This is a genomic window from Holdemanella hominis, from assembly GCF_014306155.1.
In the GTDB taxonomy this organism is placed as follows: Bacteria; Bacillota_I; Bacilli_A; order Erysipelotrichales; family Erysipelotrichaceae; genus Holdemanella; species Holdemanella hominis.
The window spans coordinates 1-44,362 of the sequence record NZ_JACRWH010000013.1 but is presented as its reverse complement, the minus strand read 5'-3'; the positions used below and the strand labels follow the sequence as shown (position 1 = coordinate 44,362).

Annotated in this window: 45 protein-coding genes; 37 read left to right on the top strand and 8 right to left on the bottom strand. The window is 35.6% G+C overall.

Annotated features, from left to right (window positions below; genetic code table 11):
* Positions 1–361: 361 nt before the first annotated feature.
* Complete coding sequence (uxaC, locus tag H8911_RS05040; RefSeq protein ID WP_186998886.1) at positions 362–1,765, top strand: glucuronate isomerase; 1,404 nt, start codon at positions 362–364, stop codon at positions 1,763–1,765.
* 49 nt (positions 1,766–1,814) lie between these two features.
* Here the strand turns inward: uxaC and H8911_RS05035 are convergent, their stop codons facing one another.
* Positions 1,815–3,035, bottom strand: coding sequence for an AraC family transcriptional regulator (locus tag H8911_RS05035; protein ID WP_186998885.1), 1,221 nt, complete (start codon positions 3,033–3,035; stop codon positions 1,815–1,817).
* A gap of 278 nt (positions 3,036–3,313) precedes the next feature.
* On the opposite strand from H8911_RS05035, the gene H8911_RS05030 reads away from it, so the two are divergent.
* The 9 genes from H8911_RS05030 (at position 3,314) to H8911_RS04990 (ending at position 14,003) form a co-directional block, all read left to right on the top strand.
* Positions 3,314–5,575, top strand: a complete 2,262-nt coding sequence (locus H8911_RS05030) for a glycoside hydrolase family 2 protein (RefSeq protein WP_117926020.1) — start codon at positions 3,314–3,316, stop codon at positions 5,573–5,575.
* A 12-nt stretch (positions 5,576–5,587) separates the two neighbouring features.
* The gene (locus H8911_RS05025; RefSeq protein WP_117926018.1) at positions 5,588–6,976 is read left to right on the top strand and encodes an MFS transporter; all 1,389 of its coding nucleotides are present in this window, start codon (positions 5,588–5,590) and stop codon (positions 6,974–6,976) included.
* Between the two features lie 389 nt (positions 6,977–7,365).
* Positions 7,366–7,506: a hypothetical protein gene (locus tag H8911_RS05020; protein WP_186998884.1), complete on the top strand. Its 141-nt coding sequence runs from the start codon at positions 7,366–7,368 to the stop codon at positions 7,504–7,506.
* A 203-nt stretch (positions 7,507–7,709) separates the two neighbouring features.
* Complete coding sequence (locus H8911_RS05015; protein ID WP_186998883.1) at positions 7,710–9,800, top strand: PTS sugar transporter subunit IIABC; 2,091 nt, start codon at positions 7,710–7,712, stop codon at positions 9,798–9,800.
* Positions 9,801–9,805: 5 nt separating this feature from the next.
* Positions 9,806–10,639, top strand: coding sequence for a PRD domain-containing protein (locus H8911_RS05010; RefSeq protein WP_186998888.1), 834 nt, complete (start codon positions 9,806–9,808; stop codon positions 10,637–10,639).
* Between the two features lie 199 nt (positions 10,640–10,838).
* Positions 10,839–11,819: a PTS sugar transporter subunit IIB gene (locus tag H8911_RS05005; protein WP_003866163.1), complete on the top strand. Its 981-nt coding sequence runs from the start codon at positions 10,839–10,841 to the stop codon at positions 11,817–11,819.
* 19 nt (positions 11,820–11,838) lie between these two features.
* Positions 11,839–12,657, top strand: a complete 819-nt coding sequence (locus H8911_RS05000; RefSeq protein WP_117926014.1) for a PTS mannose/fructose/sorbose transporter subunit IIC — start codon at positions 11,839–11,841, stop codon at positions 12,655–12,657.
* A 23-nt stretch (positions 12,658–12,680) separates the two neighbouring features.
* Complete coding sequence (locus tag H8911_RS04995) at positions 12,681–13,598, top strand: PTS system mannose/fructose/sorbose family transporter subunit IID (RefSeq protein ID WP_117926012.1); 918 nt, start codon at positions 12,681–12,683, stop codon at positions 13,596–13,598.
* 18 nt (positions 13,599–13,616) lie between these two features.
* Positions 13,617–14,003, top strand: coding sequence for a DUF956 family protein (locus H8911_RS04990; protein WP_117926010.1), 387 nt, complete (start codon positions 13,617–13,619; stop codon positions 14,001–14,003).
* A gap of 149 nt (positions 14,004–14,152) precedes the next feature.
* Here the strand turns inward: H8911_RS04990 and H8911_RS04985 are convergent, their stop codons facing one another.
* The gene (locus H8911_RS04985; protein ID WP_158567623.1) at positions 14,153–15,004 is read right to left on the bottom strand and encodes an HAD-IIB family hydrolase; all 852 of its coding nucleotides are present in this window, start codon (positions 15,002–15,004) and stop codon (positions 14,153–14,155) included.
* Between the two features lie 135 nt (positions 15,005–15,139).
* Here H8911_RS04985 and H8911_RS04980 point away from each other — a divergent pair, with 135 nt between their 5' ends.
* The gene (locus H8911_RS04980) at positions 15,140–16,300 is read left to right on the top strand and encodes a cation diffusion facilitator family transporter (protein WP_186998882.1); all 1,161 of its coding nucleotides are present in this window, start codon (positions 15,140–15,142) and stop codon (positions 16,298–16,300) included.
* 11 nt (positions 16,301–16,311) lie between these two features.
* Here H8911_RS04980 and H8911_RS04975 read toward each other — a convergent pair whose 3' ends face one another.
* Entirely contained in the window at positions 16,312–17,070 is a 759-nt protein-coding gene (locus tag H8911_RS04975; protein WP_117926004.1) for a DeoR/GlpR family DNA-binding transcription regulator, read from the bottom strand.
* Between the two features lie 3 nt (positions 17,071–17,073).
* Positions 17,074–17,841: a DeoR/GlpR family DNA-binding transcription regulator gene (locus tag H8911_RS04970; RefSeq protein WP_186998881.1), complete on the bottom strand. Its 768-nt coding sequence runs from the start codon at positions 17,839–17,841 to the stop codon at positions 17,074–17,076.
* Positions 17,842–17,997: 156 nt separating this feature from the next.
* On the opposite strand from H8911_RS04970, the gene H8911_RS04965 reads away from it, so the two are divergent.
* Both H8911_RS04965 and H8911_RS04960 read left to right on the top strand, forming a co-directional pair.
* Positions 17,998–18,270, top strand: a complete 273-nt coding sequence (locus tag H8911_RS04965; RefSeq protein ID WP_186998880.1) for a hypothetical protein — start codon at positions 17,998–18,000, stop codon at positions 18,268–18,270.
* 97 nt (positions 18,271–18,367) lie between these two features.
* Positions 18,368–18,652: a hypothetical protein gene (locus H8911_RS04960; RefSeq protein WP_117925998.1), complete on the top strand. Its 285-nt coding sequence runs from the start codon at positions 18,368–18,370 to the stop codon at positions 18,650–18,652.
* Between the two features lie 7 nt (positions 18,653–18,659).
* Here the strand turns inward: H8911_RS04960 and H8911_RS04955 are convergent, their stop codons facing one another.
* The 3 genes from H8911_RS04955 to H8911_RS12665 all read right to left on the bottom strand — a co-directional run bounded on the left by H8911_RS04955 (position 18,660) and on the right by H8911_RS12665 (position 20,611).
* Positions 18,660–19,433: a purine nucleoside phosphorylase YfiH/LACC1 family protein gene (locus tag H8911_RS04955; RefSeq protein ID WP_244975848.1), complete on the bottom strand. Its 774-nt coding sequence runs from the start codon at positions 19,431–19,433 to the stop codon at positions 18,660–18,662.
* Positions 19,414–19,914, bottom strand: coding sequence for a flavin reductase (locus H8911_RS04950; RefSeq protein ID WP_186998878.1), 501 nt, complete (start codon positions 19,912–19,914; stop codon positions 19,414–19,416). The genes H8911_RS04955 and H8911_RS04950 overlap by 20 nt, the downstream gene beginning before the upstream one ends.
* Before the next feature lie 574 nt (positions 19,915–20,488).
* Positions 20,489–20,611, bottom strand: a complete 123-nt coding sequence (locus tag H8911_RS12665) for a hypothetical protein (protein ID WP_255466290.1) — start codon at positions 20,609–20,611, stop codon at positions 20,489–20,491.
* Between the two features lie 392 nt (positions 20,612–21,003).
* Between H8911_RS12665 and H8911_RS04940 the strand changes: the two genes are divergently transcribed.
* The 5 genes from H8911_RS04940 (at position 21,004) to dnaJ (ending at position 26,816) form a co-directional block, all read left to right on the top strand.
* Positions 21,004–21,897 carry an Rpn family recombination-promoting nuclease/putative transposase gene (locus tag H8911_RS04940; RefSeq protein ID WP_255466291.1) on the top strand — a complete coding sequence of 298 codons (894 nt, stop codon included), beginning with the start codon at positions 21,004–21,006 and terminating at the stop codon, positions 21,895–21,897.
* A 347-nt stretch (positions 21,898–22,244) separates the two neighbouring features.
* Positions 22,245–23,297: a heat-inducible transcriptional repressor HrcA gene (gene hrcA / locus H8911_RS04935; protein ID WP_117925579.1), complete on the top strand. Its 1,053-nt coding sequence runs from the start codon at positions 22,245–22,247 to the stop codon at positions 23,295–23,297.
* Positions 23,278–23,817 carry a nucleotide exchange factor GrpE gene (gene grpE / locus H8911_RS04930; RefSeq protein ID WP_117925580.1) on the top strand — a complete coding sequence of 180 codons (540 nt, stop codon included), beginning with the start codon at positions 23,278–23,280 and terminating at the stop codon, positions 23,815–23,817. The genes hrcA and grpE overlap by 20 nt, the downstream gene beginning before the upstream one ends.
* Positions 23,818–23,830: 13 nt before the next feature.
* Positions 23,831–25,636, top strand: a complete 1,806-nt coding sequence (gene dnaK / locus H8911_RS04925) for a molecular chaperone DnaK (protein ID WP_154555778.1) — start codon at positions 23,831–23,833, stop codon at positions 25,634–25,636.
* A 67-nt stretch (positions 25,637–25,703) separates the two neighbouring features.
* Positions 25,704–26,816: a molecular chaperone DnaJ gene (gene dnaJ, locus H8911_RS04920; RefSeq protein WP_186998876.1), complete on the top strand. Its 1,113-nt coding sequence runs from the start codon at positions 25,704–25,706 to the stop codon at positions 26,814–26,816.
* Between the two features lie 15 nt (positions 26,817–26,831).
* Here dnaJ and H8911_RS04915 read toward each other — a convergent pair whose 3' ends face one another.
* The gene (locus H8911_RS04915) at positions 26,832–27,263 is read right to left on the bottom strand and encodes a PaaI family thioesterase (protein ID WP_118115289.1); all 432 of its coding nucleotides are present in this window, start codon (positions 27,261–27,263) and stop codon (positions 26,832–26,834) included.
* 78 nt (positions 27,264–27,341) lie between these two features.
* On the opposite strand from H8911_RS04915, the gene H8911_RS04910 reads away from it, so the two are divergent.
* The 19 genes from H8911_RS04910 to H8911_RS04820 all read left to right on the top strand — a co-directional run bounded on the left by H8911_RS04910 (position 27,342) and on the right by H8911_RS04820 (position 44,135).
* On the top strand, positions 27,342–27,884 hold the full coding sequence (locus tag H8911_RS04910; protein WP_186998875.1) for a hypothetical protein: 543 nt from the start codon (positions 27,342–27,344) through the stop codon (positions 27,882–27,884).
* On the top strand, positions 27,884–28,657 hold the full coding sequence (locus H8911_RS04905; RefSeq protein WP_186998874.1) for an HAD hydrolase family protein: 774 nt from the start codon (positions 27,884–27,886) through the stop codon (positions 28,655–28,657). Before H8911_RS04910 ends, H8911_RS04905 begins: the two co-directional genes overlap by 1 nt.
* Positions 28,650–28,976, top strand: a complete 327-nt coding sequence (locus H8911_RS04900) for a hypothetical protein (protein ID WP_117925586.1) — start codon at positions 28,650–28,652, stop codon at positions 28,974–28,976. The genes H8911_RS04905 and H8911_RS04900 overlap by 8 nt, the downstream gene beginning before the upstream one ends.
* 48 nt (positions 28,977–29,024) lie before the next feature.
* Entirely contained in the window at positions 29,025–30,005 is a 981-nt protein-coding gene (locus H8911_RS04895) for a sugar ABC transporter substrate-binding protein (RefSeq protein WP_186998873.1), read from the top strand.
* The gene (locus H8911_RS04890; RefSeq protein WP_186998872.1) at positions 30,002–31,312 is read left to right on the top strand and encodes a sensor histidine kinase; all 1,311 of its coding nucleotides are present in this window, start codon (positions 30,002–30,004) and stop codon (positions 31,310–31,312) included. Before H8911_RS04895 ends, H8911_RS04890 begins: the two co-directional genes overlap by 4 nt.
* The gene (locus tag H8911_RS04885; RefSeq protein WP_117925589.1) at positions 31,305–31,964 is read left to right on the top strand and encodes a response regulator transcription factor; all 660 of its coding nucleotides are present in this window, start codon (positions 31,305–31,307) and stop codon (positions 31,962–31,964) included. Before H8911_RS04890 ends, H8911_RS04885 begins: the two co-directional genes overlap by 8 nt.
* The gene (locus H8911_RS04880) at positions 31,964–33,268 is read left to right on the top strand and encodes an ABC transporter substrate-binding protein (RefSeq protein WP_222620957.1); all 1,305 of its coding nucleotides are present in this window, start codon (positions 31,964–31,966) and stop codon (positions 33,266–33,268) included. Before H8911_RS04885 ends, H8911_RS04880 begins: the two co-directional genes overlap by 1 nt.
* Before the next feature lie 236 nt (positions 33,269–33,504).
* Complete coding sequence (locus H8911_RS04875) at positions 33,505–33,933, top strand: PTS sugar transporter subunit IIA (RefSeq protein ID WP_186998871.1); 429 nt, start codon at positions 33,505–33,507, stop codon at positions 33,931–33,933.
* A gap of 55 nt (positions 33,934–33,988) precedes the next feature.
* On the top strand, positions 33,989–34,480 hold the full coding sequence (locus H8911_RS04870; protein WP_003866136.1) for a PTS sugar transporter subunit IIB: 492 nt from the start codon (positions 33,989–33,991) through the stop codon (positions 34,478–34,480).
* A gap of 54 nt (positions 34,481–34,534) precedes the next feature.
* Positions 34,535–35,374, top strand: coding sequence for a PTS sugar transporter subunit IIC (locus H8911_RS04865; protein ID WP_186998870.1), 840 nt, complete (start codon positions 34,535–34,537; stop codon positions 35,372–35,374).
* A 2-nt stretch (positions 35,375–35,376) separates the two neighbouring features.
* Positions 35,377–36,207, top strand: a complete 831-nt coding sequence (locus H8911_RS04860; RefSeq protein ID WP_186998869.1) for a PTS system mannose/fructose/sorbose family transporter subunit IID — start codon at positions 35,377–35,379, stop codon at positions 36,205–36,207.
* 97 nt (positions 36,208–36,304) lie between these two features.
* Positions 36,305–36,622 carry a hypothetical protein gene (locus H8911_RS04855; protein WP_186998868.1) on the top strand — a complete coding sequence of 106 codons (318 nt, stop codon included), beginning with the start codon at positions 36,305–36,307 and terminating at the stop codon, positions 36,620–36,622.
* A 259-nt stretch (positions 36,623–36,881) separates the two neighbouring features.
* Complete coding sequence (locus H8911_RS04850) at positions 36,882–37,964, top strand: glycosyltransferase family 4 protein (protein ID WP_255466289.1); 1,083 nt, start codon at positions 36,882–36,884, stop codon at positions 37,962–37,964.
* A gap of 8 nt (positions 37,965–37,972) precedes the next feature.
* Positions 37,973–39,013: a lysylphosphatidylglycerol synthase transmembrane domain-containing protein gene (locus H8911_RS04845; protein WP_186998866.1), complete on the top strand. Its 1,041-nt coding sequence runs from the start codon at positions 37,973–37,975 to the stop codon at positions 39,011–39,013.
* Between the two features lie 3 nt (positions 39,014–39,016).
* Positions 39,017–40,984, top strand: coding sequence for a glycosyltransferase (locus tag H8911_RS04840; RefSeq protein ID WP_186998865.1), 1,968 nt, complete (start codon positions 39,017–39,019; stop codon positions 40,982–40,984).
* Positions 40,981–41,919, top strand: coding sequence for a 3'-5' exoribonuclease YhaM family protein (locus tag H8911_RS04835; RefSeq protein WP_117925597.1), 939 nt, complete (start codon positions 40,981–40,983; stop codon positions 41,917–41,919). Before H8911_RS04840 ends, H8911_RS04835 begins: the two co-directional genes overlap by 4 nt.
* Positions 41,916–43,214, top strand: coding sequence for a 30S ribosomal protein S12 methylthiotransferase RimO (rimO, locus tag H8911_RS04830; RefSeq protein ID WP_186998864.1), 1,299 nt, complete (start codon positions 41,916–41,918; stop codon positions 43,212–43,214). The genes H8911_RS04835 and rimO overlap by 4 nt, the downstream gene beginning before the upstream one ends.
* On the top strand, positions 43,199–43,660 hold the full coding sequence (locus tag H8911_RS04825; RefSeq protein ID WP_117925599.1) for a DNA-deoxyinosine glycosylase: 462 nt from the start codon (positions 43,199–43,201) through the stop codon (positions 43,658–43,660). Before rimO ends, H8911_RS04825 begins: the two co-directional genes overlap by 16 nt.
* A complete protein-coding gene (locus H8911_RS04820) occupies positions 43,653–44,135 on the top strand; it encodes a dUTP diphosphatase (protein WP_117572489.1) in 483 nt (160 codons plus the stop codon). The genes H8911_RS04825 and H8911_RS04820 overlap by 8 nt, the downstream gene beginning before the upstream one ends.
* Positions 44,136–44,362: the final 227 nt, after the last annotated feature.

Here is a 44,362-nt window from a genome sequence, read left to right as displayed (position 1 = left end):
AGCTGGATTGATTGCCGCAAGCCTAGAAGGATATGATCCTCAGGCAACCATTGAATTTGCGGTAGCCGCAAGTTGCTTAAAACACTCTATCGAAGGTGATTTCAACATGGTAAGCATGGACGAAGTGTTGAAATTAGCTGGTGGAGATGGTTCAGGCCGCGTTCAAAGATAATAATTTATTTCGGTAGCAACAGATTACTATCATGTATTTATTTCTCCTAATTTACAACAACAATATACTTACATTAAAATGTCTAACTTTTAGTCGTCTGTTACTATATATAAAAAAGGATCGGTATTCTATTTTCCCTATGAATATCGGTCCATATTACTTTAAAACAACTAGAAAGCAGGAATATATATGAAACAATTTATGGATAAAAATTTCTTATTATCTACGCCAACCGCACAAAAGTTGTATCATGAATACGCTGAAAATATGCCAATTATTGACTATCATTGTCACTTGGATCCAAAAGAAATTTATGAGGATCGTCAGTTTGAAAATATAACACAAGTATGGCTTGGTGGGGATCACTATAAATGGCGTCAAATGCGCTCGAATGGTGTGGAGGAAAAATATATTACAGGAAATACATCGGATCGCGAAAAATTCCAAAAGTGGGCCGAAACATTGGAAATGGCGATTGGCAACCCTTTATATCATTGGTCTCATTTAGAGCTTAAAAAATATTTTGGTTATGAAGGTTACTTAAATGGCGATACAGCGGAAGAAGTATGGAATTTATGTAATGAAAAATTGAAGGGTATGAGCGCTCGTAGTTTAATTCAAAACTCGAATGTTAAATTATTATGTACTACAGATGATCCGGCAGACTCTTTAGAATGGCATAAAAAGATAGCTGAAGATGATTCTTTTGATGTTAAAGTTCTTCCAGCATGGCGTCCAGATAAAGCTATGAGTTTAGAAAAGCCAGACTACTTGGAGTACTTAACTCGTTTAAGTTCAGTAAGTGGAATTGAAATCCATAGTTTTGAAACATTGATTAAAGCCCTAAAGAATCGAATGGATTTCTTTGAAGCCAATGGGTGTTGTGTAAGTGATCATGGATTAGAGTATGTAATGTATAAACCAGCATCGTTTGAAACGGTTGAGGAAATCTTTACGAAGCGTTTCAAGGGTGAGGTTATTACGCATGAGGAAGAGTTAGTGTTTAAAACTGCATTTATGGTGGCTTTAGGTAAAGAATACAATAAGAAGAATTGGGTGATGCAACTACACTATGGGGTTAAGCGTGACAACAACAAGGCTGTATTTAATAAGTTAGGTCCAGATGCAGGTATTGATTGTATCAATAACTTTGCACCTTCAAGTGAAATGGCAGATTATCTAAATGCACTTGCGATCACGGATGAGTTGCCTAAAACAATTCTATATTCTTTAAATCCAATGGATAATGCAGCCATTGGTACAATTATTGGTTGTTTTCAAGATTCAAGTAACATTGGAAAGATTCAACAAGGTTCAGCGTGGTGGTTTAATGATCATAAAACAGGTATGACAGATCAAATGACGTCTCTGGCAAATCTTGGCTTATTATCAAACTTTGTCGGTATGTTGACAGATTCTCGTAGTTTCTTGTCGTATACACGTCATGAGTATTTCCGTCGTATTCTTTGTGAATTATTGGGAAATTGGGTAGAAAATGGTGAATATCCAGCCGATTATAAAGCTTTAGAAAAGATTGTTAAGGGGATTTCATATAATAATGCAGTCCGCTACTTTGGCTTTAATGTAAAATAATAATATGTAAGAGAAAACGTACTTCTTGGTAGTGTGAAGTACGCTTTTTTTATCGAATATCTTCTTTGAATTCACTCGGTGTTTTGTTCATTACTTTCTTAAAAATCTTAGTAAAGTAATTTACGTCAGGAATACCACAATATTGAGCAATGTTTTGAATCTGCATATCTGTTGAACTCAGTAGATAGACTGCATGTTCAATTCTTTTTGTGTTTACATAGTTTGTAAGTGTAGTTCCTGCCTCTTTTTTAAAGAGGGCTGATAAATAGTTTGGACTTAAATTTAATAAGTTTGAAAGAGCACTTAAACTTAAATCCGCAGTTAAATCCGTATCAATATATGTGATGACTTTTTGGATAGGTAAAGAATAATGATTGATGGAGTGTTTTTTAACCAATAGACAATATTTTTCAACCATATTTTTTTGAAGTTCAATACCTTTTTTTACCGAGGTGATATTCTCAATTTCTTTCGCAAATTGACTCGATAGTGCATCAAGATGTATTGGATGTACTTTTCCTTTTTCGGCACTTTTCCTTAATATCGTATTTAAAATAATCGTATAGTTTTTAATATCGCGAATGGGATCGCTCAATCTTTTTTCCATTTCAAAAAAAATCGATGAGGAAGAAAATTGTTCAGCTTCGTGAATTAATCCTTTTGAGACAGCCTGTATAAGTCCATTTTCTCTGGCGTATCGTTCTTCCATAGCTTTCATTGTTAGAAATGCATCATCATTTGTTTCTTTTTTTTCTCTAGAAACAGGCTGTGCCCATTCAATAGAATGAGGATCGACTTTTTCAAGTGAAAAGTTGTTCATATTACCCCATAAATATTCGCCTAGGGTGATGATGAGTAATAATAAATGATCGATATCTTTAATAATAGGAACTTTTTCATAGAAGTATTTTAGTTGAGAAAATATTTGCGGTGAAAAATTATAATGATCGGCTAGGTTTAATAAAGATTCTTGGGTGATCTCTTGATCCAAATAAGGACCAATCATCAAATAAGTACCAGGTTTATTCGGAAGACGTAGCGCATAGTACTTACAAAAATACTTATCATTGATTTGATAGATTGTATTAGATTTACTTGCAGATGTTAAAAATTCAAAAAATTTAGGGTAGTCATCAGTACCATATATAATTTTTCTAAGACCTAGATCAAATGTAGGGGTATCGTTTTCATATATATGGATAAGCGCTGTTTTGATAGATAATTTATTCAAATATTTAATGACAAATGCATATTCTCTCTCATAATCCATAATATTTCTCCTTTAATAGTAATATTTAACTGTATTATCGTATAATATTATGATTAAGTCAATAATGTGCTATATATAAAGGTATTAATCTGTTGCCTTTTTTTCTTAAATCGAGTTAAATAAGCTGATGGTGAGAAATAATTTTCGATAATGTAAGGGGATACAGTAATAAATTACTATAAAACAATAATATATTACTATCATCATGCAATGTTAGCGATTACAATATAGATAAAGATTTGTGTTTGGTAAATAAAATATTAAAAAGGAGAAAAAAGATGCGAAAAATTATTAATTTAAATGAAAATTGGCTGTTTATTCAAAAAGACGTTGGGCTACCTAATGTTATGCCGACAGACTGGCAAACAGTGAATTTGCCTCATACTTGGAATGCGGTAGATGGACACGATGGAAATGGTTCATATGATCGTGGAAACTACTGGTATGCGAAAACTTTTAAAACTCCAACGCAAGCGTTTGGTGGTTCTAAAGTATTCGTAGAAGTATTGGCTGCTGGCCAACAAGCTACAGTGTATGTGAATGGTACTAAGGTTACGTATCATGAAGGTGGATATTCAATCTTCCGTGCCGATGTTACTGATTTGTGCAAAGAAGATGAAGAAAACTTATTAGTGATTGCTTGCAGCAATGAGTATAAAGACAGTGTATATCCCCAAAGTGCAGATTTTACATTCTATGGAGGTTTGTATCGTGGAGTCAACATCATTTGTACAACAGAAGCTCACTTTGATTTAGAGTACTATGGCGGTCCTGGAATTAAAGTGATGCCTTATCCATGTGATGGCGGTGCAAACTTTGAAATCGAATCATTCGTAAAGGATGCCGATGAAAACTTTACCGTATTATATTCAATCTTAGATGCCGATGGAAAAGAAGTGGCTTCAGCTTGTCGTCCTGCAGATTCTACAAAAGTATCTGTCTTTGTTTCAGATACGACAAACTGGGATATAGACAATCCATACTTATATACAGTAACAGCGAAACTGCAAAGACGTAATGAAACATTTGATGAAGTGACAGTGAAGACAGGTGTTCGTAGCTTCTCATGTGATCCAAGTAAAGGATTTATTATCAACGGTGTAGAAACACCATTACGTGGTGTAAGTCGTCACCAAGATCAATTGTATAAAGGAAATGCGTTGACTCGTGAAGATCACTATGAAGATGCAAGAATCATTAAAGATCTAGGAGCAAATACAATTCGTTTGGCTCACTATCAACACAGTCAAGATTTCTATGAGGCATGTGATGAATTAGGCTTCATCGTCTGGGCTGAAATTCCATTTATCAGTGTATTCAATAAGAATCCAGACGCACATCAAAATTGTATCAGTCAGTTGAAAGAATTGATTATCCAAAACTACAATCACCCGTCTATTTGTTTCTGGGGAATCTCAAATGAAATCTTGATTGGTGGAATCAGTGAAAAGTTGGTGGAAAACCATAAAGAATTGAATGCGTTGGCTAAAAAATTGGATCCATCTCGTTTAACTACAATTGCACATGTAAGTATGACTCCAGTGGATAGTCCAATGCATGAAATTACAGATGTGATCAGCTACAACCACTATTTCGGATGGTATGGCGGAAAAATGGAGGACAATGGTCCTTGGATGGATATGTTCCATGAAAAACATCCAGATTTATGTCTAGGTCTATCTGAATATGGTTGTGAAGGTATTATCACTTATCATGGACCTAATCCAGCCTGTAAAGACTACAGTGAAGAATATCAGGCATTGTACCATGAGCACATGGCCAAAGTATTGAATGATCGTCCTTGGATCTGGTCAAGCCATGTATGGAATATGTTTGATTTTGGATGTGCAGCTCGTGATGAGGGCGGCGTTAAAGGTCGTAACAACAAGGGGCTAGTCACAATGGATCGTAAGACAAAGAAAGACAGCTACTTCATTTATAAAGCATATTGGAATGCAGAACCAATGGTACATGTATGTGGTAGCCGCTATGCACAAAGAGCTGGAGAAACAACTCAAATTCGTGTGTATTCAAACCAGCCAAGTGTAGCATTATATCTAAATGATGAATTGGTACAAGAATTAAGTGCAGATAAAGTATTTGTGTTCAATGTAGCATTAAAAGATGGCTTCAATACAGTATTAGCTGTTGCGGGTGATGTAAAAGACAGCATTACATTAGAAAAGGTAGAAAAAGAACCTTCAATTTATGTCTTGCCTGAAGTAAATGAGCGTGCAGAAGGTGTTAAAAACTGGTTTGAAGCCGTTGGAGATATGGATCTTAAAGCTCCAATGGAATTCCCTGAAGGAATGTACAGTATTAAAGATACGATGGAAGAAATTTCTCATAATAAAGATGCCTTTGCGATTGTTCAAAAGGCAGTTAAACTTGCGACAAACTTCAATATCGCACCTGGTGAAGGTATGTGGGATATGATGAAGGGTATGAATATGGAAAATATGCAAAAAATGGCTGGTAGTCTAGTTCCAGAAGGATTTATTGAAAGCTTAAATGCGCAATTGATCAAGATTAAGAAGTAGAGGATAAGCAGTATGAGTGAAAAAAATAATGTTCGTCCTTTTGGGTTCAAAGATAAAATCGGTTACATGTTTGGAGACTTTGGAAATGATTTTACATTCATCTTGTCTTCAAGCTTTATGTTGAAATTCTATACAGACGTTATGGGTATTCATGCAGCCGTTGTTGGTGTGTTAATGATGGCTGCAAGATTTGTGGATGCCTTCACGGATGTTGCAATGGGCCAGATTGTAGACCGTTCTAAGCCTACAAAAGACGGAAAGTTTAAACCATGGCTTCGACGTATGTGCGGTCCTGTTGCGATCTCTAGTTTCTTGGTATTCCAATCTGGATTTGCGAATATGCCGTATTTATTCAAAGTTGTTTGGATGATTGTAACTTATATTTTATGGGGAAGTATTTTCTATACTTCAATCAATATTCCTTATGGTTCAATGGCTTCTGCGATTTCAGCAGATGCAAAAGATCGTGCAAGTTTATCAACTTGGAGGTCAATCGGTTCCACATTAGCTGGTTTAGTAATTGGTGTAGGTACTCCATTGTTCGCATATGAAACAGTCAATGGAAATACTATATTATCTGGAAATCGTATGACAATTATTGCTGGTGTATTCAGTGTTATGGCTGTGATTTGTTATATGTTGTGCTTCAAGTTAGCAACTGAACGTGTAGAAGTTCCTCAAAACAATACAAAATTTAACTTTGGTGATTTGATGAAGAGTTTAGTTACAAACCGTTCATTGATTGGTATTATTGCAGCTGCAATCTTGTTACTACTTGTAATGCTTACTATGCAAGGTATGAATGCGTATTTGTTCCCGAATTTCTATGGTAATGTAGCTGCTCAATCGGTAGCTGCATTAGCTGGTAGTCTTGTTATGTTAGTTGTTTGTGCACCATTAGCTACAAAGTTATCTGCAAAATATGGTAAAAAAGAATTAGCTATTGGTTCATGTTTATTTGGTGCTGTTGTTTATTTGATTTGTTGGGTATTAAAACCAGAGAATCCATATACATATGTTGTATTCTATGTGGTAGCCAATATTGGTGTTGGATTCTTCAATATGGTTATCTGGGCAATGATTACTGACGTAATTGATGATGCAGAAGTTAAAAACGGTGTTCGTGAAGATGGAACAATCTATTCAGTATACTCATTTGCACGTAAAATTGGACAAGCTTTATCAAGTGGTATGATTGGTGCATTGTTATCAGTGATTGGATATTCTGCAGCCACTGCATTTAATCCAGAAGTAGTTAATGGCATCTTTAATATGACTTGTATCATTCCTGCGATTGGATTTGTTGGAATCGCATTGGTATTGATGTTCTTATATCCATTAAGTAAAAATCGTGTCGAAGCGAATGTATTAGAACTTAAGAAGCGTCGTGGCGAAATCTAACATATCGACTACCCAATTTGTTCTCCTTTAAACCTATAAATAGTCTATATGTGAATAAAGTGGTCAATTAAATGACCGCTTTTTTATCGTAATTTTTTTCTTTGAATTCACTAGATATTCTAATGGTTTGAATCAGCATATTATGAACTTCTAGCTTCATTTTTAATGGTTTTGAAATATTCACTAGGTGTTTTGTTCATTACTTTCTTAAAAATCTTGGTAAAGTAATTTCATGTGCGCCTAAAATTCAGTCTCATGGTTTGATATTATTATGTCCAGGTGTTTGCCTGAGGTTTAGTCGTGATCAAATGGCAGAGGCTATGAAATAAATGGGCCAAGATTACATTGATATAGAGAGTGTATGATTTAAGGCATCTTTTAATAATGAAATGACAAAACATCCAGATCCTTTTACGGAAGCTAAAGGATATAATGGTCCAGTTATGTTGATACGTGCAGATGATGATCAAGTGGATGAAGAAACTTGTTTACGTTATGCTCAGGGGGTATCAAAATACCAAGTTCCATAAAGTTTCAAATGGAGGGCATGACTTTGCATCTATAGAAGCACGTGATAAAGTAGAAGAAACAATTTCTTCTTTTATCAAAGAACATATTTAATCAAGTAGAAATCAGATTTTTACTTTTTTTCTTATGAAAGCTTCATTGCCTTTTTTATGGACTTTTTGACAGATGTCATTTATCATCATAAATACAGTAGAGGTATTAATCAATGAAACAACATCATGTGTTTAGTTTTTTACAAAGGATGGGAAAATCCTTTATGTTACCTATCGCAGTGCTTCCTGTTGCGGGTATTTTTTTGGGTGTAGGAAGTTCTTTGACCAATGAAACAACCATAATGGCATTGCATTTAGAATCAGTATTAGGGCAAGGAACCTTTTTATATTGTGTTTTAATTTTATTGAAAAAAGTGGGCAAAATTTTATTTGATAATCTACCATTAATTTTTGCGGTTTCTATAGCTTTAGGAATGTCTAAGCGAAGAAAAGAAGTCGCTGCTCTTGCAGCTATTATTGCCTTTTTTGTGATGCATGCCACAATTAATGCGTTACTTTGTTTAGATGGAAGTATAGTGAATGGTGTGGCTTCAAATTATATTCTAGATGGATCTATTACTTCGGTATGTGGAATTTTGTCGCTTGAAATGGGTGTGTTTGGCGGAATTATAGTTGGACTTGGTGTTAGTTATTTGCATAATCGTTTTTACCAGATTCAACTGCCAAATGTGATTTCTTTTTATGAAGGAGAACGCTTTATTCCAATTATTTGTGCTATTACATATGTATTAGTTGGAGTGCTTTTGTATTTTGTTTGGCCACCATTACAGCAGGGCGTTTATAATTTAGGACGATTTATATCTGACTCCGGCTATTTTGGGACATTTATTTATGGAGTTATTAAGCGTAGTTTAGTTCCTTTTGGCTTGCATCATGTTTGGTACATGCCATTTTATCAGAGTGCTCTAGGCGGTGTACAGATGGTAAATGGTTCAATTATATCGGGCGCACAGAATATTTTCTTTGCGCAATTATCCGATCCAAGTGTGACTCATTTTAGTGTGAATGCAACTAAATTTTTCTCTGGGGAATTTATTTTTATGATTTTTGGCTTGCCTGGCGTAGCTTTAGCCATGTATAAGTGTGCAAATCCAGAAGCTAAAAAAAAGACGGCGAGTTTATTGCTTTCGGCCGCTTTAACAAGTGCATTAACAGGAATTACAGAGCCGATTGAATTCTCTTTCTTGTTTGTGGCGCCATTATTATATGTTGTTCATGTGTTATTAGCCGCCACATGTTTTGTGGTTGCACAAGCTTTACAGGTTGCGATTGGATTTACTTTTTCAGCTGGGTTGCTTGATTTTACATTGTTTGGGATTTTGCAGGGAAATGCGAAGACAAATTGGATGATTGTAGTTTTGATTGGCTTGGTATATTTCTTTGTGTATTATGGGGTGTTTAAGTTTTTGATTGTAAAGTACGATTTAAAAACGCCTGGAAGAGACGAAAGCATTAAGGTGTTTGATAAGAAAAAGTATGATTTTAGTTTTGATAAATCGTTGATCGATCCTAGAAGTCAGATGATTGTTCAAGGCTTAGGTGGACGAAGTAACTTTACGGATTTAGATTGTTGCATCACAAGATTAAGAGCGACAATCAAAGATGATACTTTAATCAATGAAGGGTTGTTAAAAAAATCGGGGGCTGCAGCTATTATGTGTCAGCCAAATGCAATTCAAATTATTTATGGTCCTCAGGCTTCGAATATAAAGACAAAACTGGATGAGTATATGTTGAATGTGCCGGAAAGTTATGATTTTGAGGATAAAGAAGTTGTTTTAGAAACAAAAACACAGTTGGAACTTGAATGTTTAGTAAATGGGGAAGTAATGCCGATAGAAGATGCAACGGATTCTATGTTTGCACATAAATTGATGGGTGATGGCATTATGATTCGTCCGTATGATGGGGTTGTTGTGGCGCCGTGTGATGGAGTTATTTCAATGATTTATCCAACAAAGCATGCGATTGGTATTACAATTGATGATAATACACAGATCTTAATTCATTTTGGCACGGATTCGGCGAAATTAAATGGCAAGGGGTTTGAATTGTTGGTTAGACCAAACCAAGAAGTAAAAGCCGGAGATGTTTTGTGGAATGCAGATTTAAAGTATATCAAAGATAATGCGTTAGATGAGAATATTATAATTGTATTTACGAAAATAATAGATGGTGCAGAAATAGAAAAAAAATATGGAAAAATGCAATGTCATGATATGATGTTAAGGGTAAAGGGATAATGGATATGTATGAAATTTTAAAGGTTTTGAATCATAATACAATCTTGGTTTTAAAAGAAAATGAAGAAATAATTGTGATGTCTAAAGGAATTGGTTTTGGTAAAAAACAAGGTGAACAAGTGGATGTTCCGCGTAATGCAAAGCAGTATAAGATGCAAAAGTCATATCAGGCGAAACAGAAATCGAATAATATTTTTGATTACATTGATCCAATGTATATTGAAATTTCATCTGAAATTATTACTTTAACAAAAGAGAAATTTGGTAAAGTAGAACATGATATTTTATTGTCTTTAGCGGATCATATTTATTTTGCGATAAAAAGAATTAAAGAGAAGGATTTCCCATCCAATCCATTTAATATGGATATTCAACTTATGTTTCCGGATGAATATTCAGTGGCGTTAAAGGCAAAGGATGTCATTGAAAAATATACGCATGAAGAAATTAATACAGATGAAATTGCTTTTATCACTTTGCATATTCACTCGGCTATATCGGTAAATAAAGTAGGAGAGTCGATGGAAGTTATGCGTATGATTCGTGAATTCTTCAAGAAATTACAAGCTGATTTAAATATTCGTATTGATGCGAATTCATTGTCATATATTCGTTTAATGAATCATATTAAGTTTTTGTTGTTGAGACTGAATAATGATGAGGAATTGCAGATGGATATTACAGAGTTCACAAAAGAAAAGTTTCCATTTGCTTATGAGCAGGCTCGTGTTTTATGTGAACAATTGAGCCGTGTTTTACATAAAGATTTGCCAGATTCGGAGTTGGGGTATTTGGCTTTACACTTGGAAAGAATTTTATCGAGTACGATTATTTCGTGAAAAATGTTGACAACGCTTTCAGAAAGTGGTACATTTTCAGATGTAAAAAGTGAATATTCAATAGCGTGTAACTGGTTAGGCAGGCATTTACTATTTTGATTGAAGATATAATTTTTATTGGTTTATTGTATATCTTCAGTTTAAATGTATATGTCTGTCTTTTTTTGCGTATTGAATTTCTAAGAAAGGATGAAAATATATGGTAGGAATTATTCTTGCAAGTCATGGTGAATTTGCGAATGGTATCTTCCAGTCAGGAGCTATGATTTTTGGTGAACAAGCCAATGTAAAGCCTTGTACTTTGATGCCTAGTGAAGGACCTGAAGACATTCGAAAGAAGATGGAAGATGCGATCGCTTCTTTTGAAAATCAAGAAGAAGTATTGTTCTTAGTTGACCTATGGGGAGGAACTCCATTCAATCAGGCAAGTGCCTTGTTAGATGGTCACGAAGACAAATGGGCAATTGTCACAGGATTGAATTTGCCTATGTTGATTGAAACGTATGCTTCTAGATTTTCAATGGAGAAGGCGCACGAAATTGCAGCACACGTCATGCAGACGGCACAAGAGGGTGTACAGATTAATCCAAAAGAATTAGAACCAAAAGAAGAAAAGAAAGCGGAAGTAAGCGCAGCCCCTCAAGGAGCTATTCCAGAAGGAACAGTTCTTGGAGATGGACATATTAAATATGGTTTAGCACGTATTGACACACGTTTACTTCATGGTCAGGTAGCAACAGCTTGGACAAAGACAGTTGGACCAAACCGTATCATTGTTGTTAGTGACAATGTAGCTCATGACAATTTAAGAAAGAGCATGATCGAACAGGCAGCTCCTCCGGGAGTAAAAGCAAATGTCGTTCCAATCGATAAGATGATCCAGGTCGCGAAAGATCCTCGTTTTGGAGCCACAAAAGCGATGTTGTTGTTTGAAACACCACAAGATGCATTAAGAGCTATCAAAGGTGGAGTTGATATTAAAGAATTGAACTTAGGTTCAATGGCACACTCTCAAGGAAAGGTAGTTTGTACAAAGGCCGTTTCTATGGGAAGTGATGATGTAAAAACATTTGATGAATTATTAGCAATGGGAATTAAGATCGATGTTCGTAAGGTGCCAACAGATTCACCTGAAAACTTCGATGAAATTCTTAAAAAAGCAAAAACAGAATTAAAGTAAATTTTAGAGGGAGATTATTATGTCAGCGATTAGCGTTATTTTAGTTATAATTGTTGCCTTCTTAGCCGGTATGGAAGGGATTCTTGACCAATTTGAATTCCACCAACCATTAGTAGCATGTACATTAATTGGTTTGGTTACTGGTCACTTAAAAGAAGGTGTTATGTTAGGTGGTTCTTTGCAGTTGATGGCTTTAGGTTGGGCAAACATTGGTGCAGCGGTTGCACCCGATGCTGCACTAGCTTCAGTTGCTTCTGCAATTATTATGGTTTTAGGTTTAAATGGTGGAACAACAGATACTACAACTGCTATTTCTACAGCAATTGCCGTAGCTATTCCATTATCAGTAGCTGGTTTATTCTTAACTATGCTTTGCCGTACAATTGCAATTCCAATTGTTCACTTCATGGATGCTGCTGCTGAAAAAGGTGATTTTGGAGCAATTGAACGTTGGCAAATTGTAGGTATTTGTTTACAAGGTGTTCGTATTGCGATTCCTGCTGCTGCATTATGTTTCGTACCTAGTTCAGTTGTAACTGGTGTATTAAATGCAATGCCAGCTTGGTTATCTGGTGGTATGACAGTTGGTGGAGGAATGGTTGCTGCCGTTGGTTATGCAATGGTTATAAACATGATGGCTACAAAGGAAACTTGGCCATTCTTCGCTTTAGGTTTCGTATTTGCTTGTGTAAGTGAATTCACACTAATTGCTTTAGGTGTTATTGGTGTTGTTATCGCAATCGTTTATTTAGGTTTGAAAGATGCTGCTAAAAATAATGGTGGAGGATCGAATACTGGTTCTGGTGATCCATTAGGCGACATCTTGAATGATTACTAGGATTTTGAAGGAGGTAAATGAAAATGGCTGAAAAAATTACATTAACTAAACAAGATCGTAAAAAAGTTTGGTGGCGTCATCAATTCCTTCAGGGTTCTTGGAACTATGAACGTATGCAAAATGGTGGATGGTGCTATTCAATTATTCCTGCAATCAAAAAATTATATTCTAACAAGGAAGATCAAGTTGCTGCTTTAAAACGTCACATGGAGTTCTATAACACTCACCCTTATGTGTCAAGTCCAGTAATGGGTGTTACACTTGCTTTGGAAGAAGAAAAAGCAAATGGTGAAAATGTAGATGATACAGCAATCCAAGGTGTTAAAGTAGGTATGATGGGGCCTTTAGCTGGTGTTGGCGACCCAGTATTCTGGTTTACAATGCGTCCAATTTTAGGTGCATTAGGAGCTTCTTTAGCATTAAGTGGAAATATTCTAGGACCTATCTTATTCTTTGTATTATGGAACGTAATTCGTTTAGCATTCATGTGGTATACACAAGAATTTGGTTACAATGTAGGTACTAAAATTGCTAAAGATATGTCAGGTGGACTTCTTGGAAAAATAACTCAAGGTGCAAGTATCTTAGGTATGTTTATCATTGGTGCATTGGTTCAACGTTGGGTAAGTATTTCGTTTACTCCAGTTGTTTCAAGTGTTGCTCAATCTGAAGGTGCATACATTGATTGGTCACAAATTCAAGGAAATGCTGATGGAATTAAGAGTGCATTAGAACAATATTCTTCATTAGGAGCTACTGGTTTAAATCAAATCAAAGTTACAACTTTACAACAAAACTTAGATTCATTGATTCCTGGTCTTGCAGCTTTATTATTAACTTTATTATGCTGTAAATTATTGAAGAAGAAAGTTTCTCCAATCACAATTATCATCGCATTATTCGTAGTTGGTATTATTGGTCGTGTAATCGGAATTATGTAATAGCTTAAGGAGGTACATATGGCACAATCATTAAATTCAAAAGTAGATTTAACAATTAAGGCAACATCTTTTGCAGGATTAAGTACAAATGGAAATGTCATGGTTGGAAATAAAGCGTTTGAATTCTATAATGAAAGAAATGTTGAAGATTGTATTCAAATTCCATGGGATACAATTGATCGAGTAGAAGCGAGTGTCTTATTTAATAAAAGTATTTCTCGATTTGTGATTTTCATAAATGAGAAAACATACTTTACTTTCTCTACAAAAGACAACAAAAAAACACTGCGTGCTATAAGAGAATATGTACCTGCAGATCGAATGCTTCGATCATTAAGTTTTTGGGATGTGTTTAAACGAGGTTTAATGTACATTCCAAATAAATTACTACATTCTAATAACTAAGTATTGTTAACCCAATCCACATTATGTTGATTGGGTTTTCTTTCTTTTAAATTGGTGTACACGAATAGTAAAGAATACAGGAGAAAAATAATATGACGTGTGACTTTTTCACAGAAAAAGTCTTTCTTAATGAAAAAGGATGTGGAACTTTAGAATTTCACATCCTTGTTGTTTAATATATGATCAAATATGTAGTGTCCTACACCACCATCAAGACAATCGTAGTCAGTAATATCGTCGGCCAATGCCTTTGTGTTTGGATTGCCGTCTTTTAGGCAGACTCCCCATCCACTTGTGAGTAGTAAAGAATTATCGTTTTCATTATCACCAAATGCAATTGTATCTTCTAAGTGAATCTGATTCCATTCGCAATACATTTCTAAACCTCTACCTTTGGAGAAACCACTATACATTAATTCGATAGTTCCTGGGAATGTTTCAATAGTTTGGTATTTCCCTTTATATTGTTCTTCTACTTGATCACGGATAAGTTGTGTTGTTTCTGGGTCTGTCCTAAATAAGAACTTATAAACAGGTTTTTCACAAAAACCATCAATATCACCTGTCTTATCGATAAGTAGAATATTTTTACGTTTGGCCATATCTAATAAGTCATCGCTGATATTCATAACATTGCGAAGTTGATTTCCTTCTACGTTTACGGACACTTTCTTTTCTAAGATGATTGGCATCAAGAAAGTTAAGACTTCCTTCATTTCTTTAACACTTAACATGTCCATCGTAAATGATTTATTCAGGTTACGATCATAGATCATACCTCCATTCATTCCGATAATGAAATCAAACTCGAAGCCTAGATTCCAAAAGATTCCTTTCGTTTTTTCCATTTCGGTGATTTCTCTTCCAGTTGCCAAACCAATTTTTACGTTTTTATCATGAAGTTCTTTTAAAGCTTGTATTGTGATTTTAGGTAAGGGACTGCCCTTAGAACTGAGGGTCATATCAACGTCGGCAGCTAAAACCTCAATTTTTTGAATCATAAAATGTACCTCCATCACCTAAAATGTATACGATTTCATATGAAGTTGCAACATGAAAGTTATATTGTACTACCTATTTCGTTTTGTGTTTTGTCTTTAGGTAAGCTATACTTTAGAGACTGAAGGTGGTAAATAATGAATTTTTTAGTGCGTAGATTTATAAAGAATTATCAAGATACAAAAGATGCCAATGTGAGAACGAGTGTTGGTAAATTATCGGGGATTGTGGGTATATTTAGTAACTTGTTTTTATTTGTGATTAAGTTTGTGATTGGTACTATTGTACATTCGGTATCTATTCAAGCGGATGGTGTAAACAACTTAACGGATGCGGGTTCGAATATTATTTCGATTTTATCTTTTCATCTCGCAAATAAGCCAGCAGATAAGGATCATCCATTTGGTCATGAAAGAACGGAAACAATCGCATCATTATTTGTGGGAATATTGATTTTAGTTTTAGGTTTTGAAACTGCAAAAGAAAGTATTTCTAAAGTGATTCATCCGGGAAGTATTGATTTTAGAATTGCATCCGTCATTATTCTTTTAATTTCTATCATAGTTAAATTTTGGATGTATGCATACAATAAGAAGCTTTCTAAAACATATGATTCAAGTCTCTTAGAAGCAACGGCATTGGATTCAATTAGTGATGTATGTGGAACAACAGCTGTTCTTGTATCGACATTGTTGTCTCCAGTTCTTCACTTCAATCTAGATGGATACATGGGTATCGTAGTTTCAGGAATTATCCTTTATGGAGCTTATGGCTTATTAAGAGATATGATTAATTCTTTGATTGGAGAAGCACCGGATCCTGAACTTGTACACAATATTGTAGATATGATCATGGCACATCCTGCAATTTTAGGCGTGCATGATATGATGCTGCATAATTATGGCCCAAATAAGATTTTTGCGAGTGCTCACGTAGAAGTGGATTCGTCCAAAGATATCTTTGAAACGCATGATCATATTGATAATATAGAGCGTGAAGTCAAAAAGAATATGAATATTGATTTAGTTTTACATATGGATCCAGTAAAGGTAAATGATCCAGAGACAGAGTTGTATCGTGCAAAAGTGGTAGAAGCCATTCATCAAATTGATCCGAAATGGAGATTTCATGATTTTAGAATTGTGTCAGGACCAACACATGTGAATTTGGTGTTTGATTTGGTGATTCCATTTGAAGAAAAGTATGCGCAGGAAGAAATAGAAGAAATGCTTCTAAAATATATTGAATCGGATAAAAAGATTTATTTAGTACTCACAATTGATCATCCATACGCATAAGGCAGAAGTGTTTAAACTTCTGCCTCTATTATTTCTGGGATTACTTGGATTTGAGTTTTTTCTTCTTTAGTTAATGTGTTTGAAATAAATACATCCACTTCTTTGAATTTACAGTACGTGTATTCAGGTTGTGTATTAAATTTATTTTTATCAGTTACCACAATGATTTTTTCACTTTGTTGAAGAATGTGTCGCTTTAATTCATATTCATTTTCATAAGTAGTAAATCCATTGTTGTCTTTAAATCCTTTGGTTCCTAAAATCGCAACATCAATATGAATATAATCGATAGTTTCACTGGCAAAGTTTCCATAAGAGCGATAGGCATTGTTGGAAATGTTTCCACCAATCAAAATAACGTGCATATTTAGTTTAGCGCATTTGTAGGCTACAAAAATGGAGTTTGTCACAATCGTAATATTATGAATGGATTGAAGAAAGGGAATACCTGCTTGACATGTACTACCGGCATCTAAATAGACAACCATTCCTTCTTTGATAAAGGTGCAAGTTTGTCTCATGATTTGTTTCTTTTCTTCAATATATTCTTGATTTCTTAATGAAATGGGCATTTCATCAGGTTCTTCTAACAGCAGCGCATAGCCATGCTCTTTTTTAATGATTTTAGAATCTTCGAGTTCAATAATATCTTTACGAATGGTTTCACTTGAAGTTTGAAAGTAATCCGATAAATCGGATATCTTGATTTTTGGATGTTCCTGTAGAAGTTGACGAATCTTGAATTGTCTTTCATCTTTCTTTTTTGACATAAGCTACACCTGTGTGACTTTCTTGACTGTTTTTACAACATTATATTGTTCTGGTGTCAAATGGTTTGTGATGAATTCATCGAACTCATTAAATTTACAAAAGGCATAAGGCGCAATGTCTGCCTTATTATTGACTTTACTTGCATCACTGATCATGATTTTTTTTGCGGATTGATTCATAACGTGACGTTTAAAACCAAGTTCATCGGCAGAAATGGTGGTAAATCCATGACTCTTTTCAGTGAAAGCATCTGTTCCCATGATGGCTAAATCAATGTTTAAATGGTCGATGATTTCGGTTGCGAAATGTCCATAGGTTCTTTTTCCTATATTGAATAATAAACCACCAGCCATAATGATATTTAAATTCATGTTGGCACATTCATAAGCTACAAGAATAGAATTGGTGACAATGGTGATGTCGCTTTTGTTTCGTAAGGCGCTTATGGCCGTTAAAATTGTGCTTCCAGAATCCAAATATACGGTCATGCCATTTTCGATTCGGCTAAATGCTTCTAGGGCTACAATTTTTTTCATTTCCTTATTTTTTTGTGCTTTTAATTCGACAAATGTTTCGACAGAAGAACTTTGAATTTTGGCGTAGCCATGTTCTCGAACTAATATTTTTCTTTCTTGTAGTTCATCTAAATCTTTACGTAGTGTTTCTGGAGTAACAGAAAGTAATTTAGCGAGTTCTGCGACTTTTATTTTTTCTTTTTCTTCAAGAATTTGACGAATTTGAAGTTGTCTTTCTTCTTTTTTCTTTGACATGTTTTCACCTTTTTCCTTTTGAATCCAATTAAATTATAAACGAAATATTTTGAAAACAGAATAAAAAGTGGGAATACAAATAATTTGAAAGTGGGTAATGAATTCAATATTGTTTCTGTGCATAATGAGATTGTCTAAAGAAAGTATGTGATAGATATGGTAGTTCGATTAAATCCTGTTGAATTTGCGAAGGCAATGATGAAAAAGAAGAAACAATTGATTCCCACACCAATTGTTTTAGATAATGGAATTGCCGGTATTGTGTATGGATATTATGAAGGTGAGGATCTTTATTATTTGGATCGACTTGATGTCGATGTTTCTAAAAAAGAAGCATTAAGAAAAATGAATGTAATGGAATTGAGACAAGAAATAGCGTTAAAGATTAAAATTTTTGTAGCCAACTCAAATTTAAATAAAAACTTTTGAATCATAATTAAAAATTTGGAAAACTAAAAAATTAAGCTAGACTATTGAGGAGAATTCATAATTCATACATAATGCAAGTGTCAAAGGGAGATAAGAAATGTGTACTGTCGTCCATCTTGAACCAGAAGATTTCGCAAGAGAATTAGTTCATAATCCAAAAAATGTTTATGCCAGAACGTATGTCCTCGATTGTGGGCTTGCCGTAGTCATTTATATGTGTCAAGATTCGCATTTCCTATACTACTTAGACAGACCGGATTGTTCGAAAGAAAAAAAGGACATGCTGAAATCAATGAGTTTTTATGAACTGCATGCCGAAATCTATCGTAAGGTCAATTTAGATAATCGTCTTCGTGAAAGACAAAAAAACCCAAGCTGCTGACTTGGGTTTATTTAATGTATCCGAAGGTAAAGTGTTCGCCTGTTTGTTTATCATTACGATAGCTAAAACATGTATCGAATTCTTTTTTTGTATCATATTTGCTTGAATGAATGTTTTTCTCTGGAATACCTAATTCTTTACACATTTCAATGTTAATACCTTGATTATCAATATAGGCTTTTTCATTTGGCATATATCGAATGAAAGGTGTTGTATCAATACTGATTTGTTTCATTTGTTCAACAACTTCCATACCTACTTCTAAAGAATCAAATTGTATGCTTGGAGAAAAATATATGTGACAGGATTCAGGATGAATCAAATCTTTTTCGATTAATTCGCTCAAGCATTTTTTAGTGATTTCTAAAGTGGTTCCTTTCCATCCGGAATGAATGGCGCATATGCATGGTGTTGTTTCATCGACCACGAGAATGCCTAAACAATCCGCGGTAAATACGCCAATTAGAATGTTTGGCTCTGTCGTATATACGGCATCTACATTCATAATGCTTGTATCTTTATCATAGGCCCCCTTGCCTTCATCGCTCGAAGTAATGTGGGCCATATTGTTTGTGTGCTTTTGCCAAGGAAGTGCCCAATGATCTAGAGGCATATTTAATTCTTCAGCCAATCTTTTGCGGTTGATCATAACCGCTTTTGGATCGATACATACATGAAGTGCGGTATTGTTCTTTTCAGGAAGTGCAATATCTTTTAGTGTAGTAGCACCAAATATGTGTTCGTTATTGATATGAATAATTTTATTTATTTGTATAGACATCTGTAATTTCTCCAATATATACATAGTGCAAATCATCAAGTGGATAATTTCTTTCGTAAATTTCAGGCAATAAGAAATGTTCTTTTTCGAGTTTTCCAACATAGAGCTTCTTACAAATAAAAACTTCTTTAGCTTCTTTAAATGTAGGATTTCCATCAACCATTTCAATGTGGAAGTTCACGTTTGTAATCTTATCTTCATCCTTACCTGATTTTGTGCCTAAGTAAGATAGCTCTTTATGCTTATCATCAAAGAAGGATAGGGTGAACGTCTCACTTTCATCAACGAATTCTTTTGTGTATCTTTGCGGACGAATAAAGATAATCGCAACATTCTTATTCCATAAATGACCAAGAGTTCCCCAGGAAGCGGTCATAGTGTTGGTTTTACCGTTTTTTGTAGCACTGATAAGTAGCCAGTCTTTTCCAACCTTATCAAAAGGATTGAAGTATAGACTATGAATATCAACTTTTTCAAACATATATAATCCCTCCTATATTTTCTGCTTTAAAATCAAATAAACTTCAGCTTTTGTTGCTTCTGGATATGGTTGTACAAATAGAAGTCCAATTCCGAACAAATTGCGCCTAAAATGATCCACCCTAAAAAAGATAAATCTAGAACGAAGAAGTCTGCCTTTTGTCCTGTTGTCATTTGTTTGGACAAAGAGAAGGTTTCATCAGCCGAAAGATTTGGATTTTGCCAATAGATATGGAATCATAGGATATTCGTAAGCTTTATTAACTACAGGTACTATGAATAAGAATAGCCGTAGTAGTGTTTTTAAATCCATCAAAAACATGATTTTTATCACATTTAAATAATTGCCCTTAAATCCTTTGAATATTTCACTGAGTTCAGACTTTTCATCATGGTTCTTAATAAAATATCTATTGTTTCCAACTACAATAACATTGCCAATAAAGATTGTATAGAGTATTCCAAAAATACTGGCGACAGAAATGAATGAATAAAATATATATTGGAAATTAGAGGAATAGAATATAGGTTGGGTTTCATAAGAAAGATTGCTTGATGCAAAGTCTTGTATTCTTTCAATAATCGTTGTTTTTTTCACCTGTCAATGTTGATGCAATCAGCGTAACCACAAACATTTTCCAATAGTTGCGTTTTATAATGAGTTTGGCTTGTTCTTTAACTTGTTGTCGATTCCACATAGAAGCGCCTTCTTCCTTATGTTTTAATTTTATCACATAAGGAAATGAATGAGGTGAAAAAGATAGATGATTGTCTGGTTGATGAATTTTGTAATACGTATGCCTAAAATAAGAAAACCATTCTAGTGTTGGCGTCTAGAATGGTTTCTTTTTGTTTATTATTATTTTTTTAGGAGAGAGATATGAATATTGGTTTATTTCTATATTCATTGCCTTATCTTTAAGGCACTTATAGAATATCATCCCATGTTGTCATAATTTTAGTATAACTTTGGTAAATATTGTGAAATCAAAATGAATTATGTGAAATTATCAAAATATACATCTTTTCTAAAATTTCCTTCTTTTTTTCGTATTAGAGAGAGAAGAAAGGAGGAGTCATCTTGAATTCGATGGATATTGAGTCTAAGAAGTTTTTAGGACAACCCAAAAACTTTGTCTCGATCTTCAATGCACTTTTATTTTATGGACAACCAGTGTTGAAGCCTGAATATCTTAAGGATGAAAACAGTGAACTTGTCATGAATGTTTCTAGTAAGCATGTGGATATCATCAAGCGGTATGAGGGTGGTACTTATTTGGATTTGTTCGTGATTGAAAGCCAAAGCTATATCGATCAATCCATGGTCGCAAGAGTCATGGAATATGAAAGCGTTGCTCGTATGCGTTATATTCGCCAAAACTTTAAGCAACATGTACCTATGCATACAAGACTTCCCATGATTTTAACAGTCGTCTTATATGTGGGTGAATCCAAGTGGAATGCTGCTAAAAGATTGAGTGAACTAGAAATTATTCATCCTGGATTTGAAGACATGTTCAATGAGTTTAAACTGAATCTGATTGAGCTAAACACAAATCACAAGTATAATACAGGTGAAAAGGCAACACAGGACTTTTTTGATCTATTGCGTATGATCTATAGAAAACAGGTTTTAAAAGAAGATCTAGATCGAGAGTTTAATCGTGATGCATTGTATTTTGCGTATGTAGTGACAAAGAACAAAGAGTTATTGAGTATCTACAACAAAAGCGAGAAGGGAGATGTAAAAGTGTGTAGAGCATTAGATGAAATGTTTGAAGAATCAACAAACAGAGGAATCCAGATGGGTATCAAGCAAGGCATTGAACGAGGCATTGAACAAGGCATTGAGCGTGGTGAAAAAAATACCCAAATCAAAATAGCGATTAAAATGCTTGTAAGAAATAATCAAACACTTGAAGAAATCTCTGAGATTGTTGGATTAGACTTAGATGCGTTAAGAGAACTAAAAAGAAGTATTTGATTGAATGGATGTGTGATCACATCCATTCTTTACAAAGTGAGGAGATGTAAAAGTGTGTAGAGCATTAGATGAAATGTTTGAAGAATCAACAAAGGTATTGCAATAAATCAATTTGAAGTGTATCAAGCTATACTGGACAAAGGCTTCACTGTTAAAGCTATCGCATCCATCTTCTCAGTGAGTGAAGAATCGATTAAAGAATTTTTGATTTATGTTTAGTTAAGGGTACGAATATTTGTATCCTTATTTTTTTAGTTGAAATTTAGCACTCAATTGTTGACGGTGCTAAAAATTGTGATATACTAATAGCAGACAAGGAAAATGAGTGCTAGAAGGAGGTCTTCACAATGGAAATCACACAACGTCAAAAGATAATCTTTAAAACAATAGTTGAAGAGTTTACTCGTTGTGCAGAACCAGTTGGTTCAAAGACTTTAATGGAACTTCTAGATTTCCCGGTTTCATCTGCAACCATCCGTAATGAGATGGCGACACTTGAGAAGTTAGGGCTGTTAGAGAAGACACATACTTCGAGTGGTCGAATTCCGAGTCAAAAAGGCTACAGGTACTATGTTGAACATCTTATGGAAGCGGATTTGGATGCTTCTACAAAGAATGCTTTACAGCAAGTCTTTAGTGAAAGACATTATTCGTTAGAAGAAGTTGTTCAAAAGAGCTGTGATATTTTGTCACACATGACAAATTTGACCAGTGTTGTTCTAGGACCTGATAGCAGGCATCAGACTTTACAGCATGTACAGTTGATTCCAATCAACAATCAAAGTGCTGTTGCGATCATTGTCACAGATCAAGGACATACAGAAAATAAAGTGTTCCAATTTGGTACAGATGTGTCCATGCAGGATATTCAAAATTGTACAGATTTATTAAATGACCAATTAGTGGGAACGCCTATTGAAGATGTTGTTGGAAAAATGAAAGAAATTGAACCGATGATGGCAGCAAAACTTGTTCGACATGAAGTTTTGTTTGAAGCGTTCGTTTCAGCCTTTATGCGATTTGCGACAGAGAAAGTTGCGGTTTCTGGACGAAGTAATATGTTGTATCAGCCAGAGTTCAGTGACATCAACAAGTTGAAACAAATGATGCGTATTTTGGAAAATGGAAGTTTATTCCATCAATGGACGGATCAAGAGGGAAATGTAGCAATCCAGATTGGGGAAAGAAACGAGTTGTTACAAATCGGAGATTGTTCAGTATTAACGACAAAATTCCATTATAACAGCGATGAGGAAGGACAATTAATGGTTGTTGGTCCAAATCGAATGCAATATTCCAAGGTCGTGGCCTTGATGAATTATATGTCAAATGTCATCGAAGACGTCTTTGGGACAGACAAAGATAAGGGAGGTGCCAACGATGAGCAAAGAAGAAACTAAAGAAGTAAAAGAAGAAACAAAAGAAGAAGTTGTTGAAGGGGCAGCTGAAGAAAAAAAAGAACCAAGTTCAGACGAAATTATTGAAGGTTTGAAGGCAGAACTGGACAAGGCAAAAAATGATGTAGCACGTGCTTATGCAGATACAGAAAACATGAAAAAACGTCTACAGAAAGATGCAGATGCAACTCGAAAATATCGCTTCCAACAGCCAGCAACGGAAATCTTGCCAATTCTTGATTCAATGGAAATGGCTTTGAAAGTACAAACCGAGGATGAGACAATTAAGAATTATGTCAAAGGTTTTGAGATGATTCATAAACAATTGAAAGGTGTGCTGGAAAAAGAAGGCGTACAGGAAATAGATGCAGCCGATAAACCATTCGACCACAATACAATGCAGGCTTTAATGCAAGAGAAAAAAGAAGGCGTTGAAAGTGGAATGGTTATTGAAGTATTACAAAAAGGATATATGTTGAAGGATCGTATTTTACGACCAGCATTAGTAAAAGTGAGCGAATAGGGAGGTAATTATCATGAGTAAAATTATTGGTATTGACTTAGGTACAACAAATAGCTGTGTTGCGGTTATGGAAGGTAAAGATTGTAAAGTAATTCCTAACCCAGAAGGAAATCGTACAACACCAAGTGTTGTTGCGTTCAAAGATGGAGAACGTATTATTGGTGATGCTGCAAAACGTCAGGCAGTCACAAATAAAAACACAATTAGTTCAATTAAGCGTTTGATGGGAACGAATGAAAAAGTAGAGGCTGAGGGAAAATCATATACACCACAAGAAATTAGTGCAATGATCCTTCAATACTTGAAATCATATGCAGAAGATTACTTAGGAGAAAAAGTAACAAAGGCTGTTATCACAGTTCCTGCATACTTCAACGATGCTCAGCGTCAAGCAACTAAAGATGCTGGTAAAATTGCTGGATTAGAAGTAGAACGTATTATCAACGAACCAACAGCTGCAGCATTGGCTTATGGTATTGATAAAACAGATAAAGAAGAAAAAGTATTGATCTATGACTTAGGTGGAGGTACTTTCGATGTTAGTATCCTTGATTTAGCTGATGGAACATTCGAAGTATTATCAACAAACGGAGATACTCACTTAGGTGGAGATGACTTCGATAACGTATTAGTAAACTGGATGGTTGATACATTCAAGAAAGATAACGCAATTGACTTGTCGCAAGATCCAATGGCTATGCAACGTTTAAAAGAAGCTGCTGAAAAAGCGAAAAAAGATTTAAGTGGTGTAATGCAGACACAAATCAGCTTACCATTTATCTCAGCAGGTCCTGCGGGTCCATTGCACTTTGATACAACATTAACTCGTGCTAAATTTGATGATATGACTAAACATTTAGTAGAACGTACATTGATTCCAATTGAAAATGCATTAAGAGATGCAAAATTGTCTAAATCTGATATCGACGAAGTATTATTAGTTGGTGGATCTACTCGTATTCCAGCGGTTCAAGAAGCAGTACGTAAAGCATTAGGAAAAGATCCTAACCACTCAGTAAACCCAGATGAAGCTGTAGCTATGGGTGCTGCAATCCAAGGTGGAGTTATCTCAGGTGATGTAAATGATGTGTTATTACTAGATGTTACACCATTATCATTAGGTATCGAAACTATGGGTGGAGTTATGACAGTGTTGATCCCTCGTAACACTACAATCCCAACAAGTAAATCACAGATTTTCTCAACAGCCGCTGATAACCAACCAGCTGTAGATATCCGTGTATTACAAGGTGAACGTCCAATGGCTAACGACAATAAAGAATTAGGAAACTTCCAATTAAACGGAATTGCACCAGCTCGTCGTGGAGTTCCTCAAATTGAAGTTAAATTTGATATTGATGCCAACGGTATCGTACACGTAAGTGCTACAGATAAGGGTACTGGTAAAGAACAACACATCACAATTCAAAACTCTAGTGGATTGAGTGATGAAGAAATCGATCGTATGGTTCGTGAAGCTGAAGATAACAAGGCTGAAGATGAAAAACGTAAGGAAGAAATTGATTTACGTAACAAAGCTGAAGGCTTCATTGCACAAATCGATGGAATGTTAGAAGACAATAAAGATAAGATTGATCCAAAACAAGCTGAAGAAACTAAGAAATTGCGTGATGATCTACAAAAATCTTTAGATGAAAATAACATGGAAGAAGTTAAGGCTAAATTAGACATGCTTGAAAAAGCAGCAATGCAGGCAGGACAAGCAATGTATAACCAGCCAAATGGTGATGCAGCTTCACAATCAACACAAACTCACTCAGGTGATGATGTAGTTGACGGTGAATTCACTGAGAAGTAAAATAAATAAGCAACATTTGAAGTTCTAGCCACGCTAGAACTTCTTCGTATCGTATGGAGGGATTCACATGGCAGAAAAACGTGACTATTATGAAGTGCTTGGCGTCAGCAAAAGTGCTACACCAGATGAAATTAAAAAGGCCTATCGAAAATTGGCCATGAAATATCACCCCGATCGAAATCATGAACCTGGAGCTGAAGATAAGTTCAAGGAAATCAATGAAGCTTATGAAGTATTAAGCGATGAGAAAAAACGTGCAACATATGATCAATTTGGTCATGCAGGTATGGATGGAGCCTTTGGACAAGGTGGTGGATTCTCTGGAGGATTCACAGATTTTGGCGATTTAGGAGACATCTTCGGTTCGTTCTTTGGTGGAGGATTTGGCGGTGGAGGATCTCGCCGTTCAAGTAATCAGCCTCGACAAGGACAAGACCGTTACATGCAGATGCGCATTGATTTCATGGATTCAATTTTTGGTAAAACAGAAACGATTTCATTGGATGTGGATGAAACATGTAAACACTGTAACGGATCTGGAGCTGAAAGCCCAAGTGATGTGCAGACATGTCCTACATGCCATGGTTCTGGATATGTTATGTCTCAACAAAGAACACCATTCGGTGTGATTCAGCAACAAAGCGTATGTCCAGATTGTCATGGTACAGGTAAGAAAGTTACACGTGCATGCTCCCATTGTCATGGAAACGGATATGAGCACCGTCGTGTAAAACTAGATATTAAGATTCCAGCAGGTATTCAATCGGGTCAACAGATTCGTATTCCTGGAAAAGGTGAAAGAGGAACAAATGGAGGGCCTAATGGCGATTTATACATCGAAATTATGGTTACGCCACATCCAACTTTCAAACGCGAAGACAACAATATCTTCATTAAAGTTCCAATCAGTTCAATTGATGCGACAATTGGATGTACGATTCAAGTACCAACAGTATATGGCGATGTTGAATTGAAAATTCCTGAAGGAACACAGCCAAACACTAAGTTCCGTCTAAAAGGAAAAGGTGTAAAATCTCGTTCAGGACAAGGGGATGAATTTGTAGAAGTACAGGTTGAAATTCCACGTAAAGTATCTCGCAGAGAAAGAGAGCTATATGAAGAATTAAAATCAGGACAATCTGAATCTCCTTTTGAAAGATTTAAAAGAGCATTTAAATAAACGAAAAGAGCAGTTTTATTTCTGCTCTTTCTTTTTTTTCATCTTGTCAGAATCTAAGAAGAACATTGTGAATGTGGCACGAGAAAGAAGTACATTTTCATCATTGAAGATAAATACCTCATATACTCCAGTTGTTCTTCCACTTGAGATTTCTTGGGCAATCCCAATCAATTTGCCACCACGACCTGGCTTAATATAATTAATTGTACCCGTAAGTGTAACGCTGTCTCTTCCTGTCGCAAAGCTTGCTGCTCCAGCGACTGTGTCAGCCAAAGAGAAAAGGGCTCCACCATGGACAAAGCCATGTATATTTAAAATTTGTTCATCAATAATCATTTCTACCTTCGCAAAACCATGGCGAACTTCTGTTACACGCATGTCATTGCTTTGCAGAAATTGACTCGAACTATTTAGACGATCCATTAAAGCCTGCATATTTTCTTCCATAAACAACCTCCAACAATGCTTTTATTATAGCATGAAATGATGTTATAATGCTTAATGTACTTAAAAAGGAGACGGATTATGGATTCAAATAATATATTTTTTAAAATCGTTGTGGGCGTTGTATTAGTTGGATACATGGCATTCATATTTTATCAAAGCTTAAAAGGTGGACTTGCCTACAAAAAGGAATTTGAAAACTTTAAAAACTCACATAAACACTACGAAACAATGGTCGATGGCGGTTATTGGATATGGGTCATGGTTGCGATGGCTGTTTTGGCATTTGTTTTGATGTTTATGGCACCAAAATTAGCTTCCAATGGACAAACGTATTATTACTATTTAGCATATGGATGTATTGGACTTGTATTTTTAGGGCTAGCCATTGATTCATATACACACCGTCGTATTTATTTCACAGAAGAAGGGTTCTTCTTTCAAGATACATATTATCGTTATCGTATGCTTGCAAATTTTGAATTTAAAAATGGTATTGTGGCACGCAACTGCAATGTGTTAATGAGCAACCGTGATAAGATCGTAGTCACAAAAAAGATTGGTGAAGCATTACAGGAAAAACAAAAATCATTTAAAAAAGCTAAGAAAGAACGCCGAAAATAATGTTGTTTCTTTCGGATTTAGACGGGACTTTAATGGATTCAAACGGAAATGTCACAGATGAAGATGTGGAATGCATTCATCAATGGACACAAAAACATGCGTTTGGCTTTGTGACAGGAAGAGATCGTGCCTTTTGTGTGGCACTTGTCTCGAAGTATCAATTGTCCTGTGAATATATGATCACAGATAATGGAGCTAATGCCTATTATAAAGATAAGAATGTATATTCTTCTTTGATTGATTTAAGTGAAGGTATACAAATGTGTAAAGCGATTTTGGCATATAATTTGGATTTGTTTTATACAGACGAAGCGGGCAATCGCTATTATCCAATTTCATGTTATGGAAAAGAAAGACTTCATGTTTTTAAAAAGAAACAACCGAGTTTAGGCTTGTTTTCAGACGTGGATTTAATGGAATATTTAAATACACGACAATTTGGCTTAGCCAAATTGAGTGTGTATGTTGAAAAAGATTTGGATTTAATATTAAATCAATTTAGAGGATTATTTAAAAATTATGAAGTGATGGCTACTTCAAAAGATTATATTGAGATCACAAGAAAAGGCACAAATAAATGGGAAGCCTTTTGTCATTTACCTGTCGAAGATGCAATTTTTATTGGAGATGGAGAAAATGATTTGTGTGTATTGGAAAAGCTAAATGACACATATGTTATGGAACATGCACCTGAGAGTTTGAAGGCATATGGTGTGTGTGTAAAGAGTGTGGCAGAAGCCATGAATATAGAAAGCAGGAAAGAAAATGTCTAGAAAAAGAAAAAGAGGGGCGAAGGCAACGGCTGCCTCAATGGTAATGGATACATTGAAAAAAAGAGGGGCAGTGGATGAAAAGAGTGCAGTAGATGTAAGTGTATTTAAAAATTTGCCTTATGCCACTTCAACAATTAGTTATACAATTTCGAATCTAATGGAAGAGGGTGTTGTTGGTAAAACCAATGATGAAAGATTTTATTATGATGATTTAGGATTTAAAGCTTTAGAAACAAAGTTTGTACGTGGATACTCAATGATTTTTATTGTGCCTATTGTCATTGCAATCCTTGTTTATGTTCTACAAAAAGTATTATAAAAGAGTGTCGCAGCAATGCGACATTTTCTGTAAGGAAAGGAGATTTGAATGGAGAAGCCAAAATCGTTTGTGTATATCATTTTCTGTTTAACGATTTGTCTAGCTTTTGCGGTAGGAAGTAACTACTTAATCAATACGATTACACAAGCGAATATGATATACAATTCGAATAAGCCACGTAAAATTGGTGCAACATATATGACCTACAACAATACGTTCTATTCGGTGGTCAATGAGGAAATTTCAAAAGTAGTCAAAGAACACGGGGATCAGCTGATTACTTTAGATCCAGCTATGAGTTTAAAGAAGCAGAAGGAACAAATCCAATACTTAATGGATCAACAAGTGGATGCCTTAGTGGTTACGCCAGTGGATTATGATGGATTAAAAGATTCTTTAAAGCTAGCCTATAAGAAACGTATTCCTGTGATTGTGGTGGATACGGAAGTTAAGCATAATAAATATGTGACCTATAGTATTGTCAGTGATAATTATGATGCGGGCGTACAATGCGCTAAAGATATGATGAGTAAGTTGGATCATGCCAATATTGTCTTGCTTCAACATTCGACAACTCAATCTGGTTATTTACGAATTAAGGGATTTGAGGATACGATTCAGTCCAACTCAAATTATAAAGTGGTTCAGAGAATGGAATGTGAGGGACAATTAGAGGAGGCCATGCCAAAAATGGAGTCTTTTATTGAGGAAGGAATCGAATTTGATGTAGTGATGTGTTTAAATGATCCAAGTGCAATGGGCGCTATGGCCGCACTTTCATCGAACAATATGTTGGAAGGCAAGTATGTGTATGGCATAGATGGAACGCCTGAGGCAAAAGAAATGGTGTCAGAAGGTAAAATGGCTGCTACTGTGGCACAATCGCCAAAGACGTTTGGAAAGAAGACGGGAGAAGTCATTTATAAGATGTTTTCGCAAGAAAAAATCAAGAATAAAAATGAAGTGAATCCTGTGCAAATCATCACAAAAAACAATGTTCATGATTATTCTACGGAGGGCTGGCAATGATACAAGATATAAAAAAATACAATGTATGGATTGTCTACGTCTGTATGTGGCTCTTTAGTTTTTTTACCATTTGGTACATCGCTATTGTGATGTATTATACGTTGGTGCATGTGACACAAAGTGGCTATGCCTCAGATTTTATTAAGAATATTTCCACACTTTCTAATGTTCCCATTCGATCCTTCTATATAGCGGTATTTGGTTTTATTGGATTGTTTTGTTTCGTGAGCATACGTAAAAAAATTCGATTCTTTAGTCGTCATCAAATCATTCCAATTTTAATTGAACTTGGATTGAACCTATTGATCATGAAGAATATATCGTTTAGTGCAACGTGTATTTTATTTTTGATTATTGCGGACAGCTTACTCTATGTGGATAAACCAGTTGATCGTTCAATTTGCATCATACTCGTCTTTTTAGCTTATATGCTATCCAACTATGGATATTTATCCAACTATATTCCTATGATTTCATTCCAGGAATATTTGTCGGTGTATAATTCAAAGACACAAGGCTTGTTACTGGGGATTGAAGTGACTTTAAGCAATTTAAATATTGTGCTGTTTATAGCTTATATATTCTTGTATTTACAGAAACAAATGGATGAAACGCAGAAATTTGCGGCTTTGAATGTCGAATTAAAACGTTTAAATAATCAATTAAAAGGCTATGCGAATTTGCGAGAAAAAATGGGTGAAACCAAAGAAAGAAACCGTCTTGCTCGTGAAATTCATGATACATTAGGGCATACTTTAACGGGATTAAGTGTTGGTCTTGAAGCGTGTCGAGTGATGATTGATAAGGATGTCAATGTCACAAAAGCACAATTGGGTATTTTGGAAGAGAGCGCAAAACGTGGTTTAACCGATGTCAGACGTTCGGTGGATAAGTTGAAGCCAGATGCATTAGAGCGGTATTCTTTAAAAGAAGCATTGGATATGATGATCGTGGATTATCAGAAATTGACCGATGTGACCATTCTTTATTTGTGCCATTTGCCTTTGGTGAATTTGAATGCGGACGAAGAAGAAGTTGTGTATCGTGTTGTTCAAGAAGGAATGACCAATTCAGTCAGACATGGGCATGCGACAAAAATTTATGTTTCGATTGCACAGGCAGATAATAATTTGATTATAATTATAGAAGATAATGGTCAGGGTTGTAAGGATGTCAAACCAGGATTTGGCATTCATCATTTGACAGAACGTATTGACTTACTTCAGGGAAGAATACGTTATTATGGGGTAAAAGGTTTTGAATTAATTGTAGAAATACCAATGAGAAGAGGAGAGAATAATGGTTAAAATCATGATTGCGGATGATCAGCAGCTCATTCGAGAAAGCTTAAAGATCATCTTAAATTCAGATCCGAGTTTTGAAGTAGTAAAAGTAGTGGGTAGTGGACAAGAAGTATTGGATGTATTGGAAACAGAAAGTATAGACATTATCTTGATGGATGTGCGTATGCCAAGTATGAGTGGCGTAGAGTGTACTCGTTTGGTAAAAAAGAAGTATCCAAATATAAAGGTCATAATATTAACGACTTTTGATGATGATGAGTATATTTATGATGCATTAAAATATGGAGCGAGTGGATATCTTTTGAAGGGATGTTCTTTAGAAGAGTTGAGTTCGGCTATTCATAATGTTCTAGCTGGGGGAGCCTGTTTCAACCCGAATGTGGCGGGCAAAGTGACACAATTCTTTTCTCAGATGGCAAATTCGAATGAGGAATTTAATTTTGAACATGGAGAAGATGAACATATCGATTTGAGTGATACAGAATGTAAGATCATTGCCCAAATTGGTCATGGTTATTCAAATAAGGAAATTGCGCAAAAATTAGGCTTTAGTGAAGGGACCATTCGTAACTATTTAAGTGTGATTTTGGATAAATTAGATTTAAGAGATCGTACACAATTGGCTATTTGGTATTTATCTAGGGGAAATAAATAATGGTGAAAAAAAGATTAAGAACTTTTTTGATAGCCATGTTAGTGTGTTGTTTGGTAGGGATATTTTATTATACGCAAAAACCCGTTGTTTTAACGATTGGCGTATTTGCGGGTAGTAACTGGAATGTGCCAAGTCCAGATAGTGGTAAGATCATTGATAGTGCGATCAAACGGTTTGAAAAAACACATCCGAATGTTCAAGTAAAATATGTCAGTGGTATCTTGAAAGATGACTATTCGGCTTGGCTTTCAAAGGAGGCTCTGGATGGAAAACTTCCCGATGTTTTTATGGTGTTGAGTGATGATCTTTCGACGTATGCCAAAGTAGGCATGTTAGAATCACTAGATGCATACATGCAGACGGATCCTGATTTTAATCAATCGCGATATTTTTCAACGACACTCAATGCAGGTAATATTTATGATCAGCAGTATGCACTCCCTTATGAGAGTTCACCCACATTGATGTTTGTGAATAAAACATTATTAGAAGAGAATGGAATTGAAATACCCAATGTTAATTGGACGTGGGATGATTTCTATGCAATTTGCGAAAAGTTGACTGTGGATACGGATGACGATGGAGAAATTGATCAGTTTGGGGAATATGGATACACTTGGGAGAATGCTCTAAGTTCGAATGGACAGGCGTTGCTTGATGAGAAAAGCATGAAGAGTACTTTGCAGAATGAGGATGTGTATTCGGCCATTGAATTTGTGCGAAAGTTAAATCTTTTAAATCGAGGTCAGAATGTTACAAGTGAAATGTTTGATAAGGGTAAGGTTGCCTTTTGCCCAATGATGTTTAGTGAGTATAGAACATATAAGCCATATCCTTGGAGTGTTAAGAAATATTCAAATTTTGAATGGGAATGTCTTCCGATGCCGGCAGGTCCTAGTGGCTATAATGCTTCACAAATGGATAGCTTGTTATGTGGTATTAGTAAGATGTCTTCTAAGAAAAAGATGGCTTGGGAATTTTTAAAGTTACTTTGTTACGACGAAACAACGCAGGAAAGTTTATTTAAATATTCGCAGGGTGTATCGGTTTTAAAGAATGTCTCGACATCCAAAAATGTGACTAAGTATATTCAAGAAGATGCTCCATTGGATTCAAATTATAATTTGGAATTTTTTGATGATATGATGGAACAAGCAATCACGATAAAAAAACTGGATGGCTATGATCAATTGTATTCGATGGCAGATAGTGAAATTCGAAGAGTCATTGATACAAATGAGGATATTGAGCCGGCAATGCAAAATTTAAATGATGAATTGAATATATTGTTGGAGAAACAGTAGGAAGTTAAATTTCTGCTGTTTTTTTGTTTGATTCTCGAAAAATGACATTTGTCATCTAAAAGTGGTGACATATGGAAATTGAAAAGGTTTTCATATGGGTTATAATGAATGTGTATTCTATGTGATGCTCATGTTCAAAAGTCGCATAAATATGTGAAATTATGTGTAATAACACTTGAAAACGCTAACATGTTTATTATAAAATATGAGTAAGTAAGAAACGCGGAGGAAAAATAATGAAATATGTAGTTATGGTAAGTCATGGTGAATTTGCACCAGGATTACACAGTGCCGTTAAAATGATGACGGGAGATCGTGAAGATGTATTGTCTACAAGCTTAAAGGACGGAATGAGCGCAGACGAATTCGCATCTAACTTTGCTGAATTGATCAAAGATTTCAAAGCAGATGACCAAGTCATTTTATTAGCTGATATTTTGAGTGGATCTCCATTCACGAACGCATTGAATGTATTGGATCAAAAAGGATTGCTACAAAATACTTTAGTAATTGCTGGTATGAATATGCCTCTTGCAATCACTGCTGTATTAATGAAAGACAACTTTGATAATGTACAAGATTTAAAAGACACATTATTAAACGAAGGTCGTACAGGATTAACTGATTTTACAGTTGCTTCTGATGATGATGACGAAGATCTATAGGATTTGGCTATAACGCATATAGCGAAGGCATAAACAGAATAAAGGAGGACATATAATGATTAGTTTTATTCGTGTTGATGATCGTATTATCCACGGTCAGATTGTTACAAGATGGTCTAAAGAATACCCTTGTGATGGGATTATCGCAGTTAACGACAAAGCTGCAACTACACCTGTATTGACACAGTCATTCAAGGCTAGTACAGACAAGAAAGTATTTGTTTGGACAAAGGAACACTGGAGAGAAAAAGCAGAAACAGTTAAGAATTCTAATAAAAAATATTTCTTAATTACTAAAAATCCAGTGGATATGAAAGAATTGTTGGTAGACGATGGATTCGTACCTAACGATGTTAAAACCGTAGTTATCGGACCATGTAATGATCGTCCAGGAGCTACAAAATTAGGTCAAAACCAGTCAATTACTCAAGAAGAAGCTGAAGCATGTGAAGCTTTGACAAACGCTGGTTACACAGTATTGTTTGCGTTATTAAAAGAAACTGCAATTGGTACTTGGGACAAATTTAGATCTAAATTTGGTTACTAATAGTGGGATTAGTAAACAGATTGAGATAAATAAAAGAAAAAGGAGAGATTTATAATGAGTTGGTTACAAGCAATTTTAATCGGACTTATGAGTTGTACAGCAGCTAGTACTATCGCTTGCTTAGGTACAACAGTAGGTAACTACACTTTGAACCGTCCTTTGGTTGCATCATTATTCGTAGGTTTGATCCTAGGTGATGTATCTGGATGTATTCAAATTGGTATTCCAATGCAGGTAATGTGGATCGCATTGGTTACACCTGGTGGAACAGTCGCATCAGACTTACGTGCCGTAAGTTACATTGGTATTCCATTGGCTTATGTTGGAGCAAAAGCTGCTGGTATGGATTTTGGAGGAACTGATGCTCGTGGTTTAGCATCTAGTATCTCAGCCATGACTGGTGTAATCGGTATTACTTTATTCTACGGAACAGCTATGATGAACCTTATTTGGCAACACTGGGGCTGGGCTCAATTGGATAAAGGAAACTTAGATTGTTTAGGAAAAGTTGATGTTGTTCTCCCACTAATTTCACACTTTGTATTATCATTCTTGCCAGTTACTTTACTTTGCTACTATGGATCTGGAGCCGTAGCTGAATTGTTCCAGAGCTTAAATACTGAAGTATGGTATGTAAAAGCCATCTTATCAGTAGGATCAGTACTTCCTGCAGTAGGTATTGGTATCTTGTTAAAATCAGTAGTATCTAAGACTTCTGACTTGATTTACTTCATGTTCGGATTCGCTTTAGCTGCTTCTATGGGATTAACATTAATTGCTGCTACAGTTGTTGGTGGTGTATTCGCATTGATTAACTACCAAATGACAATGATGAAAGCTACAGGTGCTGTTGGTGGTGTATCTACAGACTATGATGACGAGGAGGACATTTAATTATGAAAAAGATTTCTAAGAAAACATTAAATAGTTCTTTCTGGCGTTGGTGGTATGGAAACTTAACATGTTTCTCACACGAACACATGCAGACATTTGGTTACATGTGGTCAATGCTTCCAATTATTAAGGAATTATATCCTACTCGCGAAGAACAATCAGAAAAAATGACTACTTATTACCCATTCTTCAATACTGAACCTCAGATTGGATCAATCGTAGTTGGTATCACAGCTGGTTTGGAAGAAGCTCGTGCAAATGGAGCTGAAGGAATCGATGATGAAATGATTAACGGTATCCGTGCAGGTCTAATGGGACCTTTGGCTGGTATTGGTGACTCATTGATCGTTGGTACTTACATTCCTATCTTATTAGGTATTGCATTAGGTTTCGCAGAAGGTGGATCACCTTTAGGACCTTTATTCTATATCATCGTATGGAACGCAACTTCAATTTGGTTCCAAAAATTCGTATACTTCAAAGGTTATGAATTAGGTGGTAGTGCTGTTGAATTGTTAGTAGGACAAAAAGCAACTGCGTTCCGTGAATCCGTATTGGTTATGGGACAAGTTATCGTTGGTGCGATGGCAGCTTCTTGGGTATCAATTTCAACTAACTTAGTAATTGCACAAGCTTATGATGCAGAAACTGGTAAATTAACAGACGTAACATTAGGATCTAAATTAGATGGAGCTTTCCCTAAGATCTTAACAATGTTATTCGTATTGTTTGCTTGGTGGTTGATGGCTAAGAAAAACATTACTCCAATTAAAGTATTGTTATTGTTCGTAGTTATCGGATTCGTAGGATCTGTTGTAGGATTCTTAGGATAATCACTTAAGACAATTAAAGGCGGGCTTAACTTGTTAGGCCTGTCTTTTTTTCCTATAATATAATAAGTATATGTATATTTGAAAAGGAGCGTTAATTATGAGTTTGAGCCGCAAAGAAAGAGATCAGCTTGCAGAAATCATCCAAAGAGAAAATGAAATGGTATTAAAAGTGGGAAGAATGGTCAGAAATGCTTTTATTCTTACACTTGCTTTTGCTGCCGTAACATACTGGGGATGGTCAGGAATGACCGATCCAATGTTTCCTAATATTCCTATGAGCGTACGCAATGTAGCTAAATGGATTGCTTTGATTGGTTTGATTTTATCGAGTTTATTTACTGTTTTAGGATTTATATCTCATAGAAATGGAAAGAAAAGTGTATTAAAGAAGATTGATTTGTACGAAGAAAAGTAAAGGTTTGTATATTTTAGTTTAATACAATTCAATTTTAACTAAAAACAACAATAAATGTGTCAATTATACACATAATTTCACACAATATAACTATACCTATCACTTTATTCTTTAGTAATATATTGTTGAGCCAAAGATAGTGGCTCACTTCATAATCAAATTCCCTTTCTTAAAACTTTCTTGAGGAGCCCCGCTAAAGGGGCTTTTCATTTGCCTTTTTGAAAGTTGGACATACAAATAGTAGTTGCGATATAATAATATGGATGAAAGAAGTGTAGTTTTTATGGAAGATAAAATACGAATTATAATGTATTCAAGTGCAGATAAAGTGGATGGCCAAGGTGTGGGCAGTGCCTACGAAGAACAGGTCAATCTAATTAAAGAAGGGGCTAACGATATCTTTGAAGTGGGTATCAACAACTGGATCAAAACACCAGATATTCAACATTTCCATACAGTAGATCCTACTTTCTATGTGAAGATGCAAAATCATAGAGCTGCTAACATTGCCTATTGTCATTTTTTACCGGATACTTTAGAAGGTAGCTTAAAAATTCCGGCACCTTTATTGAATGTATTTCGTTCTTATTTGATTCAATTCTATAAGAGTGCGGATCGCTTGGTCGTTGTAAATCCTAGTTTTATTGATGCGTTAGTCGCATATGGGATTGATCGAGAAAGAATTTACTATATTCCTAACTATGTATCTAAGGAAAAATTTTATCGTAAATCCGATGATGAGTGTGCTTCCATTCGCAAAAAGTATGGTATAGACAAGGATGCTTTTGTGGTATTGGGTGCAGGACAGGTACAAACACGTAAGGGTGTACTTGATTTTGTGAATGTTGCCAAACAAATGCCGGACGTCCAATTCGTATGGGCTGGAGGCTTTTCTTTTGGACGTATTACCGATGGATATGAAGAATTGAAGAAGTTGCAGGAAAATCCACCTGAAAACTGTAAATTCTTAGGGATTGTTCCTAGAGAAGAAATGGTGGATTTATATAATATAGCGAATGTGCTTTTTGTGCCAAGCTATAATGAATTATTTCCAATGACGATTTTAGAAGCGGTGAACTTACATGTTCCATTGATGCTTCGTGATTTGGATTTATATAAAGATATCTTATTTGATCGTTATATGCATGCCGATAATAATGAGGGTTTTAAAAATTGTCTGTTAAAATTGAAAAATGATTCAGATGTATATGTGAAGTATCAAAATGAGAGTCGTTTATTGAGTGAATTCTATTCGAAAGAACATGTATTGAATATGTGGAGAGAATTCTATTTGAGTGCTTATAAGGATAAACAAGAGGAATTATTAAATAAGAAAAAATAGGGGTTTTTATGAAAAAACAGAAGTACGTACTAAATCTGTTGCTTATTCTTGCTTTAACGGGATTTGCCCTGTGGTTTGCGCTAAAGGATAATTTTCATCAGGTTTTAAAGTGCATTTCACAAATGAATCTGTTAAGCCTTGTCATAGTCTTATTGTGGGGTGTTCTTTTTACGGCGGTCTGGGGATTTGTATACTACGTATTAGGTAGAAAGTATACGGATCATTATACGGCGGGTGAAGGGATTCTAGTGGCCTTTATTGGTTCTTTCTTTTCGGGGATTACTCCGAGTAGTACGGGTGGACAGTTTGTTCAGGCCTACATTATGAAAAAGCAAGGAATCAAAGTGAGCGATGGGGCTAGCTTGTTGTGGGCTGATTTCATTATTTATCAGACAACAATGATGATTTATGTTTCGATTCTGTTTCTCTTGCGTTTTGCGTATTACAGTGCTCAATCCGCATGGTTCAATATTATATTGTTGGGCTATATCATCAATGCAGTGGTTGTTGTAGCGTTATATACGATTGCGTTATTTCCTAGTATTTATATCAAGCTTTCGCGTATTTTAGTTAAGGTATTAACGAAACTGCATATTTTAAAGAATCCAGAAAAGACATTGGATTCTTGGACTCTACAAGTCACGAGTTTTACTCGTGAAATCAAGGTGCTAGCCAAAGATAAGAAGAGTATCTTACTTTGTGTATGTGTTAATGTGGTGCGTTTATCACTTTATTATTCTTTACCTTTTGTGATTGCGCTAGCCCTACATATTCCGTTGAAGATGAATGTATTGATTGATGTCATGGCCCTATCTAGTTTTGTGACGATGGCCAATAATTTTATTCCAATTCCCGGAGCAAGCGGTGGTACGGAAGTTGTCTTTTCATTGTTGTTTAGTGGCATGATGAAAAATTTAACGGGTGCGGTTTTAGTATTGTGGCGTTTTTCTACGTATCACATAGTGCTGATTATAGGTGGAGTTTTATTTGTGTTTGTGAAGAATCATTATGAGAGAAAAGAGAGTAAGATCAATTTAGAAGGGATGTAGTATATGCGAATCGGACTATTTACAGATGCATATTTACCGGATATTAATGGGGTTGTTTCAAGTGTGGCAACCCTTAAACACGCTTTAGAAGAGCTGGGGCATACGGTATTTATTATTACGAATCATAAGGGGACAAAGATTGTAGAAGATGAGAATGGTCATATTCTTCGTTTGCCGGGTCTTGAAATCAAGAAGTTTTATGGCTATAAGATGTCGAGTCCACTACAGTTTAGTGCGGATGCCTACATTGAAAGAATGGACTTGGATGTCATTCATATTCAGACGGAAGCGGGTGTAGGTATGTTTGGTCGTCAGATGGCGAAGGCTTTGCACATTCCTATTGTATACACGTATCATACAATGTATGAGGATTATACGCATTATTTTAATCCGCTTGATTTTGATTCGGTTGAAAAATTAGGGAAGAGTGTGATTCGTACGTTTTCTCGTGTCATGTCCAATGGTTCGCAAGCAGTGATTGCACCGAGTGAAAAGACGAAGCAGGCTTTATTGCAGTATGGTGTAATGGCACCTATTTATATCGTTCCGACAGGTTTGGATTTGTCGGAGTATGATCGCAAAAATTTAGATGAAAATAGAGTTCAAAGTATTCGTGAAGAGTTAGGTTTTACAAGTGAAGATCATATTGTGGTCTTTGTAGGGCGTATTGCCAAAGAGAAGGCAATCGAAATTCCGATTGAGGCGATTAGTAAGAATGCAGATCCACATCTACATTTAGTCATTGTGGGTGGTGGTACGGATATGGAGTATTATCAGGATTTGGCTAAGAAGTATAATGTTTCGGATCGTGTGCATTTTACGGGTAAGATTCCTAAGGAAAATATTGCCTATTATTATGCGGCTTTTGATTGTTTTGTATCCGCTAGTTTATCGGAAACACAAGGGATGACATATATTGAGGCTTTAGCGAGTGGCCTATTAGTGTTTGGTCGTCGTGATGAGGTGTTGAAGGATTTGGTGGATGAAGGCAGGTCTGGATATTATTTTGATGATGCCAATGAGCTAAGTCAAAAGTGGGATGTTTTCTTTAGTAAATCCAAAGTGGAAAGAGATGCATTAAGAGCGTATTGTATTTCTAAAACAGCGCCATATACAGAGAGTATGTTTGCGCATAAGGCTTTGAGTGTTTATAATCAGGCGATTGATGATTATAAGCGTGCCTATCATGTGGAACGAATTCGTATGGTGGATGATTTTGTTCGTTTAACTGTGATGCGTGATTGCGATAATGAACCAGTCAAAGTAATGATTCCAACGGATGATTTCTTTGATTTAAAGATCACAAAGGATACAATGTTAGATGCATATTTGATTGACAATTATTTGGATATGCAGTTATTCTATAAGGCGTTTGAGTTAATGAAGAAGCGTGTTTTCTCAAATGATTATACGTCGTATCAAATGGTGCAATATGGAAAGAAATATTTGGGTCTAGATGAAGATCAGGCTTTGGATATTATTCATGAATTTATGGAACGTCATTGGATTGACGATAAGGAGTATGCCTTTGATAAGGCGCAGGCTTGGCATTCGTATGGTCAGCCTAAAATGCAGATTTGTCAAAAGCTAAAAAGAGCGGGCATCGTGGATGATGTCATCGAGGATGCTTTGGCAAGTTTGGATGTGGAAACAGAGCGTAGTAATGCGATCAAATTGGCTCGTCGTTTAGCGCATTCGCTAAAAGAGCAGTCGAGTCGCATGCAAAGGCAGACGCTAGTGAATAAGTTAGTGACGAAGGGATATTCGTTTGAATTGGCGAAACAAGTGTCGGAGTCGATTGAACTGGATGAAAATGATGATGAGGCATTACAAAGAACGATTGCGAAAGCGAAACGTTTATATGCGACGTTTGATCAGCCTAAGCGTAATCAGAAGATTCAGACGTATTGTGTTCGTAAAGGATTTAATATATCAGCTATAAAAGAGGTTTTGGAAGGGGAAAGTGAATGAGAATTAATGAGATTACTCAGGAACAAAAAGTAAATATTAAGTGTTTGATTTCAAAGTGTGACAAAGGAAAAACCGTGAAAGATACTCCTTATTTGTCTTTGATTTTAGAGGATGCAACGGGTGTATTGGATGCGAAATTTTGGAATTTAACGAATGCGCAGATTGAGCAGTATAAGGCGGGTCAGATTGTTGAGATATTTGGGGATTCGATCATTCATAGAAATGCCGTTCAGTTAAGAGTGAGAAAAATGGTGGTCTTAGAAGGCGAAGATATTTCGGATTATGTAAGATTAGCGCCTATGTCTCGTACTGAAATGGAAGAAGAAGTAAAGACTTTGATGAATGAGATCACGGACTCAAATCTATATTGTGTGGTTGAAGAAGTATTAGAAGAAACGAAGGATTTATTCTATACATATCCGGCGGCCACAAGAAATCATCATAATTTTGTGGGAGGACTTGCCTATCATTCAATTAGTATGGCGCGTGTAGGACTAGATATTTGTCGCCAATATCCATTCTTGGATAAGGGGTTATTGGTTGCGGGTATTTTGATGCATGATGTTGGAAAGATTGATGAGCTGAGTGGTCCAGTTCTTCCTGAATATACAAATGAGGGGAATTTGTTGGGGCACATTAGTATTATGAATAATCGTTTGGATCGTGTGGCTGAAAAGCTGGGTGTAAACGATAAAGAGTGTGTTTTATTGTTGAAGCATATGGTTTTGGCGCATCATGGAAAGATGGAGTTTGGATCTCCTGTCCTTCCTATGATTCCAGAAGCGGAAGTGTTAACTTTATTAGATAATCTAGATGCGCGTATGTATATGATGAAACAGAGTTTAGATACAACGCAGCCAGGTCACTTTGGTCCTCGTGTCTTTGCGTTAGAAGGTCGTATGATTTATCATCGAAAAGGAGAGAATCAAGAATGAAGATAGGTTTTGTATCATTGGGATGTTGTAAAAACTTAGTGGATTCTGAACAGATCATGGGTATGATCAAGAGGGGTGGTCATGAAATTGTGGCCAATCCTAAGGATGCACAGGCTATTATTGTGAATACTTGTGGCTTTATTGAGAGTGCCAAAGAGGAGAGTATCAATGCGATTTTCAAGATGGCTCAATATAAAGAGAGAAACTTAGAGAAGTTGATTGTGTGTGGTTGTTTGGCTCAAAGATATACAGAGACTTTAAGGGAAGAGATTCCTGAAATTGATGCGGTTATCCCAATTCGTGAGTATGATACTTTGGCTAGTCAGCTACAGAAGTTATTAGGTTCAGATACATTATTGGATAAGGCAGAACGTGTGATTACGGGAAATCCTTGGCAGGCGTATGTAAAGATTAGTGATGGTTGTTCAAATCGTTGTGCGTATTGTGCAATTCCTTTGATTCGTGGAGATCAAAAGTCTCGTACAATTGAGGATATTATGGAAGAGGTCAACTATTTGGCAAGTGTGGGTGTGAAAGAATTAACTTTGATTGCCCAAGATACAACGAAGTATGGTTTGGATAATTATGGCGAATTGATGCTTCCTGAATTACTACGTCAAGTATCTAAAGTAGAGGGGCTTCATTGGATTCGTGTTCTGTATATGTATCCAGATGAAATTGTGGATGATGTATTGCTGGCTATGAGTGAGAGTGAAAAAATTGTTCCTTATTTTGATATTCCTATGCAGCATGCGAACAATCGTTTGTTGAAATTAATGAATCGTAGAGGACCAAAAGAGGATGTATTAAAGGTTGTGGATAAGATTCATACAATGTTTCCAAATGCGACTTTGCGTACAACTATGATTGTTGGTTTCCCTACAGAAACGGAAGAAGAGTTTGAAGAACTTGTGGATTTCGTTAAGGAAATTAAGTGGGATCGTATGGGTGCTTTCGCATATTCGAAGGAAGAAGATACACCTGCTTATGATATGGATGGTCAGATTGATGAAGAGATTCAAAATGAGCGTTTGGCTAGATTGATGGCGGTGCAGGAAGAGATTTCAAAAGAAAAGAATCAGGAAAAGATTGGTAGGGTCATTGAAGTTCTTGTTGAGGAAAAAGAAGGTTTGGTGGATCGTTATCGTGGAAGAAGTGCTGCGGATGCACCGGATGAAGTGGATGGTCAGGTCATCTTTACAAGTGATGAACCATTGGAGTTGGGTTCTTTCGTGAAGGTGAAGATTACAGGTGCCAAATCTTATGATGTTTACGGTACATGTGTAAGCGAATAGTTGGATTGGATCCCATTGTATTTGAGGATTCGAGAATATTGATTGTGGGTTCTATGCCAAGTGCAATTAGTTTGAAGGAACAGATGTATTATGCGAATAAAAATAATCGGTTTTGGAAGATATTAAAAGAAATCTTTCAAACAGAAGACAAGATTGAATTATTAAAAGCATCGCATATTGCACTTTGGGATATTTGTCATTCGTGTATAAGAAAGACGAGTGCGGATAGTGAAATCAAAGATATTGAGCCAAATGATATACAGGGATTGTTGGATAGATATAAGAATATTGAGAAGGTAATTTGTAATGGAAGGACAAGTCATAATACAATGCAGAAGTATTTTCCGAATATTGAAACGGTATATTGTCCTTCGACTTCAAGTGCCAATGCACAGTTTTCGTTAGAACAATTGATTGAAATATATAAGAAGGAGTTTTATGAATAAACTATATTGGGCAAAAGTAAAGGCGGATGCGAAGGTTCCGCAAAAGCGTTATGAAGATGCAGGGTATGATTTATATCCTTGTTTTGAAGAAGATTATATGGTGATTGAGCCTCATGAAACGAAGTTAGTTCCATTGGGTGTAGCAAGTGCATTTGATCCAGAGTTTGTGATGATTTTAAAAGAACGTGGTTCAACTGGAACAAAGGGGATTGCACAAAGAAGTGGCGTGATTGATTCGGGTTATCGTGGAGAATATATGGCTCCAGTTACAAATTTGAATACAAAGCGTGTGGTTATTAAAAAGCAAGATGTAGAGTATAAGGAAGATGCAATTATTTATCCTTATGAAAAAGCGATTTGTCAGGGTGTATTATTGCGTATGCCTCAATTAGAAAGTGAAGAAATTTCTTTTGAGGAACTTCAGTCTATGGAATCTGAGAGAATGGCTGGAAAACTAGGAAGTTCAGGAAAATAGTGAAATGGATCTATTGTCATAAGGACAATAGATCTTTTTTTATATATTAAGATTTTGGTTTCGGAACAGGGAAATGCGGTATGTGAAAAACTGTCGAATTGTCACAAATTGTTGATTATGAGGAACGACAAAAAGGACTATCGTAATAGCCAACATTTTGCATTTGCCTTTTAGTTGCTGAATTATTTTTTTACAATCATCTTATGATCACATTCAGGGCAGTGCAT

Bases quoted from the DNA above. Each gene is read 5' to 3' on its own strand.
- uxaC (WP_186998886.1), top strand. From the start codon at position 362: ATGAAACAATTTATGGATAAAAATTTCTTATTATCTACGCCAACCGCA.
- H8911_RS05035 (WP_186998885.1), bottom strand. From the start codon at position 3,035: ATGGATTATGAGAGAGAATATGCATTTGTCATTAAATATTTGAATAAA.
- H8911_RS05030 (WP_117926020.1), top strand. From the start codon at position 3,314: ATGCGAAAAATTATTAATTTAAATGAAAATTGGCTGTTTATTCAAAAA.
- H8911_RS05025 (WP_117926018.1), top strand. From the start codon at position 5,588: ATGAGTGAAAAAAATAATGTTCGTCCTTTTGGGTTCAAAGATAAAATC.
- H8911_RS05020 (WP_186998884.1), top strand. From the start codon at position 7,366: ATGACAAAACATCCAGATCCTTTTACGGAAGCTAAAGGATATAATGGT.
- H8911_RS05015 (WP_186998883.1), top strand. From the start codon at position 7,710: ATGAAACAACATCATGTGTTTAGTTTTTTACAAAGGATGGGAAAATCC.
- H8911_RS05010 (WP_186998888.1), top strand. From the start codon at position 9,806: ATGTATGAAATTTTAAAGGTTTTGAATCATAATACAATCTTGGTTTTA.
- H8911_RS05005 (WP_003866163.1), top strand. From the start codon at position 10,839: ATGGTAGGAATTATTCTTGCAAGTCATGGTGAATTTGCGAATGGTATC.
- H8911_RS05000 (WP_117926014.1), top strand. From the start codon at position 11,839: ATGTCAGCGATTAGCGTTATTTTAGTTATAATTGTTGCCTTCTTAGCC.
- H8911_RS04995 (WP_117926012.1), top strand. From the start codon at position 12,681: ATGGCTGAAAAAATTACATTAACTAAACAAGATCGTAAAAAAGTTTGG.
- H8911_RS04990 (WP_117926010.1), top strand. From the start codon at position 13,617: ATGGCACAATCATTAAATTCAAAAGTAGATTTAACAATTAAGGCAACA.
- H8911_RS04985 (WP_158567623.1), bottom strand. From the start codon at position 15,004: ATGATTCAAAAAATTGAGGTTTTAGCTGCCGACGTTGATATGACCCTC.
- H8911_RS04980 (WP_186998882.1), top strand. From the start codon at position 15,140: ATGAATTTTTTAGTGCGTAGATTTATAAAGAATTATCAAGATACAAAA.
- H8911_RS04975 (WP_117926004.1), bottom strand. From the start codon at position 17,070: ATGTCAAAAAAGAAAGATGAAAGACAATTCAAGATTCGTCAACTTCTA.
- H8911_RS04970 (WP_186998881.1), bottom strand. From the start codon at position 17,841: ATGTCAAAGAAAAAAGAAGAAAGACAACTTCAAATTCGTCAAATTCTT.
- H8911_RS04965 (WP_186998880.1), top strand. From the start codon at position 17,998: ATGGTAGTTCGATTAAATCCTGTTGAATTTGCGAAGGCAATGATGAAA.
- H8911_RS04960 (WP_117925998.1), top strand. From the start codon at position 18,368: ATGTGTACTGTCGTCCATCTTGAACCAGAAGATTTCGCAAGAGAATTA.
- H8911_RS04955 (WP_244975848.1), bottom strand. From the start codon at position 19,433: ATGTCTATACAAATAAATAAAATTATTCATATCAATAACGAACACATA.
- H8911_RS04950 (WP_186998878.1), bottom strand. From the start codon at position 19,914: ATGTTTGAAAAAGTTGATATTCATAGTCTATACTTCAATCCTTTTGAT.
- H8911_RS12665 (WP_255466290.1), bottom strand. From the start codon at position 20,611: ATGTGGAATCGACAACAAGTTAAAGAACAAGCCAAACTCATTATAAAA.
- H8911_RS04940 (WP_255466291.1), top strand. From the start codon at position 21,004: ATGGATATTGAGTCTAAGAAGTTTTTAGGACAACCCAAAAACTTTGTC.
- hrcA (WP_117925579.1), top strand. From the start codon at position 22,245: ATGGAAATCACACAACGTCAAAAGATAATCTTTAAAACAATAGTTGAA.
- grpE (WP_117925580.1), top strand. From the start codon at position 23,278: ATGAGCAAAGAAGAAACTAAAGAAGTAAAAGAAGAAACAAAAGAAGAA.
- dnaK (WP_154555778.1), top strand. From the start codon at position 23,831: ATGAGTAAAATTATTGGTATTGACTTAGGTACAACAAATAGCTGTGTT.
- dnaJ (WP_186998876.1), top strand. From the start codon at position 25,704: ATGGCAGAAAAACGTGACTATTATGAAGTGCTTGGCGTCAGCAAAAGT.
- H8911_RS04915 (WP_118115289.1), bottom strand. From the start codon at position 27,263: ATGGAAGAAAATATGCAGGCTTTAATGGATCGTCTAAATAGTTCGAGT.
- H8911_RS04910 (WP_186998875.1), top strand. From the start codon at position 27,342: ATGGATTCAAATAATATATTTTTTAAAATCGTTGTGGGCGTTGTATTA.
- H8911_RS04905 (WP_186998874.1), top strand. From the start codon at position 27,884: ATGTTGTTTCTTTCGGATTTAGACGGGACTTTAATGGATTCAAACGGA.
- H8911_RS04900 (WP_117925586.1), top strand. From the start codon at position 28,650: ATGTCTAGAAAAAGAAAAAGAGGGGCGAAGGCAACGGCTGCCTCAATG.
- H8911_RS04895 (WP_186998873.1), top strand. From the start codon at position 29,025: ATGGAGAAGCCAAAATCGTTTGTGTATATCATTTTCTGTTTAACGATT.
- H8911_RS04890 (WP_186998872.1), top strand. From the start codon at position 30,002: ATGATACAAGATATAAAAAAATACAATGTATGGATTGTCTACGTCTGT.
- H8911_RS04885 (WP_117925589.1), top strand. From the start codon at position 31,305: ATGGTTAAAATCATGATTGCGGATGATCAGCAGCTCATTCGAGAAAGC.
- H8911_RS04880 (WP_222620957.1), top strand. From the start codon at position 31,964: ATGGTGAAAAAAAGATTAAGAACTTTTTTGATAGCCATGTTAGTGTGT.
- H8911_RS04875 (WP_186998871.1), top strand. From the start codon at position 33,505: ATGAAATATGTAGTTATGGTAAGTCATGGTGAATTTGCACCAGGATTA.
- H8911_RS04870 (WP_003866136.1), top strand. From the start codon at position 33,989: ATGATTAGTTTTATTCGTGTTGATGATCGTATTATCCACGGTCAGATT.
- H8911_RS04865 (WP_186998870.1), top strand. From the start codon at position 34,535: ATGAGTTGGTTACAAGCAATTTTAATCGGACTTATGAGTTGTACAGCA.
- H8911_RS04860 (WP_186998869.1), top strand. From the start codon at position 35,377: ATGAAAAAGATTTCTAAGAAAACATTAAATAGTTCTTTCTGGCGTTGG.
- H8911_RS04855 (WP_186998868.1), top strand. From the start codon at position 36,305: ATGAGTTTGAGCCGCAAAGAAAGAGATCAGCTTGCAGAAATCATCCAA.
- H8911_RS04850 (WP_255466289.1), top strand. From the start codon at position 36,882: ATGGATGAAAGAAGTGTAGTTTTTATGGAAGATAAAATACGAATTATA.
- H8911_RS04845 (WP_186998866.1), top strand. From the start codon at position 37,973: ATGAAAAAACAGAAGTACGTACTAAATCTGTTGCTTATTCTTGCTTTA.
- H8911_RS04840 (WP_186998865.1), top strand. From the start codon at position 39,017: ATGCGAATCGGACTATTTACAGATGCATATTTACCGGATATTAATGGG.
- H8911_RS04835 (WP_117925597.1), top strand. From the start codon at position 40,981: ATGAGAATTAATGAGATTACTCAGGAACAAAAAGTAAATATTAAGTGT.
- rimO (WP_186998864.1), top strand. From the start codon at position 41,916: ATGAAGATAGGTTTTGTATCATTGGGATGTTGTAAAAACTTAGTGGAT.
- H8911_RS04825 (WP_117925599.1), top strand. From the start codon at position 43,199: ATGTGTAAGCGAATAGTTGGATTGGATCCCATTGTATTTGAGGATTCG.
- H8911_RS04820 (WP_117572489.1), top strand. From the start codon at position 43,653: ATGAATAAACTATATTGGGCAAAAGTAAAGGCGGATGCGAAGGTTCCG.